Origin of the sequence: Segatella oulorum F0390, assembly GCF_000224615.1 — a bacterium.
In the GTDB taxonomy this organism is placed as follows: Bacteria; Bacteroidota; Bacteroidia; order Bacteroidales; family Bacteroidaceae; genus Prevotella; species Prevotella oulorum.
The window spans coordinates 815,627-873,297 of record NZ_JH114215.1 but is presented as its reverse complement, the minus strand read 5'-3'; the positions used below and the strand labels follow the sequence as shown (position 1 = coordinate 873,297).

General features: G+C 40.2%; 59 protein-coding genes and 1 tRNA gene. 20 read left to right on the top strand and 40 right to left on the bottom strand.

The genetic code is table 11. The features are described 5' to 3' along the window. Positions 1–117 precede the first annotated feature (117 nt). Entirely contained in the window at positions 118–870 is a 753-nt protein-coding gene (locus HMPREF9431_RS03740) for a DUF4099 domain-containing protein (RefSeq protein WP_231287696.1), read from the bottom strand. Positions 871–942: 72 nt separating this feature from the next. Here HMPREF9431_RS03740 and HMPREF9431_RS03735 point away from each other — a divergent pair, with 72 nt between their 5' ends. Next, positions 943–2,025, top strand: a complete 1,083-nt coding sequence (locus HMPREF9431_RS03735) for a peptidoglycan DD-metalloendopeptidase family protein (protein WP_004379789.1) — start codon at positions 943–945, stop codon at positions 2,023–2,025. 52 nt (positions 2,026–2,077) lie between these two features. On the opposite strand, the gene HMPREF9431_RS03730 is transcribed toward HMPREF9431_RS03735, so the two are convergent. Both HMPREF9431_RS03730 and HMPREF9431_RS03725 read right to left on the bottom strand, forming a co-directional pair. Then, positions 2,078–3,022 (bottom strand): nucleotidyl transferase AbiEii/AbiGii toxin family protein, encoded by a 945-nt coding sequence (locus HMPREF9431_RS03730; protein WP_155812928.1) that lies wholly within the window; start codon positions 3,020–3,022, stop codon positions 2,078–2,080. A 1-nt stretch (position 3,023) separates the two neighbouring features. Further along, positions 3,024–3,590: a hypothetical protein gene (locus tag HMPREF9431_RS03725; RefSeq protein ID WP_004379787.1), complete on the bottom strand. Its 567-nt coding sequence runs from the start codon at positions 3,588–3,590 to the stop codon at positions 3,024–3,026. A gap of 120 nt (positions 3,591–3,710) precedes the next feature. Here HMPREF9431_RS03725 and HMPREF9431_RS11960 point away from each other — a divergent pair, with 120 nt between their 5' ends. Continuing rightward, the gene (locus HMPREF9431_RS11960) at positions 3,711–4,430 is read left to right on the top strand and encodes a hypothetical protein (RefSeq protein WP_004379786.1); all 720 of its coding nucleotides are present in this window, start codon (positions 3,711–3,713) and stop codon (positions 4,428–4,430) included. Positions 4,431–4,468: 38 nt separating this feature from the next. On the opposite strand, the gene HMPREF9431_RS03715 is transcribed toward HMPREF9431_RS11960, so the two are convergent. The 26 genes from HMPREF9431_RS03715 to HMPREF9431_RS03585 form a co-directional block, all read right to left on the bottom strand. Then, positions 4,469–4,867, bottom strand: a complete 399-nt coding sequence (locus HMPREF9431_RS03715; RefSeq protein WP_040560797.1) for a helix-turn-helix domain-containing protein — start codon at positions 4,865–4,867, stop codon at positions 4,469–4,471. A 1-nt stretch (position 4,868) separates the two neighbouring features. Continuing rightward, entirely contained in the window at positions 4,869–7,211 is a 2,343-nt protein-coding gene (locus HMPREF9431_RS03710; RefSeq protein WP_004379784.1) for a type IV secretory system conjugative DNA transfer family protein, read from the bottom strand. Between the two features lie 76 nt (positions 7,212–7,287). Next, the gene (locus HMPREF9431_RS03705) at positions 7,288–7,932 is read right to left on the bottom strand and encodes a hypothetical protein (protein WP_004379783.1); all 645 of its coding nucleotides are present in this window, start codon (positions 7,930–7,932) and stop codon (positions 7,288–7,290) included. A gap of 1 nt (position 7,933) precedes the next feature. Next, on the bottom strand, positions 7,934–8,425 hold the full coding sequence (locus HMPREF9431_RS03700; protein WP_004379782.1) for a hypothetical protein: 492 nt from the start codon (positions 8,423–8,425) through the stop codon (positions 7,934–7,936). Beyond that, entirely contained in the window at positions 8,425–9,357 is a 933-nt protein-coding gene (gene traN / locus HMPREF9431_RS03695; protein WP_004379781.1) for a conjugative transposon protein TraN, read from the bottom strand. Before traN ends, HMPREF9431_RS03700 begins: the two co-directional genes overlap by 1 nt. Positions 9,358–9,371: 14 nt before the next feature. Then, positions 9,372–10,565: a conjugative transposon protein TraM gene (gene traM / locus HMPREF9431_RS03690; RefSeq protein ID WP_004379780.1), complete on the bottom strand. Its 1,194-nt coding sequence runs from the start codon at positions 10,563–10,565 to the stop codon at positions 9,372–9,374. Continuing rightward, positions 10,562–11,053 (bottom strand): hypothetical protein, encoded by a 492-nt coding sequence (locus tag HMPREF9431_RS03685; protein ID WP_004379774.1) that lies wholly within the window; start codon positions 11,051–11,053, stop codon positions 10,562–10,564. The genes traM and HMPREF9431_RS03685 overlap by 4 nt, the downstream gene beginning before the upstream one ends. A 1-nt stretch (position 11,054) precedes the next feature. Continuing rightward, on the bottom strand, positions 11,055–11,654 hold the full coding sequence (traK, locus tag HMPREF9431_RS03680) for a conjugative transposon protein TraK (RefSeq protein WP_004379773.1): 600 nt from the start codon (positions 11,652–11,654) through the stop codon (positions 11,055–11,057). 42 nt (positions 11,655–11,696) lie between these two features. Beyond that, the gene (locus tag HMPREF9431_RS03675) at positions 11,697–12,986 is read right to left on the bottom strand and encodes a hypothetical protein (RefSeq protein WP_004379772.1); all 1,290 of its coding nucleotides are present in this window, start codon (positions 12,984–12,986) and stop codon (positions 11,697–11,699) included. A 15-nt stretch (positions 12,987–13,001) separates the two neighbouring features. Further along, positions 13,002–13,676 carry a DUF5045 domain-containing protein gene (locus HMPREF9431_RS03670; protein WP_040560794.1) on the bottom strand — a complete coding sequence of 225 codons (675 nt, stop codon included), beginning with the start codon at positions 13,674–13,676 and terminating at the stop codon, positions 13,002–13,004. Further along, a complete protein-coding gene (locus tag HMPREF9431_RS03665; RefSeq protein WP_231287694.1) occupies positions 13,673–14,353 on the bottom strand; it encodes a hypothetical protein in 681 nt (226 codons plus the stop codon). Before HMPREF9431_RS03665 ends, HMPREF9431_RS03670 begins: the two co-directional genes overlap by 4 nt. 18 nt (positions 14,354–14,371) lie before the next feature. Then, positions 14,372–15,118: a hypothetical protein gene (locus HMPREF9431_RS03660; protein WP_004379769.1), complete on the bottom strand. Its 747-nt coding sequence runs from the start codon at positions 15,116–15,118 to the stop codon at positions 14,372–14,374. Then, positions 15,106–17,937: a TraG family conjugative transposon ATPase gene (locus HMPREF9431_RS03655; protein ID WP_004379768.1), complete on the bottom strand. Its 2,832-nt coding sequence runs from the start codon at positions 17,935–17,937 to the stop codon at positions 15,106–15,108. Before HMPREF9431_RS03655 ends, HMPREF9431_RS03660 begins: the two co-directional genes overlap by 13 nt. 15 nt (positions 17,938–17,952) lie before the next feature. Further along, positions 17,953–18,246, bottom strand: coding sequence for a DUF4133 domain-containing protein (locus tag HMPREF9431_RS03650; protein WP_004379767.1), 294 nt, complete (start codon positions 18,244–18,246; stop codon positions 17,953–17,955). Positions 18,247–18,328: 82 nt separating this feature from the next. Further along, complete coding sequence (locus tag HMPREF9431_RS03645; protein ID WP_004379766.1) at positions 18,329–18,697, bottom strand: DUF4134 domain-containing protein; 369 nt, start codon at positions 18,695–18,697, stop codon at positions 18,329–18,331. A gap of 66 nt (positions 18,698–18,763) precedes the next feature. Then, entirely contained in the window at positions 18,764–19,129 is a 366-nt protein-coding gene (locus tag HMPREF9431_RS03640; protein ID WP_004379765.1) for a hypothetical protein, read from the bottom strand. Between the two features lie 411 nt (positions 19,130–19,540). Beyond that, a complete protein-coding gene (locus HMPREF9431_RS03635; protein WP_040560792.1) occupies positions 19,541–19,960 on the bottom strand; it encodes a hypothetical protein in 420 nt (139 codons plus the stop codon). Positions 19,961–20,296: 336 nt separating this feature from the next. Then, positions 20,297–20,506, bottom strand: coding sequence for a hypothetical protein (locus tag HMPREF9431_RS03625; protein ID WP_004379761.1), 210 nt, complete (start codon positions 20,504–20,506; stop codon positions 20,297–20,299). 643 nt (positions 20,507–21,149) lie between these two features. Beyond that, positions 21,150–21,416: a DUF3127 domain-containing protein gene (locus tag HMPREF9431_RS03620; protein ID WP_004379758.1), complete on the bottom strand. Its 267-nt coding sequence runs from the start codon at positions 21,414–21,416 to the stop codon at positions 21,150–21,152. An 11-nt stretch (positions 21,417–21,427) separates the two neighbouring features. Then, the gene (locus tag HMPREF9431_RS11955) at positions 21,428–21,865 is read right to left on the bottom strand and encodes a hypothetical protein (protein ID WP_004379757.1); all 438 of its coding nucleotides are present in this window, start codon (positions 21,863–21,865) and stop codon (positions 21,428–21,430) included. A gap of 5 nt (positions 21,866–21,870) precedes the next feature. Next, positions 21,871–22,533, bottom strand: a complete 663-nt coding sequence (locus HMPREF9431_RS03610) for a ParA family protein (protein WP_004379756.1) — start codon at positions 22,531–22,533, stop codon at positions 21,871–21,873. 2 nt (positions 22,534–22,535) lie between these two features. Continuing rightward, on the bottom strand, positions 22,536–23,063 hold the full coding sequence (locus tag HMPREF9431_RS03605; RefSeq protein WP_004379755.1) for a hypothetical protein: 528 nt from the start codon (positions 23,061–23,063) through the stop codon (positions 22,536–22,538). 296 nt (positions 23,064–23,359) lie between these two features. Next, entirely contained in the window at positions 23,360–24,940 is a 1,581-nt protein-coding gene (locus HMPREF9431_RS03600; protein WP_004379754.1) for a relaxase/mobilization nuclease domain-containing protein, read from the bottom strand. Positions 24,941–25,075: 135 nt separating this feature from the next. Further along, positions 25,076–25,462 (bottom strand): ribbon-helix-helix domain-containing protein, encoded by a 387-nt coding sequence (locus tag HMPREF9431_RS03595; protein WP_004379753.1) that lies wholly within the window; start codon positions 25,460–25,462, stop codon positions 25,076–25,078. Positions 25,463–26,099: 637 nt separating this feature from the next. Then, positions 26,100–26,438 (bottom strand): hypothetical protein, encoded by a 339-nt coding sequence (locus tag HMPREF9431_RS03590; RefSeq protein ID WP_040560789.1) that lies wholly within the window; start codon positions 26,436–26,438, stop codon positions 26,100–26,102. Beyond that, complete coding sequence (locus tag HMPREF9431_RS03585; RefSeq protein WP_004379751.1) at positions 26,428–26,685, bottom strand: hypothetical protein; 258 nt, start codon at positions 26,683–26,685, stop codon at positions 26,428–26,430. The genes HMPREF9431_RS03590 and HMPREF9431_RS03585 overlap by 11 nt, the downstream gene beginning before the upstream one ends. Before the next feature lie 525 nt (positions 26,686–27,210). On the opposite strand from HMPREF9431_RS03585, the gene HMPREF9431_RS03580 reads away from it, so the two are divergent. Further along, the gene (locus HMPREF9431_RS03580; protein ID WP_004379749.1) at positions 27,211–28,524 is read left to right on the top strand and encodes a replication initiation protein; all 1,314 of its coding nucleotides are present in this window, start codon (positions 27,211–27,213) and stop codon (positions 28,522–28,524) included. A gap of 381 nt (positions 28,525–28,905) precedes the next feature. Here HMPREF9431_RS03580 and HMPREF9431_RS03575 read toward each other — a convergent pair. From HMPREF9431_RS03575 to rlmN, 9 genes are all read right to left on the bottom strand, one after another. Beyond that, a tRNA-His gene (locus tag HMPREF9431_RS03575) sits at positions 28,906–28,981 on the bottom strand. A gap of 91 nt (positions 28,982–29,072) precedes the next feature. Continuing rightward, on the bottom strand, positions 29,073–29,423 hold the full coding sequence (gene secG / locus HMPREF9431_RS03570; RefSeq protein WP_025070277.1) for a preprotein translocase subunit SecG: 351 nt from the start codon (positions 29,421–29,423) through the stop codon (positions 29,073–29,075). 7 nt (positions 29,424–29,430) lie between these two features. Beyond that, a complete protein-coding gene (locus tag HMPREF9431_RS03565) occupies positions 29,431–30,267 on the bottom strand; it encodes a hypothetical protein (protein ID WP_004379747.1) in 837 nt (278 codons plus the stop codon). 5 nt (positions 30,268–30,272) lie between these two features. Further along, a complete protein-coding gene (locus HMPREF9431_RS03560) occupies positions 30,273–30,791 on the bottom strand; it encodes an LptE family protein (protein WP_040560787.1) in 519 nt (172 codons plus the stop codon). A 22-nt stretch (positions 30,792–30,813) separates the two neighbouring features. Continuing rightward, a complete protein-coding gene (locus tag HMPREF9431_RS03555) occupies positions 30,814–32,076 on the bottom strand; it encodes a sigma-54 interaction domain-containing protein (RefSeq protein WP_004379745.1) in 1,263 nt (420 codons plus the stop codon). 75 nt (positions 32,077–32,151) lie between these two features. Then, positions 32,152–33,150 carry a lysylphosphatidylglycerol synthase transmembrane domain-containing protein gene (locus HMPREF9431_RS03550; RefSeq protein ID WP_004379744.1) on the bottom strand — a complete coding sequence of 333 codons (999 nt, stop codon included), beginning with the start codon at positions 33,148–33,150 and terminating at the stop codon, positions 32,152–32,154. Next, positions 33,143–34,228 carry a PdxA family dehydrogenase gene (locus HMPREF9431_RS03545; protein ID WP_004379743.1) on the bottom strand — a complete coding sequence of 362 codons (1,086 nt, stop codon included), beginning with the start codon at positions 34,226–34,228 and terminating at the stop codon, positions 33,143–33,145. Before HMPREF9431_RS03545 ends, HMPREF9431_RS03550 begins: the two co-directional genes overlap by 8 nt. A gap of 8 nt (positions 34,229–34,236) precedes the next feature. Further along, a complete protein-coding gene (locus tag HMPREF9431_RS03540) occupies positions 34,237–34,833 on the bottom strand; it encodes a DUF4837 family protein (protein ID WP_196794552.1) in 597 nt (198 codons plus the stop codon). Continuing rightward, complete coding sequence (rlmN, locus tag HMPREF9431_RS03535; RefSeq protein ID WP_040561092.1) at positions 34,823–35,869, bottom strand: 23S rRNA (adenine(2503)-C(2))-methyltransferase RlmN; 1,047 nt, start codon at positions 35,867–35,869, stop codon at positions 34,823–34,825. The genes HMPREF9431_RS03540 and rlmN overlap by 11 nt, the downstream gene beginning before the upstream one ends. Positions 35,870–36,280: 411 nt before the next feature. Here rlmN and HMPREF9431_RS03530 point away from each other — a divergent pair, with 411 nt between their 5' ends. The 8 genes from HMPREF9431_RS03530 (at position 36,281) to HMPREF9431_RS13395 (ending at position 44,465) form a co-directional block, all read left to right on the top strand. Further along, positions 36,281–37,642, top strand: a complete 1,362-nt coding sequence (locus HMPREF9431_RS03530) for a SpoIID/LytB domain-containing protein (RefSeq protein WP_004379740.1) — start codon at positions 36,281–36,283, stop codon at positions 37,640–37,642. Continuing rightward, positions 37,639–38,922: an MFS transporter gene (locus HMPREF9431_RS03525; RefSeq protein WP_004379739.1), complete on the top strand. Its 1,284-nt coding sequence runs from the start codon at positions 37,639–37,641 to the stop codon at positions 38,920–38,922. Before HMPREF9431_RS03530 ends, HMPREF9431_RS03525 begins: the two co-directional genes overlap by 4 nt. A gap of 409 nt (positions 38,923–39,331) precedes the next feature. Beyond that, positions 39,332–39,514, top strand: a complete 183-nt coding sequence (locus HMPREF9431_RS03520; RefSeq protein ID WP_004379737.1) for a hypothetical protein — start codon at positions 39,332–39,334, stop codon at positions 39,512–39,514. A 50-nt stretch (positions 39,515–39,564) separates the two neighbouring features. Continuing rightward, positions 39,565–42,420 (top strand): hypothetical protein, encoded by a 2,856-nt coding sequence (locus tag HMPREF9431_RS03515; protein ID WP_004379736.1) that lies wholly within the window; start codon positions 39,565–39,567, stop codon positions 42,418–42,420. A gap of 16 nt (positions 42,421–42,436) precedes the next feature. Continuing rightward, on the top strand, positions 42,437–42,826 hold the full coding sequence (locus HMPREF9431_RS12780) for a hypothetical protein (protein ID WP_004379735.1): 390 nt from the start codon (positions 42,437–42,439) through the stop codon (positions 42,824–42,826). 83 nt (positions 42,827–42,909) lie between these two features. Beyond that, positions 42,910–43,077 carry a hypothetical protein gene (locus HMPREF9431_RS13400; protein WP_155812926.1) on the top strand — a complete coding sequence of 56 codons (168 nt, stop codon included), beginning with the start codon at positions 42,910–42,912 and terminating at the stop codon, positions 43,075–43,077. A 135-nt stretch (positions 43,078–43,212) separates the two neighbouring features. Next, positions 43,213–44,097 carry a DUF6261 family protein gene (locus HMPREF9431_RS03505; RefSeq protein ID WP_004379734.1) on the top strand — a complete coding sequence of 295 codons (885 nt, stop codon included), beginning with the start codon at positions 43,213–43,215 and terminating at the stop codon, positions 44,095–44,097. A gap of 188 nt (positions 44,098–44,285) precedes the next feature. Beyond that, positions 44,286–44,465 carry a hypothetical protein gene (locus tag HMPREF9431_RS13395; protein WP_231287692.1) on the top strand — a complete coding sequence of 60 codons (180 nt, stop codon included), beginning with the start codon at positions 44,286–44,288 and terminating at the stop codon, positions 44,463–44,465. Between the two features lie 248 nt (positions 44,466–44,713). Here HMPREF9431_RS13395 and HMPREF9431_RS03500 read toward each other — a convergent pair whose 3' ends face one another. Together HMPREF9431_RS03500 and HMPREF9431_RS13620 are read right to left on the bottom strand one after the other, a co-directional pair. Continuing rightward, complete coding sequence (locus tag HMPREF9431_RS03500; protein ID WP_004379733.1) at positions 44,714–45,931, bottom strand: MltF family protein; 1,218 nt, start codon at positions 45,929–45,931, stop codon at positions 44,714–44,716. Further along, a complete protein-coding gene (locus HMPREF9431_RS13620; protein ID WP_262502395.1) occupies positions 45,913–46,047 on the bottom strand; it encodes a hypothetical protein in 135 nt (44 codons plus the stop codon). Before HMPREF9431_RS13620 ends, HMPREF9431_RS03500 begins: the two co-directional genes overlap by 19 nt. Positions 46,048–46,169: 122 nt before the next feature. Here HMPREF9431_RS13620 and HMPREF9431_RS03495 point away from each other — a divergent pair, with 122 nt between their 5' ends. The 9 genes from HMPREF9431_RS03495 (at position 46,170) to HMPREF9431_RS03460 (ending at position 57,353) form a co-directional block, all read left to right on the top strand. Next, positions 46,170–47,735 carry an acyl-CoA carboxylase subunit beta gene (locus HMPREF9431_RS03495; RefSeq protein WP_004379732.1) on the top strand — a complete coding sequence of 522 codons (1,566 nt, stop codon included), beginning with the start codon at positions 46,170–46,172 and terminating at the stop codon, positions 47,733–47,735. A gap of 39 nt (positions 47,736–47,774) precedes the next feature. Then, positions 47,775–47,924, top strand: coding sequence for a hypothetical protein (locus HMPREF9431_RS13170; protein WP_004379731.1), 150 nt, complete (start codon positions 47,775–47,777; stop codon positions 47,922–47,924). 9 nt (positions 47,925–47,933) lie between these two features. Next, on the top strand, positions 47,934–48,365 hold the full coding sequence (locus HMPREF9431_RS03490; protein WP_004379730.1) for an acetyl-CoA carboxylase biotin carboxyl carrier protein: 432 nt from the start codon (positions 47,934–47,936) through the stop codon (positions 48,363–48,365). Between the two features lie 203 nt (positions 48,366–48,568). Then, positions 48,569–49,360 carry a polysaccharide biosynthesis/export family protein gene (locus HMPREF9431_RS03485; RefSeq protein ID WP_004379729.1) on the top strand — a complete coding sequence of 264 codons (792 nt, stop codon included), beginning with the start codon at positions 48,569–48,571 and terminating at the stop codon, positions 49,358–49,360. A gap of 79 nt (positions 49,361–49,439) precedes the next feature. Continuing rightward, positions 49,440–51,329: an amidophosphoribosyltransferase gene (locus HMPREF9431_RS03480; RefSeq protein ID WP_004379728.1), complete on the top strand. Its 1,890-nt coding sequence runs from the start codon at positions 49,440–49,442 to the stop codon at positions 51,327–51,329. A gap of 60 nt (positions 51,330–51,389) precedes the next feature. Beyond that, on the top strand, positions 51,390–52,466 hold the full coding sequence (gene carA, locus HMPREF9431_RS03475; RefSeq protein WP_004379727.1) for a glutamine-hydrolyzing carbamoyl-phosphate synthase small subunit: 1,077 nt from the start codon (positions 51,390–51,392) through the stop codon (positions 52,464–52,466). An 8-nt stretch (positions 52,467–52,474) separates the two neighbouring features. Beyond that, positions 52,475–55,699 (top strand): carbamoyl-phosphate synthase (glutamine-hydrolyzing) large subunit, encoded by a 3,225-nt coding sequence (gene carB / locus HMPREF9431_RS03470; RefSeq protein ID WP_004379726.1) that lies wholly within the window; start codon positions 52,475–52,477, stop codon positions 55,697–55,699. A gap of 266 nt (positions 55,700–55,965) precedes the next feature. Further along, the gene (locus HMPREF9431_RS13165) at positions 55,966–56,136 is read left to right on the top strand and encodes a hypothetical protein (protein ID WP_196794551.1); all 171 of its coding nucleotides are present in this window, start codon (positions 55,966–55,968) and stop codon (positions 56,134–56,136) included. Positions 56,137–56,375: 239 nt separating this feature from the next. Further along, the gene (locus tag HMPREF9431_RS03460) at positions 56,376–57,353 is read left to right on the top strand and encodes a ketopantoate reductase family protein (RefSeq protein WP_004379724.1); all 978 of its coding nucleotides are present in this window, start codon (positions 56,376–56,378) and stop codon (positions 57,351–57,353) included. The last annotated feature ends 318 nt before the right edge of the window (positions 57,354–57,671 follow it).

The following is a 57,671-nucleotide window of genomic DNA, read 5'->3' as shown; positions in this document are numbered from 1 at the left end:
ATTTAGCAAAGTCTATCTGCAAAAAATGACTTTTGTTGTAACTTATTTTTTCCCATTTCTCAGCATTTTATCGATTAATATAATTTTCCAGATTATATAAATGGGGTAGGGCGTGTTTTACATCTTTATCCCTGAAGATTGTTTGTTTTCTTGTTTCTGTGAAAGATTTGTTTCTCCCTTATGTTGAAGTTTATCTACGACCTGTTGATATTCCCAACGATTTTGGTCTGTTTTGACATACCCCATGAAGCCTTCATGTTCCAAATCGTAGCGTATCATTTGTTGAATTTCCCATTCGCGCATATCTCCTTTAACGATTTTGAACCCTTGTGGTTCTTTCAGGTCTACACCAACAGTAACTTTTTGATTTCCTACATTGAGTTCTACAGCTTTACCCTCAACAATAGCTTGCTTCTGTTGCGCCCCTAGTTCAATATCCTTAATTTTCTCAATATCTTTCAATTTGTCTTGAAGTCTAACAGAAGAGATATTTCGCAGGAGAAGATTATTCGTCTCTCTATCTAACTGGATAAATTTTACTCGGCGTGTTCCATCATTGTTAACCTCCTTTTTCAGGATTTCTCCTTTTTGAAGTCGTTCTAGCTCATAAGGTGAAAGTTTGATATCATTGTTAACTTCTTTCCTTGCTGGAAAAACCATAATAGAAGCATTTCCCTCTTTATCTCTGACTAATTGTAGTTTGAGAGGGATTTGCATAATTTTCCCTTCTGTAGTTTTGAAGGCAGCTTGTATCAAAGGAGTTTGCCTTCCACCCAGTAATGGCTCTATTAGTTCTTTAGGCATCTGTAAGATACTTTTCCTATCAATCCCTATCTTTTCAAGTTTCTTATAGGGAATTTCTTCTTCCAAAAAAACGTTTTTGTTATTCATATATGAATATAATTTTGTAATTTTACGGCAAATATAATAAAAATATATCTTATGAAGTATACAAGAATGAAGTTAATTTTATTTTTAACATTCGGTTTTTTCTCTTCTGCAGTGAAAGCGCAGTTTTACACTATAACTACAGATACAGCAAAAGTGCAGATATTATCGGGGTACCATGAGAAAGATTACAACTATATTAGGCACTCAGAAGAAAAAGCTTCTACTAGCAGAAGTAAAGAAGCATATAATTATTTCTCCCAACCAAAGGGAAGAGAAATAAGGATAGAGAAAAGTATTCCTGTTTTTGTAAATACGACAGATAGCTTGTTAATGGGACTATTAAAGGATAGGATGAATGTCTGTTTACCACTTGACTATCTTAAGCTAAATTCTTCTTTTGGGATTAGAAAAGACCCTGTGGAAAAGTGTAAGCGCTTTCATGATGGTATAGACTTGCAATGTAATAATGAGTATGTTTATTCTATGCTTCCTGGTGTAGTTAAGAAAGTGCATTTTGGTAACCGAGGATATGGTAATTATATCATTTTAGATTACGGAAATTTACAAAGTCTCTATGGGCACTTGTCTACAATTACCGTAAAAGAGGGTGAACATGTTATTGCTGGTAGTATTGTTGGGGTTTCAGGCAATACAGGTAAATCAACTGGGCCACATCTTCATCTTGCCTTAATGAAAAACTGGAAGAGCGTTGACCCCCAACCATTTATTGCCTATTTAAATCACTATATAATAGGTCTCCAAGATAAAATTGCCTATCTCAAATTTGGGAAACGTCCTCCTCTTGAATTAACGATTAGCAATCTATATGAGGTACTTGAAAAGCATAAAGTATCCAATAAAATTATCGTTATAGCCCAAGCTATCTTAGAAACAGGATATTTTACATCGCGCGTTTGTTTGGAACAGAATAACCTATTCGGTCTGCGCCGTCCGTCGACAGGAGACTATTATGGATTTAAAAACTGGGAAGAAAGTGTCAAAGCCTATCGAGATTATGTGCAATACAAGTATAAAGGTGGGGATTATTTTGCATTCTTAGACAGAATAGGCTATGCAGAAGATAAAGCTTATATAGAAAAACTTAGAAGCATTGTCAATGCATTACGTCAGTAGACAATGTTATATAGTGTATAAGTCCCCTCTCCCGATATTTTGAGTAGGGACTTTACCTTTGAATATTATTCTTGTTTTTCATATCAGAACTCCACTCTTTAATGAAATATTTTTTTGCTAATATCGAGGCAAAGGTAGTCTGTTCTTTTTTCCCTTTCTGTTCTAAGTAGGACTGCGTATCCCCTTTAGAGAGTTCTTTTCCAAGATAAGTTTTCCCATCGATTGTAGCTCGGATTGCATGCATTCCCGTCTTCTTTTTAAAAACAGAAACATCTTCTACATTCATTTTGCTATCCTCATATTGGGCTATCAGTGGAAAGTCTTTAAATATTTCCAAAAGGGAAATTGTTTCATTGCGCATAGCTGTTCGCACAAACGTCTTTCCTTTATCGTCTAATAACTCCCCCATGTCACTCATAATCGTCTTATCGGATAATTTATGAAGTGCATCAATGCAGTCTTGGATATAGTTGACAAGTGGTTTTTCCATTCTATATTCAACAATATCTTTATTGATTTCTGTATTTTTAGAGAGGAAGAAGTGGCAATCAAAAACATCACGTCCAGTAATATCTTTCCTATCGAGTAAGGCGCATAGTTTGTGTGCAAACATATCCTCTTTGGTCATGACAGGAATATTAATACCATTAAAGTTCTTTCGTTCATAATGATTTCCATACTCCCTATTTGATATTTCGATTTTTAGTTTTCTTTCTCCAACGCCGTAATCTAATACGGCGATTGGGCCAAAGAACTTGATGTTTGCATCAGCTATTTTTCCATATTTCGTCAAAATAGCCTGCATTCTGCTAAAGGCAAACTGTTCTTTGGTTCTATCAAGTAAATTAAAATCTAAGTCAGTTGAAAACCGTGGTAGGCCATAAAGAAACATCAATGATGTACCACCTTTGAAAGCCAAGTTGGAAGATAGTTGTGAATCAGAGAATACATCTTTAAGGATTCTCATCATCATAAAGCGGTGTTTGTTGATGTCCATATTATTCTAATATTCTAATAACTCGTTTCTCCATTTCTTTATTTTCATAAATGGGTAAGAGTTCCATGATCTTTTCCTTGTTGAGAATATCTGGGTAATCGAAATAAAAGTGTGGATAAAGATAAACCGTATCCAAAAAGGCGCGTTCCGGTGATGCTATGTTGATATTATCTTGGTTGATAATCCCCTTTCTATTGAGCAGGATGGCACTCTTAGCTTTTCTATAGGAATAATTTTTATTATCTACAAGAATCTCTCTACTTAAGTAACTTACACAAGTAAGACATTCGTCATATTGGAAGATAACACCAGCCCTTTGAAGTACATATTCCAAAGAAAGATAGCATGGTGTATATAATGAACAAGCTACTTCTTGCTCATTATAGTCCCATTTGGCATAGAGTCCTTTCCTCAGACTTCGCAAAACGCCCTTCTTTTTGTAATAGTGTAAGCGTTTCGTTAGCTTGGACATATCTTTTTCTCGTGTATCTACTATGATAGAAGGTAGTGTAAACACAGTTCTTGGTGATGATAATATATAACCTTGTGTTGAATCTTGTAAACTCATAATCTAATATTTTTAGATTTACAGTTCACAAAGGTAGCAGAAAAAATTTAAAGAACAAAATTATAATGGTATAATTTTTTTAGTTATATTTGCAAAATCAATAAATAAAACATAAACACAATGAACAGGTTTTCTTTTTTAGCAGTAGCCTTATTGACCTTTGGTGGGACAATGCAGGCACAAAAAAATCAAAAGTTGGTAGAACCAGAGTTTAATAATACTTATTGTTTGTTGACGAGTGATACAACATATGCCATACTCCCCAAGGAAAATGGAACGATTAAAGAGCATCAAAACAAGGTTTCAAAGTGGGCTAAGATTGTCGGTGGTGTCTCGCAAGCAGCTGGGGCTGCCGGTGCACTTGTCGGTATTCATGGTGGCTCCGTTGGTGCGGCTGTAGCTGGCATTAAGACTATGGGGACAGCGGCAAGTGTTGGAAGTATGGCAGATGCTGCAGATATACTTGCAGGAGCTAATGGAATGGACATTGTTTTTGCTGGTGGAAAATCATCTTATAATGCTCCATCAGGAAAAGCTATCCGCATCGTTGTTAAGGTAGGGGATAATGAAGCAGATCCAATGGAAATTTATCGTATCGTTCGTTTCAACTGTACCAAAAAAGAAAGGCGTATCCAATGGTTGTCTTTCTCATCATCGTTATTGGGAACGCAAGAAGTTGAAAACGGTGGCTATATCAACTTTAGTGGTCATAAATATGGGGATGACTCTTATTTGCTTACAATTCCAGAACAAGAGGCAAAGCCTGGAGAGTACGGAGTCTTCTATATGTCTATTATCACAGCCACGCAAATACCAGTAGGTACATTCAGTATTAAATAGTGGGTGCCCATGTAGTTATACTGTTTGCAATAGTATTGTCACAGCAATGTTGTAGCATCATCTATCTGTTGTGCAATATTTTTCCGTGTATCATTTAATATCTTATCGGTTTCTTCTTTGAGAAGTTTCATTTTGGCTTTTACAATGCTGTTCAAAGATGATGTATTGGTTACAATATCATCTTTGAGCAGGTCGAAGTTCGGGTCAAAGAACTTATCCAAGGATACAGATTTTGAGAAAAAAAAGAGTAGAGATAGCAGGAGTTTAGATAGAACAGGATTCCCATTTTCAATTTTTGAAATCATATGTTGAGTTGTTCCTAATTCTCTTGCTAACTCTGTTTGTGTAAGACACAATTTTTTTCTAATTGTCTCACATCTTCTTCCAAATTCATTTTGATCAAATGTCGTTATATTTTTTCTTTTTTTCAGCTCCATTTTATGATTCAGATTTGCCAAGAATTTGATTTACAAAAGTTTCAACTTCTTGGTTAATACGAGCGAAATTGTTACTTTTAGCTAACATTTCTTCTTTCTCGTTAGCAAAGTTATAAATTTTCGGCAAATCCTTATAATGTTGTTCCTCTTTTCTTATCTTTTCCATATCAAAATTGGTTTTACAGAAGTACTTAGATGTTTTGAACTCTTCTGAACTTTCAATATCAAAACTACCCAGTGCACTTTTGTCAGTTGGCGTATAGTCTCGAGAAGCCTGACCTGCCAGCCATCCTGTGGCCATATCTGCAATTTTAGATGCAGGAACAAGATAGTCCATCTTTTCTGATATGGAAGTAGAGACTTTATTGTCATTTATCGTAATCGACTTAGAGGTCTGTTTTGCTTTCCCGAAGACATCGTTCTGTGCCCATTCCAATGTTTCCTTATTTCGTGCAGCTCCCATGAAGATATTACCACAAGTCGTAAGAATCTTCTGCATACCGTTTTTGCCATAATCAGCCTCTAATTGAGGTAGTTCTTGGAAACCTAGCGTTACAGCCACCTTGTTGCTTCGTGCTGTACCTATCAAGCGGTCTATCTTGTGGAAATAAAGTGTTGGCAGCTCATCAACAATGATGCTCACAGGTACGTTCCCTCTACTATTTACTTTAGTAACTAGACGGTTTAAGATGAGCGCATTAAGAGAACCTATGACTTGTTCCTTTTCTGGATCATTGGCTATAACTAGATAAGAAGGATGTTGTGGGTCTGAAATTTTCAAATCGAAGTCATCTCCACTAAACACCCAGTATGACTCAGGGGAAACCAATCTGGCAGCATTAACACGAAGTGTTCCTACCATACCTTCTAATTGATCCATAGCTCTATTTTTGTACGCAGAAGAAAATGGTGCCATTAATGATTTAATATTTTCATCTTGCATTAAGATATCAAATACTTCGTCATAGGGTCTACCCAAAAATGAGAGGACATGTGGCATATCAGAGAATTCTCCTGTAATAGTATCTGGTATAACCTCATTTCCTTTACCATCTTCGTACCATTCTTTTTGAATGGTTTGTAATGTCCCCATCATATCGATATATTGGAACCCCGCTAGTTCAACAAACATTCCATATTTGTCTGTCGAAAGATTATGCCCTTCTTTATCAATAAAGTCAAGCACTACCTTTTGTATAATATTCCCATTTTCATCTTTTCCACTTTCATCAATGGCCAAGTATTCATCCCAGCCTTTGATGATGATACGCAATTTTCTCCCTTCACTGAGAATATAATGTTTTAATTTCTCACCTTTTTTAAACCCTGTAGGATGAAAATTGACAAAGAAATATATAATAGCTGCAAGGAAATTCTCAGCCGAATTTTGGAAAAAGGCTTCAGAACCACCTTTTTTCTCTCCGCTTCCTTTTCCTAGGGACTCTAATAAAGTAGCAGCTGTTTCTGATGCTGCAGCTAAATCGGGGATATACTTTTTTTGGATAGGGTTTATGCGATTAGAATATTTTATATCAGCGAAGTTAATGATATGGAAACTACAATTTTCAGGGAGGTGATTATAATGCTTGTTCTTACAATATTGGTAAAAAAGCGTTTTGGCCAGTGTGGGGAACTTATAATCGTAAACCATCATAGCAAACCCTTTGGCTGCATGTTGACGAATAAAAGGGTCTATAATCCCAAAGGATTTACCGGAGCCAGGAGTTCCTAAGACTAACGTTGCACGAAACGGATTGATAATATTAATCCAACCTTTGTGCATTTTCTTTTGGTGATAAAATATCATGGGGATATTGACAGAATATTCATTTTCTATTTTCTCCCTTGATTGCTCGAAACTTTCATTTTCGAAATTGAATCGATCATCACCTAATTTATGGTTGTAGTGCTTAGCAATGGCATCAAGCCCTTGATGTATCATCATAATCCCAATAATAGAGGTTATTGCATACAATAGCCTATTCAAAGATATTCCCATCATATATCCTCCCCACTGGCCAACATGGAAGCAAAGACATGCTAAAGTACATACAAATCCAATGACAATAGGATAAATGACCATCGTCTTCATATTGAACTTTAATTCTTTTTTCGCTTTCGTACCAGTGCAAGTGATAAGGACACAGATAATCTCCATGATTTTACAGCCCATTGGACTATTAAATATCCTGAACCTTGTGAGTAATTTTAAGAGGAAAGCGCTGATAGGGTTATCTACTCCTATCGGTAGATTGACAATAATTTCAAAAATAAGAATGATGTAGATGCAACTCCTAAATATATTGTATATTTGTTGCTGTTCTTTAGTTTCTTCCACTGCCATATATGTATTATTAAAAGAGGGAGGTCAAATCAAACTTTGTAGCTTTAACCTCCCCCAAATGTAAACTATTAGTTGTCTATCGTAATCTCAAAATGGGTCTTACATTATTTGGTACGTGTTTGTTGATTGATGTTACAAAGCCATTCTGTAAGCTAACTCCGTAGTAGAGTAATTGTTGAGTCTCTGAAGTTGTTCCATCTTGTGAAGAGCTTAAATATTGTCCGCTTTTGAAGTCATCCCCTCCAATAACTTTCATTGCAATCTTTACTTGATTCAAATTCTGAGACAGGCGTTTCAATTCCCCTGCTGATGGGAGTGCCCAACCTGAAATAGGAGAAGGATATTGTGTAATTGCATTTACAGCAGGAGATTGAAAAGAAGAGGATAATATGGCTGCTGTATTTTCTGTTCCACATAGTGAGTAGCTATTGTTTGTTACACTTGCTATCGTTCCTATGGAGTCAGAATAGATGTATTGACCAAGTTCTTTTACTCCAACGACAATAACTGTGTCTCCATTTTGATAGAATATAACTCCCACAGCAGTGTCAGTATTCTTATTATATCCTTCAGGAGAAGTAATTGTATTATCAGAGAGTAAGATGTTACCTACTCTGAGGCTCTTGTCTATAGTCTCCGGTCTATCACTGCATGAGCATAAAAGTATGAGGGTAATAAAGCAATTGATGATAACGACTTTATTTATATCTAACATTCTCATTTTATAAGGGTATTTTAAATCCAATCATTAATCCATTACGAAATGTATCTCCATGCAAAAAGTTTACTTGGTTTTTCTGAATGACAGAAAACTGTACGCCATTTTGGAAGATATAGTTGTATTCAAATCCTCCTTCAGCTCCAAAGAAATAATCTCCTTTGTGTGAACCAAATTGTGGCCCAATCCGAAAGCGAAGTATGGAGTTTTTAAACCGCTTAATAGCCTGTTTATAGAGCAACCCTCCATCCCAATAGTAGTCTTTCCAAAATGTATCTTTATAATATTTGCCATCTTCACTATGGAAATGATTTCCGATTTCACCATAAAGTTCTACTGCATTTCCATAAGGCAATTCTTGTTCGTAGCCAATCGAGGCATTTAAGGTGCTGTTAAACAGAAAACCTGCGTTGACATTAACAAATTGGTCTCCCTCTCCAGCAAAAGCCAAAGAGAATGACAAAAGGGAAATGAGTGTACATAGTAACTGTTTCATCATTTTGATTTATTTTTAAGATTAGGGAGAAGACTTTCATCAAAACCATCTGCATGTAAAATGTCAGAGTACTCAATAGGGATATAGATGACACGCCCTGAAATTTGGTTTTCTGAAATTTCAAGCTTCAATACTTTTTCATCAGGAAAAGTAAGTTTCTTTAGAACTATAACGTTACGATATGACTTTTGGAAAGATGGCGTATGATTAAGTGAATAAACTGGTGTAAGTTCAATCGTTTGAGAATTTGTAGCCTTGGCTTCTTTCTTATCCATGAGTTTAATGCGCATTTCCTCAATGTCATACTTTACTTTAGTCTTATTGTATAATGAAAAATCTATAAAGAAATAGTCATCTATGGCATAGATGTTATTAACGACAGCTTTGATGCCATATGCAGATGCTGTGATATTATTAAATTTTCGAGGGCTTGAATATATTGCCCATGCGTATGTTGCCATATCACTCTGTGGCATAAGTACATCGGGATTATTATAGGCTTGCATGTCTGCATAGTCTATGTTGTATATTGCATTAGCTCTCGATGGAGCGTTGGTATAGACTACATTGTATTGTGCAATATGTCTTTCTCCGATAATAGTAATCGTGCCTGCGAGTTCGTTGTTATACATCCTCCCTGATGGTTTGATACGTACAATATTATCAGCACATTGATTTCCAAAAACTTTATTTGTCGAAATATCGACCAATTTAATATTTTCGGGCATAATAATATGTGTTGTAATATCCTCGTTTACCCAAATGATATTTCTTTTCTCCCTTTGGGCAAAGATATAGGCATCTTCGGGTTTCTCCCTTCTAATATATCTTACTTTTGCAGTATCAGGAACAATTTCCTTATACTTAGTCTGAGCACTTGCCTGTAAGGTACAGGTTGCCAATGCAATGAAAAACAATAAAATTCTATTCATAATTACAATTAATTTTATTCTGCATTTGTATTGATAAGATAAACAATGGTGTTGTATTTAATACGTGCTTTATTCCTGCGCATATTAGCTGATACGGCAGATGAAGCAGAGTTATACATGTTCTGTAAAGTTTGAAGAGCTAAGCTTTCGCCAGTGAGTTCGCTACTCATTCCACTGTTATTAAAATTCATATTTGTTCCTACGGCTTGTGAACCAGCTTCTTTCATCATAGATCGGAAAGTAGATTCTGGAACATAAAAGCCTTCCATTCCATCGTTATCATAAACAGACAGATTTATCTTTAGGAACTTATCCTTTACTAAGATACTTGTAATCGTGGCCATTACACGCTGTTGTCCAAATCCAGTTATTGTCCCATATAGATAAGTACCTTTCTTTATTTTAATACTTTTGATAACCACATCATCTAAAAGTTTGAATCGCAATCTTGTTCCATCATGAACTTTTGTCGTTTGGTCTATCATAGCCTTAATTAATGGTTCATCGACCTTACTTTCATCACTAATAGTATTGAAACGTTCCGCATTAGTGTCAGGTACTTTCTTTACAATCTCAGCTTTCTCATTTTTTGTTTTATTCTTATTATTGGGAGAGCTACTATTACGACCTTTACTTGTTTGTTTCCCATTACTGCTAAAGTCCGTATCGCTGAAGTCATCAGAGCCAAGTGCCATATCATACGACTTTTTCCTCTTTTGATTTCCTTGCTGAATACGTGCCAATTCTTTTGCATAACCATCTAATTCTGCACTTCTTGAGTAACTGCTTCCACCACCATTATCCCAGTGATTGATATGCTTTCTTGCTTGTTCCAAACTGCGTTCCATATCTTCAGCTTCTTTAGCTTGCCGTTTCCTTTTTGCATTTTCTGCGTCAATATTGTCTAATTCTGCTTCAGTATAGCCACTTCTCGTGCTGTCTTTAGCTTCCTTATCTTCTCCCAGTCCGTCAACAGCAGTATAAGCATCATCATCACTGAATCGATTATTCATCTCTGCCATTTTATCTTTCATATCATCATTCTCTGCATCAGGAAGAGACATATTGATACTATCTGTGACTACTCCTGTTTTTGGTTGTGTTGAGCCACTGAATAGGCTTGTAAGCTGATAAGCCAAGAATGTAACTATAGGAAAGGTAACTAAGGGGAAGATATATTTTGGCTGTTTAAAATTAATCTTCTTCATCTTTCTTCATTATTATTGATGTTATTGGTGATAATTGTTAGTTGTTTATAATCTGTGAGAATTTTTAAGGAATCATCATGTGACTTGCTGGGGAGTGCTATTAGCGAATCAAGTTCTTTCTTAATTTTTTCTCCTCTGTTGATTAATGCCGCATATTCTTCCTGTTGTACAGCTTTTGAATTATTAATCTGTCTTATTCCTTGGAACATAGGCTGCACATTTTCTATTTCATTCATAAAGTTGGATTCCCTCTCTTCATTCTTAATGGATAAGAGAGAGGTCAGAATACCTATGACAAGCGAAATGGACAAAGCTGATACTGTCAGAACGGCAGTTCTCTTCTTATGCATGCTTGCCCAATGGTTAGCCTTTATTATCCGTTCCCGGATCTCCCATTGTTTGAATAGCTTCCAAAAGAAGACAATTAGCTTACGCTCTTGCCTTCTCCTTTTTGCTTCTTTCAGGGCTTTCTTCTCTTTCTTTTTCATATCATGGGGTTGTTAAATCTTTATTTTCGAGTGTGCGCCAATTGGTGATAAGCAGCCCGAAAGGATTATTACGTGTTCTTGGGACAACTTCTAATCCACCAACGGTAATAATAGAACGGTGTACATCCCTAGACCTACGTTTAATCAACTGAGTTCCAAAGTACTTGAACGTCCGTTTCTGTTCATCCAGCTGGATTGAATCACACATAATTGTACATACAGCAGAGGATGATACAATGTCAGAGAAAAAACCAGCTTCTTCCATAGCCTGTTTTTGTTTCATAGCCGTTCCGTCAGCCATATACATGGCCTTTCCTAACGTCCACTTAATATAATCATCATCGGGTGGAAGATTGAAAAAGTATTGGTGGAATAGTTGAATGTCAGCTTTGGCCTCCATTACAAAGTTCGCTTCTTGTTTACTACGCTCTGCTAAGAATGGTATATCCCCATCAACCACGTAGATTTGACTACGCTCTTCTTGTACCATTTTCAAACAAGAGAAAACAGTATAGCCACAGATAATGGTGCAGGCTATGATCGTAGTTGCCACTGTGAAAAGTGCCAATCTTGTTTTTTGTTCTAAACTTTCTATCAGCATATATTATAATTTTTATTTTTTGCTCTTAGTGTCCATTCTTTATCACTTCCCTATGCTATTGAATTTCTGAGCTTCTTTGGCACCAGATGCATAGTTCTTTCCTATAGATGTTTGATTTAGGACAGAACCTGCAATACTTCCGGCTACACTATGTCCGTCAGTTCTGTGTTGCATATAAGAGCCCGCAACACTTGATGCTGCGTTGACAGTTCCTGCAACAGAGCTTGTTGCTGCGGAGATACTTGTATTAGTAACATTTTGTGTCGTTCCAATAATTGCAGTAGTTGCGACACCTCCCATAGCACTACCAATAGAAGAACTTACACCACCAGGAATGAGCCAAGAGCTTACTTCCGGTACAAATTTTAGCATCCATGAACCAACAAGCATCCCCATTGCATAGAAACAAGTAGAGCCTATTCCTTGTAATCCAAGTGTACCAATTTGTCCCCATGAAGCGTCTACATTTCCTAATAATGTTGTATAGGCTTTGACATCTGTTTGTAAACAATATAGTAATATATAGTCCACGTAATACAAAATAATATAGATGACAACACCCCACAGTGATAGCGATAGATATTTACTTATCCATTGTGACCACGCATTAGCCCATGGAGGGACAATCGATAGAGCAAATGCAACAGGGCAAAATATCCCCATGATTGTCATAAAACATCGTTGTGATACAAACATGCCGTAGTATGCCATTTGAAAAATAAGTTCTCCAAGAAAGCGGATGATATCATTAATCCATTCTGATATTTTTGTTTCTGCTACAGCTGCTAAATTTTTAGCGTTACGTTCGAGTACGTCTGTGAGATGTGTCATAGAGTAGACAACTTTGTCCCAAGTCCCCGCATCTTCTCCTATTTCTTTTACTTCTTTTGCTTTGTTGAGACTATCTTGTACAGCTCTTAGCCTATCAACATATTTTTTTTGTAGTTTTGCAACCATCTTTTCCTGCATGGCTACTTCTTGATTTTTAGAAGTGGTCATCGCTCTTGCTCCTTTTTCCAAGGCAAGTCCTGGAGAAGATAGTGCAGAACAAATGGTTCCACTCCAAGTAATGCAAAATGAAATCCCGACAATTCTTAGGAGTTTCATTACATCCATGCCTCTTCGTCCCAGCATCATCATCCAAGCCTCGTATGAGCCAACACATAAAGCGAGGACAAGTCCAAGTGCCTTTGCCATGGATAAGGTGTTGCCGAAAAAGGCTGCTTTTGGAAAGTCCTGCATGGCAATTAGTAGCTTATCTAAGCTATTGTCAATAACAGGCAATCCCATTGTCAATAATTGACTACTAATATTGAGTAATAAGTCGTGCATATCTATTTATATTTTTTAAAAATTTGCTTCTGCAAAAAGGCACAGGTGAAGTGTACGTTTTACCAGCTCCTGCATTTCCTTTTTTATTTCGATATAGGCTTTTTGCCGTTTTGAGTTTTCTAATTCATAGCCGACACCAGTTTTATGAATATAGGATATTCCTTCACAGAGGACTTCATTTTTGGAAGTGACTTCTTTTATAGCTCTGGCCATTTTCCCTTTGCTTTTTTTCATACAATAGGATAAACCATCTGCAATTTGGTCTTGCATCTTATTGAAATCATCCTTATAGTTTGCATACATTAAGTCAACAGTTCTGTCTGCTTCCCTAATCAACTCTTCTTTATAGACTTCATTGACTTTATCGTACTCTGTAGTGGCAGCTTTTAATCTTTCTCTCTGCACAGCATCTTCGGCAACGCGTACAGGCATTACACGCTTTACATTTGATTTTCTTTCAACAAATCGCACTCTATAGCCAGACTTAAATCCTCTCCACTTCCAAAATTTCTCTGCCCCCGAATAGTCTTTGTGTAAGAAATAATAAAACCAATCAGGCGCGAAATCCCATGGACCAACTTCGATAGAGCGCAGCTGCTTTTCCAACTCTTCATTTCTTTGTATTGATTGTGCTTTTATAGCAAGCGAGCATGTCAATAAAAATATTATAAATAAAAAAAGTTTCTTCATACCTCTTGTATCCATTGATTAATTAAACCATTAGCGATTTCATCAGTTACATCACTATTCAAAATATCCCATATATAATAGTATTTGAAACCACTCTCCATCACGTAAGAGCACCACCAATAAGCATGGTCTATAATGCCACGCATTTTTTCTATTGAAGCCTTTATTTCCATTAGCAGATATAGCTTTTCGTCCATTGATGCGCGCATGAGATTTAAACCGCTTGCTGTCATTGTCGCAATCAGTTTCTGAAGATTTTTAATTTCTTTAGCCACGCCATATTGGGCTTCAAGGTAATACCATGTAACCATAGGTCTTTTTATAAATGTTGAATTTCCCATTCTACAAAATCGTCTATATTCTTTTATAAGTTCATAAAGACTTTTTCCGGTGGAACTAATAGAACCAGCTAAAATAATGTAAGAATAAGCATTCTTCAGTTTACTATCTAAGATATTCCGGACTTCGTTAAACTTGGTAGTCTTGTTTGTAACTTCGTCTTGTGTAATCTTTCCTTCTCCCAATTTAATGAGTGCTTTATCTTCAGCCTTTTTCATGGTCTTATGCAAGTGCATTAAGGCTTCTGTGGTAGGTAAATCTTTAGGGAGAGGAATTACCCCAGCATGTGCTTGGGAACAGCAAACAGCAAAACTAAGTATGATAATATATTTCTTCATAAGCATATGCTTAATTTGTTATGAGCCAAGCCCTTCCCAATCACTAATTAATCCATCTACGGCATTCTTGGCTGTAAAGAAAGACAACCAGCTATCTACATCTACGGCGAAGATGAGATTACTCATGGAGTTGCAGTACTGGCACATGTAAGCAATAGCATGTATTTTATATTGAATTTCTTTTAAGTCAGAAAGGATTTGATTAGCTAAGCTCCACCTTGTCCATCTGTCAAGAAGATTTTCTCCATCGTTTTTATCTTTTCCAAAGTTTGTTGCTGATGGGAGTTGTTTTTTTGGAAAACTTACTTTCCCATTTGTTACAACATTCTTAAAAGTATTTGTACAGTGTTTTACGTCATAAACTAATCCCATGATTTCATCCATACAAATGAGATAGTTCTTAACATTCCCTTTTGTTAGGTACTTCATTGTTATCGCAAAATCCTTTGGCATTGTTGCAAGTGTACTCAGAATTTCTTTATACATCTTACTTTCTTCACCAAATCCTGATACATTCTGTAGGGACAACAATGATACTTCTTTTATCGTAGCCATCGTTGCAGTAAATTGAGCAATTTTCTTTTGCTTGTCTTGTATTTGACTTAGCTTACTATTGTGATCATTCTCTATTAATGTCACGGCTGCTGTGTTTGCTTCGACCTGTCCTATAGCCCAAGGGTTGATGACAAATTTCCACCATGCTTTTGCAGGGCAGGCAGCAAGGAATAGTGCTGCTCCCAATAAAACTATTTTTATTCTTCCCATAATGCCATTATTTTTTGTTGTTTATTGACTAATCTTGCGAAATCAAGATATTTCCCGATGTTGGCTTTCTTACGGTCTTTTTCCAATTCGTCTATAGCCTTTTGGATGCTACCATAATACTTCTCATAGATTTTAAGACATTCTTTCTCTGCCCTCTCTGTTGTGTATGCCCAATAGCATTCAGGTGGTTCTTCGACACCAAACACGTCAGAAACTAATCCTCTGCAAATCCAAACCTCTTTGAAGTAATTTCGATTATCATGATTGTTTAAACTATTGATAGTGAAAATCTGCTGACGTTGTACTTGGGTTAACCCTAGTATAGCAGCAATATCCTCATATCTATCTTTAAATTTATTTTGGTCTAAAAGGATTTTTACATCAGAGTTGTTGATAATAGCTTCCTTTACGATAGGGGAGTCAATTACATCATTAAGTTCTTGGGTCACTACACCTGCAATACCATGGAACTTCCTCACTGTCTTGTATAAATATTTGATATATTCGGCCATGGTGGGTGAAGATATTGCTTTCCACGCTTCTTCAATGATAAGCGCTTTCCGCCCTTTCTTAATACGCATCTTTTGTAAGAATACATCCATAATAATGAGAACAACAATAGGGAATAAGACAGGGTCATCTTTAATTTTATCAATTTCAAAGACAATAAAGCGTTCATCGAATAGCGACTCATCTACATCATTATTCAATGTATGCTCCAATTCACCCCCCTTGTAGAACTGTTCGAGAATAGCCGAAAAGTTATTAATATCAAAGTGAATATCTTTTTCACTCATAATCTGAGGGATACGTTCTATAGAGAACTCATAGTAAGAGTTAAATGAAAGATTTTCTACATGCATCCTCCGCTTTTTCTCCTCCATTTTATCAATTTTCCTTTCGATGCGAGACAAATATCTATTTTCTACAAGTTCAGGCATCAATCGTTGTAATTGCTTATTAGCATTGTCTTTCTCACCATCGGAAGCAGCACTGTCATTGACTAAATTGTGTAGTTTATCTACTTGTCTGCGTACCTTTTCTTTATCGGAAACTTCTTTTTTGATAGCTTCACTTATATCAAAATCATTGGAATATTTTTCTTCAAGGCGTTCTTGAAACTCTTCGTACTTTCCATTCTTTTTATCTTCAAGCAATAACCTTTCTCTAAGTTCTTGCCTTTGCTCTTCTGTAAAGGCCGTGAAAGGATGGAAGTAGGCGTCATAATATTCGACAATCGTTTGATTGATGATTTTATCTTCTATTTTAGAGGGTTCCTCTGTTCCTTTAAAGATAAGGAAGATGAGTGATTTTAGGAAGTTTTTCTTTTCCCCAAAGTTATCTTGATATTCTATATCAGTCAGTTTAAATGGGTTCATCGAAATAGGCTTCTCTTTGGAGTATGTTATATAAGTTCCCTTAAAATATCGGCAAATACCTTCATAACTATCACCTGTATCAACCATTACAACGTCTGTATTCTGTTCGAGTAACTGCCTAACCACACTATTCATGTGGAAGCTCTTACCACTTCCAGATGGGCCAATACAGAAAAAGTTAGCATTGTCAGTCATTTTAAAACGGCCTTCTTTTCCGGTTATATCGATAGCGAGTGGAAGGCCTTGTCTATCTGTGTAGTAGATTTTTAGTGGGGTATCTTCTGAATGTTTAATGTGCTCTTTGAAAAATAGGCATAATGCAGCATCAGAAAGTGTGAGAAATAAATCATAACTGTCATTAAAAGAATAAGCATTTCCTGGGAAAGAGCATTGAAATAGTTCCAATTGATTGTAAGCAGATTGGGATGGGGTGATACCTACCTCATAAAATTTGGTTTCTAGGTATGAAGTAACCTGTGTTAGCTTTGTTAATGGACAGCTAACAATTACATTAAAATTAGTGTTTACCAGTAGCTTACTATCTCTTTCCAATGTATCTAAAACCAAATCTATATCTGCTTTTGCAATCTTGTTTGATGTGTCAGGCATAGAGTCGTGTCTTTTTGCTTTTGCCCTCATTTTCTGCATAAGTTTTCGTTGTGCAGGAATCTGTAACACCTGATTGTAAACAATACAGCTGCAATCGGGTACACTTGCTAAAAAAGAAAGTAAGTCGGTTGCAATAGGGTATCCGTTAATTGATGTACTTTGATAGGGTCTAATAAATGTAGGTAGATTAATCTCGTCAACATCGACAAGTGAGAACGACTTTACTACCTTATCGCCCATTTTGAGACAGGTATCTGTCGACTTAATATTTGTCATTCCGAATGCGCCTGTTCTGAATTGAAAGGCCATAAAACGGTGAAGATATTCATTAACCTCTTGGCGATTTAGTTTCTTATAAGGTACACCTCTTTCAGAAAAAATATTTTCTATTTTATTAATTTTGGTATGAAATTCATCCCATGTTTTGGGGTCATATTTTACAAAGGTGCTATGAGCAGCTTCTTTCGTAATGATAAGGAATGTACGTATTTCAGTATATTCTCTGCCATTAAAGAATTTGAAATAACTTTTTGAGAGATATTCCATATCATCTGTTATTTCATGATGATATTGCTGTCTACAAAAAATGTCCTGTTTCTGTAATGCATATCCTTCACCTATCGTTTGTACAATGTTATTGAGAACATCCATATAGGCAAAGTATAAATCAGCATCAGTACTGAATTGTTGTACTGTATTTTCTATTTCGAAGATAACAGAATAATCTCCTTTTTTAGAGAACAAAACAGTGTTAAGGTAGTTTCCCTTAGCGTCTTTTATATCTTGTAACTGTGCAAATAAGCCGTCAAAAGTCTTTTTCTTTGTTGCCATAGAACCCAATTAATTCTAATATTCTTTTATGAATAAGTCTTTATACACTACAACACCTCTAAATTTATGCTTTGAATGCAATCCCTCTTTTTGCTTGAAGAATATGAGTAGATAACCGCCACCTGCAACAACTAACATTGCTAAGAAGCCATAGAGTTTATTTGTAAGAAAAGCAACTATAATGAAGGTTATAAAGCTTAATCCAACAATAGCAGCAGCATAGATGAGAAATTTGCCTCTTATTCCCATAAATTCAAGTGGCTTTTGTAATCCTTTGAAAACAGGGTATCCTGTATATGATATATCCATAAATCTATTTGTTTAAAAGATTGGGTAGAGAGAACTTCTCCAAGCATATAATACTTAGACTTTAGTCTCTCTACCCAATACTTTATTTGAAGAATGCAGGCAATGCTGCAGCTGCAGAGATAAATGCTACGCAGCCACCAACGACCATCATAATGGTCTTTTTTACATCCTGGTCGCCGTTCTGCATTTTAAAGTAGATGTTAAAAGCACCGACAAGTGCTATAACACCTGCAATGGCATAGAGGAGTTTCTGGACAGGATCCTGATAACTGCTAATTTCTGTTGCAGCCTTTTGAAAGCCTGCAGCACCTTTACTCTGTGCCATAGACAAGATACAAATAGTAAGAGCAAAGATAGACAAGGCTGCTCTTTTTGTAGCTAATGCATTTTGCACAACACTCCCACAAGCTTTCTTACCTTTCTTGCAAATCTTTGAAATTAAATCTTTCATAAAATTCTGATAATTAATTAATAAAACATATATATATTGATAAAATATTGCAGGTTGGTAGTTCGATTATACACTCATGACCCATTTATTACAAACTTCAGCAGCCTCACCCATTTCGCCATTTTCTGCGTAGTCGTTTGCTGCAGCTATAAATTGGTCAATATTGTATCCGCCATTCATGTCTATACCTCCCTCCTCATTGTTTTCTGTAGAGTGTGTATTGGCAGGTATCTCGTTATCCTCAGCATTAGGACTTGGAATATCTATCGTTTGAAAATTTCTCGCATCTTCTGAAATGTCTATTTCATCTTCTTCCATGGCACCTATATCAGCAACTTCTTTGTTGTTGAAATACAGATCACGAGCAATCATACTTATATAGTAAAGGATATATAAGATGACTATAATCATAAAAACAATACTAAATTTCATATCTTTACTTTTAAGAATTCAACTTCAAAACCATGCATGGAGATATGACGATTGGCTCTTAGCGAAATCTGCCAAGATGCTGTATTCTAAGAAAATAGTCGAAGTTCTATTCAACGGTGCTATCCACGTTGTACACAAAAATATTATTCATAGTGCATGACACGTGGAAGAACTAAAGGGAGTACCCCAATATCGTTCTGATAGCATTCTAAGTTTCCTCTCGATGTAAAATTTTCCAGATTTCAGCATCAGAATCTCTTTATGCTTTATATGTTATTCCAGTTTTTTATTGGCCGGAAATCTGCCACAAAGATAAACAAAATAATATTACTTACAATATATTTTGCGAAAAAAATGTTCTAACATATCAATTATAAGAACATAAATTTGGGAATTGTTAATTTTAAAGAGTCATAATAGTTTTAATATATTCATTTCTAATAATTCGCGTAGTCTTTTAATATTACTTTTTAAGTGTTTGTCTATCTTTTCTATCAGTAAGACAAAATTACCGATTTCGAAGTTATATCTATTTACTTCAGCTTGAAATCTCATAACAAAGCTTTTGGGGTTTCTATGATAAACAAGTAAAAATACTTCTGTTTCAAACTTCAATTTAAGGAGTTCATAGAGTTGACTATATGGATCATTATCTTCGGTGGCATTAATCGCTATATCTATATCTTCCTTTCGTTTTAAGTACCATTTATTTAGAGTATACATCATAAAAGAGCTCTCTTTCAAATTACCTTTTTGAGAGAATTCTTTTTTATCAATCGTTAGTAATAATGTATTGATAGTATGGAGTCTTTTTGCTATAAGTCTAATCATATATATCTGATAAAAGTTATTGTTATACTATGCTGTTTAGCATTTGTTCCTATTCTATACCCAGTACAAGATGATATCGTTTTAAGTCTCTTATGTATCAGCTTTCTTTTTGAGTATTTCAGCAAAAAGACGGGTAAGGAGGAGCTTGAATACCCTTTTCACATTATATAGATACAGATGGAAGCCTTTTGCAGGAGTTCTGTGTTGCCTATCTAAAATCTGTAGCAATAATAAACATGTGGCAAGATAATAAAACGTTTTGGCAGTTTGCGATTGGGTAACTTCTATTTCTATAGATTTTTCCAGTGATTCCATAATCATCTTTTCACTATACTTTTATAAAACGGGATTTAAGGTAGCAACTCTCTTACGAAGCTCCTTTGCAAATTCCATTTGAGCGCGTATTGCTCTATCTATAGAACTACGATCACCCCAACATTCATCTTCAAGTTCAAAAAGAATGTCCAAACATTCAGCCCTTGCTACTTTAAATCCCTCTAAAAATTCTGGGGATTTTATAGAATTCATTTTTTTATCTTCTTTCATATCCTTTCCTTTTTAATATTATTTTTGTTATTTAATCTCGTTTCTTTCCGATGTTCTGCGTCATAACGATTATGACACCGTTGGCATAGAGCACGCAGATTATCGGGATTGCAGTGTTCTGGAGTATGGTCAAGGTGCGCTATCGTCAAGACAATTCTTGCCAGGTGTCCCGTGTGCTCGTTATAGCGATAGGTGTGATTCTCTACACCACAGAATTCACAGCATCCATGTGCCCGTTCAAGAATGGAAGTTCTAATCTGCTTCCAGTTCCTCGGATAGCGTAATCTATTTTCAGGTTTGATAGGCATATCATTCCTCCTGTTTACTATTATTTGCTTTCTGCAATTCTAATTTTTGAGGAAATGCGAACATTATAGACCATATGAAATAGATATGCTCCTAAACGATAACTATTCTTGCATAATTTGAAAAGCACTTGTACAGCTTTATATATTGCTCCACAAAGGATAATAACAATATAGAATATCAACTTGATAAGATTAAAAATGAGTTTAATAATACATATAATGAACTTTATAAGTCCACAGCCAATTATCCAGCCAATAAGAAGTCCCATAGGTGTACTTTTTTAGTGAACTAAGGGGGAGATGGCTGTTAAACTCCACCTCCCTTAATCCTTTTGTTATAATTTTACGATATTCCACGCACGATTACTACCAAACCATTTGCCCTCATGCTCGCGAGCTGTAGGGTCAAAGCTGACAGTAACCTTCTCACCTTCATGAATATCAAACTGCTGAATTTTTTCTGCTCCAAACACTTCGAAAAGGAGTCTCTTGGGATATTGCTCTTCCGTTTCAACAACATATTGTTGCGATTTCCATTCACCGTGAGAAGAAGTTCCACTAACTTCTGGTAACACTACTTTAATTTTACCTGTAAATTCCATATTATTCGTATTTATATGAGTAAACCACGTATTTGCAAAAATTCTCTTAAGTTATCTTTCTCGTTGGTAATAAAGCTTCTCATAACCGCATTTATGATGTCAGATACAGCCATTTTATTAATATTTAAATGTTGTAGAGTATTGACTATATCATCATCTATCATATACGATCTACGATTAGACTTTTTCACGCGATAAGCATTTTTATCACAGTTCTTGATGAACTCTTTCCAAATCTCACTTTTTTCTTTTTCATCCGTAGCTGTAGTAATATTGTCCACAGCTACTTCTGCAGTTTGAGACTCAGTCCTCTCTTCATTTGAGTTTTCTGTGTCTTTTTCAGAAACTTCTCCACCAATAACCTTTTCATCATTAATGTCTTTGAGCATCTTGTCAATATCCATATTGGCCAAATCTTGCTTACTAACCTTGTTATTAGTTTTTATCATAATCTTTATTTGTTGATATTGTTAAATAAATCATTAAACGCAGGTAGAACTTCCTGTTTAACTTTGTCATTCATTGCTATTGTGTTATATCGCTGCAAATCCTGTTTAAGTTTTATTTTAGGGAGGTTATGACCAAAACGTGAGAACGCTTTTTCTGTCTCATCCCATAATTCTAACTCTTCTTTCTTTCCAACACGACTATCATACTTATTTGGAATGAAATAAATTCTGTTGTGCATATCTTTGTATGCCATTTGTAATTTCTTTATAAAACTCACAAAGGTAACGGTAGAGTTTACCGAGGTGGCTTCAAATTGATAAGGGCAGACAATTTCATCTGCATATCTAAACAAGGGGATTAATCCCTGTTGTGCAAGATGCCCAGGGCTATCAATGAGAACAATAGCATTGATTGTTTTCAGAGACTTCATTAAATGTTCCATTTTTTCAGCCTCACAGATAGGGAAGGGTTTGATGCTATAGGTAAAGTTATCATCACCATATTTTTTAATATCAGCTTGCCTTTTTTCAAAAATGGTTTGTTGACCATCACAATCGATTACAAGTACAGGCTGTTTTATTTCTGCTAAATAGTTAGCAAATAGGGTACACAATGTAGTTTTTCCTACACCTCCCTTTTGGTTTGCAAAAACAATAATTCTATTCATAATCATTTAACGGTATTGATAATATGTAAACCTTCGTCTGCATCAAATGACAGAAAGAAGCTGTAGATATATTTTGTGAGATTTAATGATACCTGATCATCTTTGATGAGTTTGTTATTTAAATAGCCTTTGCAATGTACGTTTATTGTGCCATTGACTTTCTCTATAAAATTTTTAATAACGATATTGCAATCAAGCCAGCGACTATTAGGAGAAGTATAGAACGTTAACGTAGTTGGGAGTTTCTTTACTTCCTCTATGTCAAAGTCACTATTGTCACCATACACGCTATCTCTGCAATAAATTTTTACGCGGCTGTAGTCTGCTGCTCCTCCGCCTGCTGTGATGTGATAAGGGATACTATCTAAGTCTCCAGATATAGTTACCTCATATCGTCTAACTCCTTCAATCTTGTGAAGCCGATAATCCATGTCTTGTATTTCATCTCTGTTTTTATTACAGGAAATGTTTGTTGAAGCGAATACAACTGCAGCAAAGATTGGAATAATTGAATTTAGAAACTTTGTCATATTGTGTTATTGTAATTGTTAAACTCTTCCTTAATAAAGGAACTGCTCAAACATTGGTCTGCCAAGTCTAAGTCAGAAACCTCATACTTTTAACAATCACGTTTTATGGTCAGCCAGATTATTACTCGTGATGGGCTGTAGATGCCATCCTTAAGCCTAACCTTAAGGTCTAATGGTCTTAGTTGCAAAGGTAATGTAATTATTTGAATATACAAAATTTATAATTACTTTTTTATTTAATATATTCTTTATTTCTTTGGTTACATAGACAAATAGTCATTTAATTATTTATGTATTTATCTTTTAAGAGTTTGCTCATCATCGATTCTGTCGTAGTCTCCACGACTACCAACTTCGTTTTCTCTGTTAGCATCAGAAGCATTTCCTCCTGTTGGCATGTGATAGTTACCAGCGCGGTTCTGCGTTTCATGTGAAGCAGGAATTGGAAAAGTATGACCTCCTTGTGGAATTTTGTGTAATGGTGTACTATCAAAAGACATATCTAATTTATATGCCTCCGCATTAAAGATAACGTGTTTGTTCAAATCAATGATGTAATGTGTCCCATTTCTCCTGGAAATCGCAATACCAGCCTCTCGCAAAGACGAGAAGATGTCGTTAGCGTCTTTTTCCGTATGTTCTCCTAAGATTTTATTGAAGGTAAACATGCTATCTTGTACATTCTTGGGGCAAATCTGTTCAAGCTTTATCCGTTCCTTATCACCGAGTTTCCCAAATGTGCAAAGAACTTCTCTCTCAGTTTCGGTCTGTGGGTGAAATGACTGACACCATGAGTATCTATCATTTCTTTTTATAGCTTTTAATAAATGTTCTTCTAATTGTATCTTCTCATTTCCAGCTATAATCCAGCCATTGTTGATGTAAGTGCCAAACTGTCTAAAAAGGATGGCATTTATCTTCTTAGTCGTCAACATAGCATTGTCATCAAGCATTTTATCTATTGAATCATTCATATTGTTTAGTCTTTCATTTCTTGTTCTAAAGGCTAAGAGTTCTTTCAATGGGAGGATAGAACCTCCCTTATATACACTTTTATTCTTATTATCAACTATCATGTAGCCGTATGGATTTGTTTTCTTTCCAACGAAAACAAGCTGTAAACCGAATTTCTCTTTCATCATAGTCGATAGCTCTTCTTTGTTAGCCGTAATATCTCTATACTTCTTCAGAATAGCCTTAATCTGTTTTCTTCGATTATCACCAAGATAGTTTTTCTTATACATTTTATCCAAATCTGCAATGGCAAGTTGCATCTGAATTACACCGCTCCTTTTAATAAGAAGATTATTATCTTCTTCAAAGGTTGTATACCCAGATGCTTCCACGATGGCTTTGAATTGTGATAAATTTTCAAAGTTATATTGAAATGCTTTAGAAATAGAAGATTGAAGTCTGTTTTGTCTGTCTTCGTGGTTAATTTTTTCCAAAGTAGTTTGAGTACGTACATGTTCAAAAGAATCTTTTATTTTTCTTCCCATAGGATCAACTCTACTGGATATAATATGGATGTGGTTATTACATGTATCATGATGCGCGTATATTAAGATGGGTTGTTTTTCATGACCATATCCCATTTCGTCAAGATATTGATGAGCTGCTTCCATAAGTTCATCGAAACTACATTCATCATTTTTTGCAGATATGGTTGCATGGAATTGAGTATTCCAAATTCGACTGTTCTTTGCTGAATATTCCATTAGTGTATTTTGTATGGCCTTTGCCTCCAACATACCCAATTCCTGAAGATGTTGAAAATTCTTTACTTCTAACAATTCAGCGACACCCTCTGAAACTTTTCTTTCATTGTACTTAACGGCTTCAAATGTATGAGATGATTGTAATATTTTTATAATCATAGCATAAGGAATAAAATAACTATCTAATTATTTATTTAGATGCATATTTATGGATTTACATAGATAAGTACGTAATAAAATAACTGCATGTTTGACTAAATAGCTTAACAAACAAAGAAAGTAATAGATACATTACTACTTAACTAATTTCTTTGATATGTTCGTAAGTTGTCTCTTTATTAATGAAATATTTTTTTGCGTTTCATTAACATGAGGGAAAAGAATATTCTCAAAGAATGGCACATTCAGCTTGTTACCAATAGCAAGCTGGTTCGCATTTTTTACAACCTGATTAAGATTGTTTCCTACAAGTGCTAAATCTCGCTGATATCTTTTGTATAACGTAATCATCTCCATGATTGCATCATATTTCCCTAAAGTGGCTCGCTCGTCGAAGTTAATAACTGCGTTTCTTACCATAGCAGAAACACTGTCATAATGCCTGGCCTTTTCTTGAAATATGCGCGCTTCTTCCTCTGAAAGGCGAAGTTTGCAGTATTTGATTTTCTTTTTTCGTTCCATATATGGAGTATGCTTAAAATTCTGAGTTGCGAAGAATGACAATCCCGGTGAGCCGGCAAGATGTTTTTGGGGGATAAGAACTGGGCGTTCAGCCAGTTTTGTGGCCACAAAAACACATCTTGCCACACCTCAACAACAAAGGTAAAACTATTCATAATACCAAGTCTATCCGATATCAATTATTTAATTTATTTTAAGCTATAATATTTTAGTAATTATATAATAGCCAATACATTACAATGTTATTTAGGTAATATTAATTTGTCTTTTTCAAAAATGTGTTATGGTATATTGTAAAGATAAACATTTAAGTAAATCGGTATTTTATAATAAAGCAAAAACTTATTATTAGATAATGTAAAATACCAGTAGGGAAGAAGAACAAAATACAATGTAGCAGGATAAAAGAATACAAGTTAGTATCTGAATATTGTGTATTTTCTTATTAGCAAAAAATTGTTTTTAGTGTGTACATAAATCAGTAGGATGTCATTTTAAAAATTAAAAACATATACGCCATATTATTTCTGTTTAAAATCATCCTATAAGAAGTGTGAAAATAAACACCTCTTCTCGTATTATTAGGTCGTGAAAAAAGATTACAAAAAGACTCCGTAGTTAAATATATATTCTTTCCCTACAAATCCAAGTTCTTGATTATATCCTTCAACACGTTTTCCTTGACAGTTGAATATTCGGACTTGTCATAGACTTCCAAGAGATATACAACTCCATCCTGCTCTGTCGCAAGGACATTGTACGTGATGACCCTTGCACCACCAGACTTTCCACCACTCTTTGACTTGATGGCCATACGAATTTTGCGAACACCTGGTATCAGTTCCGTACCCTGCAATGGATTTTCTTCAAGGCTCTTTCTGAATTTCTCCATGTCCTCCTTTATGGACTTATGACGCTTTGCCAATGCTTTTAAGCTCTTTGCAAAGGTCGGAGTTGGTACAATTCTAAAGCTCATCGAGAAGGTCGTTCATTGAAAGTTCCTTGATTTTCCCCTCTCTCATAAGCTTGACCTCCTGAAGTGCCATGCCTATACGCTCTTCAAGGCTTTTGGTGAAAGTTATATCTTCATCTTCAATGGGAACGAGGGTATAAGCTTGCTTTTTGTTTCTACGAATAACTATCTTTTCGCCCTGGTCTGCCAAGTCGAACACGTGTGCCTGCTGGCTCCGGAACTCTCTTGATGTGAAATTTAATACTGCCATAATCTTGTTTTTTTGACAAAGATAGGGACTTTATTTCAAATATCCAAAAAAAAGTACCAAAAAAGGTACACGCGTAGAAAATCGCTCTTTATGATTTCTCCCAAAATCAAGGGAGGATTATTTTTTTCCCTTTTGTTTTTTTCTTCCTCTCGCATGTGCGCGCATACGCGTTAAAGCTTTATTTATATATATTTATTAAAGCTTTATTTACTGAAGCCTGAAATCCTTTGTTTATCAAGGCTTCAGAAGTTTTATTGCGACAAAATAATAACACTATTGCGACAAAATAATAACCTACTGCGACAAAATAATAATCTATTGCGACAAAATAATAATCTATTGCGACAGAATAATAATACTATTACGACAAAATAATAACGAAATAAATTTGGTGATTGGTAAAGTTTATTATTATCTTTGTGGCAGATTTCCAGCAGTAATGCTTGGTATAGTAATAACAATCTGCCTTAACGTGTTAACTCCTTCCAACTATAGTTACACAGAGAGGTATTACATTCTTACCGTATGGCAAATGACACATGCGCCGCTCTTGCAGGGCAATGGGTAGGCAGTAATAGCTGTTATGCAGCTGTATTCACAGAGCAAATTGAAAAGACAGGAGATAATATCCTGTGGAGTAATTTTCTTGTAGATGCTCCAATTGTGTATAGTTTGATGGAACGCAGGCTGCTTTATTTCCTCACACTTCAAGTAAAGCATCGCTTTACAGAAAAGAACTTAGGCGTTCCTGATTCTTGGAAAGAACTCTACTTTCAAATGACAGATGCTGATTTGGGGCAGATTGGTGGCAAGACACGGATACTTCAAACCTATGAAGCCTTAAGCAAAATAGGAGAAAAATTTGTCCCAATAAGGATTAGCAATAAGAATGGGAAGACTATAAACGGAAAAGTGCATTGGGTAGATGCCTTCTTCTATAATTCAGATACTGAAACCTATGAAGTTCGTGTCTCCCCAGAAATTATGCCTTATCTTATTAATCTGACCAAATCGTTTACCACATTTAATGCAAAAACTGCTATGCTGCTAACTTCCAAGTTTGGACAGAAATTCTATGAATTATGTAGCCAGTTCTCAACCGACTACCAGCATATAGATAAACAGGGAAGGAGATATAAAAAGAATGTTATTCCCATTGATATAGAAAATTTTAGGCGGATATTCAACTTAGAGGACGTTATTGATCCTCGAACAAAAAAGATTATAACAAAAGGGAAGTATAAAAACTTTAATGATATCCGGAGACGAGTTATCGAGCCATCTCTAACAGAATTATATGATTTATATATAGCCGGGCGTAGTAATGTGTGGTTTGATTATATGTTAGAGAAGACTGGGCGAAAAATTACTCGTATCTATCTTTTCATCTATAATCATGAGCATCCCAAAGAAGATAGTATCCAGCCATGGGCGGAAGGAGATAAACCTCTATGTCCATTCGAAGAAGTGAACTTCCCTGTAGAAGTGAAAAAGGTAAAAGGAAGCTCCATAGTAGAAGAACTCAAAGATTGCTCTATAGAGCAGCTTCAAGTTTTTGTAGAAACTGTTCTCAACAGATACTTGAAGCCATCTGAGACACAATATTGTATTCGTTATACGAAAACACAGAAACACAATCTTCATGATGCATTCATGCAGATACTTCAAGTTGTACGTGACAAAGAGCAGCAGAGCAAGTTCTCTTCAGGAACAGCTGCCTATAAAAGGAAAAGCATTCTGCAATTTGCATTGAATGAAAATCTTAAGGAGTTTGGCTGGAATATACCTGCCCCGAAATCTCAAAATACGATACAGATGAACTTTCAAACAGTTATTTAGAAACATATATGACAGTTCTCCCTGTATGCTGGAATTTGGAAATGATGCATGCTGAAATCTGGAAAATTTAAGATGCTGCACATCGAGCAGGGAGACCGTCATTCATTATACCGCCATGTCCTCAATGCTGAAATCTGGAAATCTATTATAATCGGCAGGGATGTGGCGGTTATCTTATAAAAAAGCCCTTGCATGAAAGTCATGCAGGGGCTAAGTTTTTCTCAGAACTTTCGTGCTGAAATTACAGCAACGCTCCTTCCAAAGAGGTTCTGAGATTAAGACTTACCGTACTTCGGCATGCTGAGGTTCTGGAAAATACCTATCGAACCGAAGAAACGGCAGTTTCTCTTGCTCTTATTGGCTTCACAGCCTTTTCGAGGTGGGTGGAAGGTGGGACTCGAACCCACGACATTCAGAACCACAATCTGACGCTCTAACCAACTGAACTACGTCCACCATTTATGCTTTGCTAAAATTATTTAGCGGGTGCAAAGGTAAGAGAAAAGTTTGAATTGCCAAAGCTTTTCCCTTATTTTTTCGAAAAATCTTTATTGAGCAGGAGCTTGAGGAGCCTTAGGCATCTGCTGTCCTGTGCCAAATCCTTGTGTGTTGGCAGGGTTTGTGGTTTGTGTTTCTGTCGCTGCGTTCTGTAATACACTACGATCTTCTGTAGTTTGTGGTGCTACATAGGCGCATGCAATACTGAGGATAACCATTGCAATGGCAAGTGCCCACGTTGCTTTTTCAACCACATTTGTAGTCTTACGTACACCCATAATGGAATTAGATGAAGAGAAGTTGGAAGCCAATCCACCTCCCTTAGATTCCTGTATTAGCACGACAAACACCATCAGTATAGCGGCTAAGACAATTAAAGCGACAAATAATGTGTAAATTATTCCCATTTTATTTATGTTTATTATTGATAATCAATTTTTCTAAGAAACGGATTTGGTCTGCAAAGTAAGCATTTTTTTTTGGAATATTCAAATTTAATTGCGTAATAATTTCCAATGCTTTCTCATATCTACCTTGCTTGATATAGATGCGTGACAATGTTTCTGTAAAATAACTTTCTTCTCCTTTGCTGATTTCCTCCCTACTACTTGTAGGTATTTTTGCAGGAGGTGTTGTAACCTTTTCTTCGATAAGGTTTTGATTGGTACTGCCTGTTAAATGATTTTCTTCTGATACATCCCCTTCATCTTCTTCTGTTTTAAGATTAAATCCACCATCTTCCATGAAATGATCGATGAGTGCCGATGTTCTATCAGATAATTGTTTTTGTTGAAATTCGGCATCTTGTTCGTCTTCGATATTCATTAAATAGGCTACATAATCAACCGTAGCATCTTTTTGTGTGGGCTTTTTATGCGCCTCTTTAATATCATTATCTTCATCTTGCGGGAGTGTATTTAAGAACGAATCAATCAGTTTTTCAGTTCTATCTTCCTGTACATCATTGGTTGGTGTTTGCACTTTTTGCGCATTGATAGGCTTTTCTGCATGGATTTTGTAATGTGCGGCCTCTATCATATTAAAAAGAATTCGCCGGTCAGTCACATAAATTGCTGCCGTTCTTAATTCTTCATCAAAGGTAGCATCATGCAAAATATACAGATTAAGCAGCAAAAGGATGCGTGCAGTTTGATAAAAAGGGTGCAAGGCTATAAAACTTCTTAAGTCGTATAGCGTCTCACGATCCATCTGTTCGGGGTGCTCTATGAGGTGCCTTAAATTCATTTTATCTACCAATTTGCTACAGTTGCGTTAAAAATTTGATCGACAATGTCTTTTATCATCTGTGTAACCAACTCCTCTTGTACGGCATTTAAGCTCTGTGTAGTCTCGTATGTTGCAGTGGCAGTGAACTGTCTCTCAAAGTCCTCGCTATGCTTTTTCGTATTGGTAAATCTCACATTCACGGTTATCGATAACTCCGTTTGTGCAGAGTGCCCTTCACTCGAAATCGATTTGTTGCGTTGGCTATATTGTGTTATTTCACCTTCTAAACGCAAATCGCCGTTTCTTTTCACTTGAATCAGCTTTGTATGGTCGGCAAATTGATCGCGTAACCGATTGTTGAACATCGACGCCATAGGTCCCCAAACATAGTTCGAACGATTTTGAAACTCTGCGATTTGGATTGTTTTTGTTTGCGTATAATCAATGCTTGCCCCATTAAATTTATAGCCTTTAAAGCTACATGCAGTGATAATGCATAACCCTATGGCTATCCATACAAACTGTATTTTTTTCGTATTCATCCAATAACGTCTCATCTTTTGTCTATTCTAATCCGTATTGTTTGATACGCCGGTAAAGCGTTCTATCCGAGATACCTAACTCTTGCGCCGCCTTTCTGCGATTACCAGCATTTCGTTCTAAAGCTTTTTCTACCATTTTCCTGCCTAAATTACTCAGATTGAGGTTGTCTGGCTCATGTATTTCTTCAGCAATGGCATCATAGGTAGTTGCTGCATCATGCCTTTCGGGCGCATCAATATAGGTGTAATGTCCCGGATGAGCATCCGTTCTCATTAGCGAAGTCTCATTGTTGTGTGAAAAAGTCTTATGCTCAAACTCATTTGTTATGGGCAAAGGATTTATTTCCTCAAATCGTTCTCGTAAATTATTTAATTCACGTTTTAATTCACTTACATTACCTCTTAGCTCAACGAGTATTTTATAAAGAATCTCTCGTTCCGTCTCATACGAGTGTTCCCCACCTCTGTTTATAGGTGCTAATTCTGTACTTTCATTATCTTGTGGAATAAAATTCAACAAGTTTTTTGCAGTAATCTCCCTATCTTTACTGAGAATAGAAATTTGTTCTGTGATATTTTTAAGTTGCCGCACATTGCCCGGCCACTTATATTTCAACATCAGTTGTTTGGCATCTTCCGATAAACTAATCTTCGGCAAATGATATTTTTCAGCCATTTGCATGGCAAATAGGCGGAAAAGCAAGATAATATCTTCGCCTCTTTCGCGCAAAGGTGGAATTTGGATGGGGATTGTATTCAACCGATAGTACAAATCTTCACGAAACCGTCCTTCGCTAATTGCCTTTTGCATGTTGACGTTTGTCGCCGCAACGATACGCACATCTGTTTTCAAAATCTGCTGTCCCCCCACACGAATATATTCGCCTGTTTCTAAAACACGCAGTAAACGTGCTTGCGTAGCCATAGGCAATTCGCCCACTTCATCTAAGAAAATGGTTCCTTTATTGGCGATGCCAAAGTAGCCTTCGCTTTCGCCTATTGCCCCCGTAAAAGAACCTTTCTCGTGTCCAAAAAGCTCACTATCAATGGTTCCTTCGGGGATAGAACCACAGTTGATGGCAAAATATTTCTCGCGACGGCGTGGAGAATGTTCGTGAATCACTCTTGGAATGATTTCTTTTCCCACACCGCTTTCACCGATAATCAGCACCGAGAGATCGGTAGGTGCCACTTGTAGTGCAATGTCTAAAGCGTGATTTAGGCTATCACAATTACCGACTATATTATAGCGTTGTTTAATTTTTTGGAGTTCCGACGTATTCATGTGCAAGCAAAGTTACATGTTTTATTTGAATATACCTTTCGGTGGCATTGCTTTTTATATGTTTTTAGAAGACTATTACGCAGAATCCTTTTTGTCGAACTTAATCAAAAGTAAGCCGATTCCTGTCCATAAAAGTTCACGAAGTCTCACAATGAGTGCCACAAAGATGCCGGCATTGGTTGACATACCCAAGGCGGTTGCCGACATTAAAAAGCCTCCTTCGCGGCCTCCTAATTGCAAGGGTATGAAGAAAAGCAAATTCGCAAAGAGGCTGGTGAAAGCCAAAATGAGAATACATTGTAGGAAGCTGACGTGTGGCATCAGAACCAATAAGATGAAATAGATTTCTAAAGCGGACAGCACTCTGCATGATAATTCTAATAACACCGCAGAAATAAACGTTATAGGCGATTGCTTGTGTAACGCTGCTATTTGCTGATCAATGGTGTCAAGTTGTTGGCGATGGTGCTCGATAAATGGCAAAGCCCACCGTTTCAAGAGTGGAATGTGCTTTAAAATATTCATCACCCGGTTGGCTAAACCTGTGCGATAGCCAGAGATAAAAAACCATATCCCTAACAAACAGAATGTGCCAATGATAGCCAATAGCATGCCTAAAATGGCATTTACCGGCTGTATGAAGATAAAAAGGAAGATGGAAAGGAGCCAAAACCAAAAATGACTAAAGATGTGAGTCATTGCATAAAGGATGACCGAAGACGAAGCCCTCTCGGTTCCAATCTTGGGCGATAGGGACATGATGCGATAGGGTTCGCCGCCCATTAAACCTCCAGGAGTGGCATAGTTGAGTGCAAATCCCGACACCGTAATTTTATAGAGCCAGGCAAAGGATATGGGACGTTGTGCTGGCTGACGCGGTTGTGAATGGATAATGATATACCATGCCGAAGTGTTGAGCAAATAAAGTGCTGCCCATAAGGCCACAACAGCCAGCGACCAATAGCCTGCATGTTGCAGTCCTTCCCACACTTGATGGAAATTTAACTGTGAAATCATGATGGCCAGCACCACGATTCCAAAGATAAAAAATCCATTTTGATATTTCTTATTCATTTCTCTTTTTTGAGACCGAGAACCTTGTTTTTTCTCCTTCGTCATGCTTTTCGTGATAAAGCTTCTGCAAAGGGTTTGCCAAAGGTTCATCAAATGCTATGCGATTGCGATAAATGTCGATAGCAGTATAAATGGCATGGCGGAATGTTGCTGCATCAGCCATTCCCTTTCCTGCAATAGAAGCACCATACGTTTCGGACGATTTCGTTGCCACCAAAGGTAGATTGGCGTTAAATTCAACGACACCTTCCGTTGTAAGTGCCTTTATTGTGGGCAGCGCTTGGTCAGAATACATGGCCAGCACTCCGTCAAAAGCCTCATAATAGCCTTCTCCGAAGAACGTTTCTGCAGTGTAAGGTCCAAACACTTGCACGCCTTTTTCGGTTAAAGTCTTGATGGCAGGAATGATGAATTCCTGTTCTTCCTCACCTTGATTGGTGGCATTGAAAGCTAAAACAGCTATGCGCGGATTAGAAATGTTGAAATCACGCTGAAGCGATTGTGCCAACAATTCACCTTTCTCAACAATCATCTTCTTGGTCAACAGATGGGTAACGTCTTTCACTTCGGCATCTTCTGTCACAATGAGCAAATGCTGCTGCCCGCTCACATATAAGGTGCTGGTCTGTTTTCCTTCACCGATACTGGTTTCAAGATAGCGTGCGATGTTCTCAAAGGGATAGCCGTCGACATGAACTGTTTTATTATCTATGGGACAATTCACCAACACATCATAGGCTTGGCGACGGTAATCCGTCAACGCTTTGTCTAAAGCAAGCAGTGCAGCTTTGCCACTTCCTTCATTAGAGTGGCCGAAATCAACCTTCAATTCTTCGTCAAAGCAGGTGAGAAGGTTTATTCTTCCATCTTGCACTTCATCGGTAGAATTGATGATACTGAAATTGCCTTGAATGTCTAAAGCTTTGCGATGATAGGCAGCAATCTTGGGTGATCCATAAATGATGGGCGTGCAAAGTTCCAACATTTCAGCATCTGCAAATGTTTTAAAGATGAGCTCATATCCAATACCATTGGTGTCTCCGTGGGTTATTGCCACGCGAATTTTCTGATTTTCCATTTCTGTTTTTATTTTATAGATTGCAAGACAGTTTGCAACTGTCTCATGAGGATTGTCTTATTTTCTGTTTTGGGAGCATAAAGGATGGCCTCTGCGAAGAGTATGTCATGCCGGGATGGACGTTTTATAGCACGGCAAATGAAACGACCGCCCATTGCATCGTTCTGCATTTCCCACAGCCCTTCAAACCAAAAGGTTGAGGTTGTGTTGTCTTTCCAACCGCGAACCGACGCTTGAAGGGTCGTCATATAGATGGCATCGCTAATGCCACGCACATTTTTGTGCATGACACTATCGCACAAATGGCAAAAACGTGGCACATTGAGTGCGCTTATAGCGTTTTCCTTTATCGAATAAAGGGCGATGTTTTCCACCACTTCGGTGTCGTTGTTCGATAGCCAAAGAAAATGCTCTCCCTGTGTATAGCTGTTGAAATCGGCAGGAAGTTGGAGGGCGATGCCAAACATTTTTTTAGGCAAATTGCATGGCAAACGTTGGTTCTTGTGGGGTGTTGTGGCATGCATAGCCTCTTGTTTCGGTGTGTTTGTGCACCCCGAAAGAAGGATTAATGCCATGAAGAACCATCCCATCCAACTATTTTTCATGTCTGATTTCATTGATCTTTTTCGAAGTTGAAAGCAGGCCACAAGCTGCAAAAATATCTTCCCCTCGACTGGCTCTGATGGTGGTAAAAACCCCATGAGCAGTGAGATAGTCACGCAGTTCCTCCATCTTAGCCTCTGAAGTGCCATGAAGCGCCACTCCGGGGATTTGATGAAAGCGAATCAAATTTACTCGGCAAACCAAGCCTCGCAATAGGTTTACAATGGCTTGTGCATGCTGATGTGTGTCGTTGACACCGGCGAAAACGATATATTCGAATGATAATCGGCGCTGATGTGAGAAGTCATAATTGTGCAGCAAGTCGATAACTTCCTCGATAGGCATGCCTTTTTGGGCGGGCATGAGTTGTGCTCTTTGCTCAGGAAAGGGCGAGTGTAGGCTGATGGCCACATGGCAATCGCTTTCATCCAAGAAGCGTTTGAGCTTATTTTTCACACCTACACTGCTCACCGTGATGCGCTTGGGGCTCCATCCCCAGCCGTAACTTGCAGTGAGAATTTCGGTTGTTTTGAGGATTGCATCCAAGTTATCCATCGGTTCTCCCTGCCCCATGAACACAATATTGGTGAGTTGGTCAACCTCGGGGAGGGCATAAATCTGATTCAGAATGTCGGCGACCGTCAGGCTACCTTCAAATCCTTGTTTGCCGGTTTGGCAAAAAAGACAATTCATTTTGCAGCCCACTTGACATGAAACACAGAGTGTCGCCCGGTCTTTATCGGGGATATAAACGGTTTCTACGAACTTGTTATCGCGCGTGGGAAACAGATATTTGATGGTTCCGTCTTGTGAATGTTGCGCATCAATGGCAGGTTGCAGACCTATTTCATATAGCGTCTCCAACTTCATGCGGTTTGCTTTGGATATATTCGTCATGTCGTCAATCGACGCTACATGCCGCTCGTATATCCATTTCGCCATTTGCGTGGCGGTGAAAGCCGGCATACCCAGTTCTTTGCACACAGCTTTCAACTCGTAAAGCGTCAAACCTAAAAGTGCTTTTTTCGAAACATTCATCGTGCAAAGGTAATAAATAATGTTGAATGAGGCTCTGCAAAGCATGTATTTTTGCGGGCTGTGCATGCGTGTCTGTGGGCGATAGGGCTTGAGGGCGCAAGGTAAACGTAGGAGGATGATTTGCTTTTGCGAAGAAAAAGCAATGAGATTGTGGACCAAAGTGGTGCAAATTTGTGCGCAAAACCATTTCAATTACGCTGCAATATCGTGCAGATTGTTGCATTGATGGCGATTGTTGCAATTTCTTTGTAAAAAACAAACAACCATCACTTTTATTCAAAGTGATTTATTACCTTTGCAAAGCAATGCTAAAAAGAGCTTGTTAAACTGAGATTGCGTGCGCATGATAGACGGTTTTGCTGCTAAATCTTGTTTTGTCTTTCGCCGCATAACCCATCAAAAATAAACGAAATGAATGACAAATCTATGGCCAAATTGAAGGCTGAAGAGATTGCTACGCAGCCCATGGTGAGCGTAGGTATAGTGAGTGGCACGACCATTAGGTTCAGGTTGAATGCGCCTTACCGGTGCAATGCGCAACTTGCAGAAGGACAACACGAAGTGCACGTGGTCGACGGAAAATTGCTTTGGCAGGGGAAAGCGTATGACACGCTTGAATTTCAGCCGGCGGATGTGTCGGGAACATTTTCCATTTTTGATGTCGTGATTGGCGTGAAGTTCCATTGGGAACGTAAAGAAACGCAAACGTTCCGAGGTGTGTTGCGGCTCATCGTAGCACAAAATGCAGTCGTAGCCATCAATCAGTTGCCTGTAGAATGGTATTTAGAGAGTGTGATTTCGAGCGAGATGAGTGCCACGTCGAGTTTGGAATTGTTGAAAGCGCATGCTGTGATTTCGCGCAGTTGGCTCTTGGCGCAGATGCAAAAGCGGCGAGCTTTGAAGGTGACGACGCAGACTGCTGGCTCATTTGTGCAGACCGAAACAGAGCATATCCGGTGGTATGACCGCGAGGATCACACACTTTTCGATGTGTGTGCCGACGACCATTGCCAGCGTTATCAAGGCATTACGAAAGAAACGAATGCGCATGTGGTGCAAGCCGTGAATGAAACTTTTGGCGAAGTGTTGCTCTATGACGATGAGATTTGCGACGCACGTTTTTCGAAAAGCTGCGGCGGCGTGGTGGAAGAATATCAATATTGCTGGGAAAACCTGCGCAAACCTTATCTTGTTGCCTTGCGCGATGCTCCTGAAACCGACATGCCCGACCTGACCAACGAAGCACAAGCCGAGCAATGGATTTTAACCAATCCTGAGAGTTATTGCAATACACACGACCCGAAAATCCTTTCACAAGTGCTCAATGATTATGACCAAGAGACGAAAGATTTCTATCGTTGGCAGGTGGAATATACCCAAAGCGAACTGCGCCATTTAATCGAAAGCAAATTAAACCTGCGTTTTGGGGACATCATCGACTTGCAACCTGTAGAGCGGGGCATGAGTGGACGGCTGTCGAAATTGCGCATTGTGGGCACCGAGCGCACGTTAATCATCGGGAAAGAGCTCGAGATTCGCCGTGCGTTGAGCCCTTCTCATCTTTATAGTTCGGCTTTCGTGGTGCAGCGTTTCGACCTCAATGCGCAGCAAGTGCCGGCGCGCTTTGTGCTCAAAGGCGCAGGCTGGGGGCATGGAGTGGGGCTGTGTCAGATAGGAGCGGCAGTGATGGGAGAGCGTGGTTTCCGCTATGATGAGATTTTGTTGCATTATTATCGTGGCGTAGCAATTCGCTCCATTTATTCAAAAGCATGAGAAACCGTTCGCCTTGGCTGTGGCTTCCCTCACTCTGTTTTGCCGAGGGATTGTCGCATGTGACTATTGCCGTGCTGGCCATAGAAATCTACATGCAGTTGGGATTGAGCGATGCCGCCATCACCTTCTACACAGCCTGGCTTTATCTTCCGTGGGTCATTCGTCCCTTTTGGGAGCGGTTTTTGTTGCTTTATCAAACCAAACGATGGTGGATTGTGGCCACGCAATTGCTCTTGGGAGCAGCCTATTCGGGCGTAGCTTTCACGTTGCAAGCCGCGTGGTGGTTGCAAGGAACATTCTTTTTCTTCAGTTTAATAGCTTTTAGCAGTGCCTCCCACGACGTTGCCATCGATAGCTTTTTCAAGCGCGCTTTTCAGCACTACGACAGCGATGACGTTATCTTTATTCGGCGCATCTTCTATCGTTTTGCACTCATGATGGGCAAAGGGTTGCTCATCATGATAGCCGGTGTGGTGCAAGTGATGTTTCGTTATCAGATAAGGTTCTCGTGGAGTTTAATCTTTTATGGGCTCACGGGCTTGTTCTTGGCTTTTAGTCTCTACCATTATTATATGCTTCCTTCGGCGCATCGTGAAGACAATCCCATTTCACAACCACTCTCACGCACCATCATCTATTCGTTTTGGCGCGGCTTGGGCGCATTTTTCCGCCAGCGTTTGTTCGTCTCTTCCATCGCTTTTTTGCTGTTGTTCCGCTTGCCCGAAGCATTGTATATGCCCATTTCGCAGCTCTTTTTGCAAGCACCTCCCAGCCGAGGCGGCTTAGGTTTGGCACCACAAGAGTTTGGATTGGTCAATGGAACGGTGGGCGTTATAGGCTTGTTGTTGGGTGGAATCGTTGGTCACGCAGCCATTCGTCGCTTCGGATGGCGCAAAATGTTGTGGCCCATGGTGGCGGCAACCACCGTGCCCAATGTGCTCAATGTGTGGTTGGCCTATGCCATGCCCAGCAGTTTGCTTGCCATTGGCAGCAGCATGTTTGTGGTGAACATGGGCTATGGGCTTGGCCTTTGCGCCTACCTTTATTTCATTTCCTATTTCAGTGTGGGCAAACATCGCGAGCATCATTATTCCATTTGCTTGGGACTGATGTCGTTCTCGATGATGTGGCCCGCTTTCTTCGCCGGAACTATGTCCGATATGCTCGGCTATCGTCAGTTTTTCATCGTGCTGTTGGTGCTCTGTCTGTTGCCGGTTGTTGCCACAGCCCTTTTGAAAATCAAAGGCGATTTCGGAAAAGAGGAGAGCGAAATGGCTTAATCTTTAAGGTCTGAAATCAAAAAAGTGGCCAAAAATGTTGTGTAGCATTTTTTAAACACTTAACTTTGCGGTCGACAAAACAAAAAAATCACAGATGAGTAGCTTACGCAACAAGGCCATTTTCGCAGCGCAAAAGAATTTCACTTCTGCCTGTTTTTTTATGCCTTTTTATTTGGTCAATCCAAATAATTGTGTAACACACACACACACACACACACACAGGAGCGAGACCAATATAAAGGTACGCGCGACGCGCGCGTAATATACAACATAAACACTTACAAACAAAGGGTATGCAAGAAGTTTTTCATAAACTTTTTGCATGCCCTTTTTGCGTGCATAAATGAACAGATTTTGTTTGCAAAAACATCGAAAGCATTATTCGTAACATATAAATAGTTTTAGAAAAATGAAGAAAAAATTGTATGAAACGCCCACATGTACGGTCATTCCGTTGGCGACAGAGTATGCGTTATTAACAAAAAGCCCCGTGGCACGTCCAGGTGGCGGTGGTGAAACTGGTCACAAAGGTAGTGTCAGCGTAGGTGATTTTGAAGATGGCGGCAGCGAAGAAGTCGAAGACGAAGATTAAACGGCGTGCACAGTCCATCGCAAGTAGTAAACAACAAAACGAAAAAGAAGATGAAACATACATTTCGAAAACAACACTTTAGCAGCCTATGCAATGGCAGTCTGTTGCTCGTCCTCGGTGCAACCCTTCTATTCGGTGCTTGTGCCGACGACGATTTGGCCAACGAACAGCCTGGCAAGCACACAGGCACGGCGGTAGCCTTCAATGTGAGCGACGCCCAAATGGAGGCTTTGGCACAAGCCGGCGCCAAGGGCATAACCCGCGGTTTGAGCCCGCAGCCCCTCTCGTCGGCCGACCTTGCCCCACGCAAACTTGAAGCTACGGGCAGCAATCCTCACGACTTCTGCCTGATTGAATCGACTGTCGAAGGCATCAACCCCGTGAAACCGGCCGAAGGAACACGCGCCGAAATCATCAAGACGGCCACCCTCGGCAATTTCTCGTCCATCGGCTATCGCGCGGCAAATTCGACAGCTGCAGCCAATCCCAGCACGGCATTGTTGTGGTTTCATGGTGAAAAGACCAATCCCGATGGCACGTTGCAAAGTCGCTACGATTGGGATTGGCCCGTCAATGTCTACGGTCGTTTCTATGCCGTCTATCCCGAAGCTACACCAGCAAACAAAATCACGCTCTCGCCGAGCAACTATGCGCAAGTACCCTATATTGACTTCGAAGTTAATCAAGATGTGATGAGTCAAGTAGATTTGATGACAGCCTGCTCGGGCGAGGTGCACTATGAGCATGGCAACGACCCCACGAGCAATCTCAAGTTCCGCCATGCCTTGGCCGCTGTGAAGTTTTCCATCGGCAGCAACCTCTCACCTGTCATCATCAAGAAAATTGAACTCAAAAATGTGAAGTATAAAGGTCGTTATCGCTTGCCCAACAAGGCCGATGGCAGCGATGCCGTTTGGTCGGTAGATCCAGGCACCACAACCGTGGCACTTGACAATATAAATTTAAATGCGGCAGAAATGCCCAACACGATGTTGGCCGGTGCACTCGACCCCGATCCCAATAATCATAACCGTCTCGGTTGTGAAAAATTCACCTTCTTGATGATACCGCAGGTTATGCCAGCTAAGACGGCTGCCAATGCTATCAAAGCCGTTATTTACTATCAAGACGGTGCTACAACCAAAACCATCACTATCCCACTCACAGGCGAATGGAAAGCTGGCGTGACAAAAGAATATAAACTTTCGCAGAAGAACTCCTCATGGGGGTATCATTTCACCTTGACAGGTAACGAAAGTGACAAGACCTTTTCGCATGATGCTAACTACACAGGTGCGACCAATACGCAATTTCAAGTAACCAGCTATCGCCAGAATGGTTCTACACAGCAGCCCGTTCCTTGGAAGATTTCAAAATACGAAGAGTGGGACTATACCCTCAACGGCGGCACTGGTGGCTGGGTAGACCGCGGCACAACGAAGCCCGATTGGCTTGGCGACATCACCGACCATGGCAATGGCGGCACAGCAGCTGAAGCTTGTAACACCGCAGTGAAAGCCGCTCCTGTTACCGACCAACTCGGCGCTTATAACCAAGTACTCAAGGATGCCACACCCAAAGGAACGGCCGCCAATCCCTACAACTTGGCTAATCCCGGTGGCAACGGTGCAAAAAATCATATTGAAGAGACTGCCAACTGCTATCTCATCTCTGCTCCCGGCCATTATTGCATCCCATTGATTTATGGTAATGGTGTCAAGAATGATGTTCCCAACACCAACGCCTATCAATCCACGCAACCTGCAGGGACACCCTACCTATTGAAGATTTTCAAAGACCATCAAGATGGGAATATCACGAGTCCTTCCATTGGCACGCAATTAGGTGGAAGTGCTCATACAGCTAATGTTGTTTGGCAGGATCAGCCTAATTTGATTCGTGATGCTTCTCTCCGCATCACATACGATGGCCTGAATTTCGTAGAATTCGAAGTGAAGAAAGAAGATATCCGAAACGGTAATGCTGTTATTGCCATCAAACGTGGTGGGCAGATTGTTTGGTCGTGGCACTTGTGGTTCGACCATGCCGACGCGCTGGACAAGATTCCTGTGAAGAACTACGATGGTACCATCTACAAGTTCACGCGCAACACTTTGGGACAAGCCTATTTAAGAGATGAAGCAACGTCCTACGACCAACCGCGCAAGGCACGCCTCACGATAGAACAACAGGCAGGTAATGGCGGCATCAAGGCCTCTTCGCCAGTCGTAATTACGCAGAATCCCTATTCTGTAAAACAAAATGCTGTCACGTTGTATCAATTTGGTCGTAAGGATGCCTTCCCCGGCACCGACACTTTCTACGATGGAAGTAGTAGTACACCCAGCACCACCGCTTTCACTCTCATAGCCCATGCTTCGCGTCAATCTATTGGAACTACAATTCAGAATCCCGACAAGTTTTATGCAGTTAGCGGTCTTTCCACCGATTTCTATAACCAGACCTACTGCAATACTTGGTCGGCCAACAACACTAAGCTCAACAATAGGTCGAATGATGCCATCGTCAAGACAATTTACGATCCTTGCCCTGCAGGTTTTCACATGCCCGCTTCTAAGGCGTTTACTGGTTTTACGACTACTGGTGAGACTGCAAGTAACCCAACGGAATTCAACGTTAGTGGCGCTTGGAATGCTGGTTGGAACTTCTACACGCAGCTCAATCCTACTAGCACTACGCCTACCATCTTTTTCCCCGCTTTGGGTATTCGTTTTAGCTCTGACGGTTCGTTGGCATTCATGGACAACATTGGTTACTTTTGGTCGGCTCTCCCGGACAACAGCTATAATGGTTGCAGCATGAGCTTAAGTCAGCTAAGCATGTTGACGCTGAGTAGCACCAGTCGTTCGTCCGGGTGCGCCATCCGCCCGGTAGCAGATAATTAAAATAAGGAAAAGAAGGATGAGCAATTACGTTGCAGCAAGGGTAGTGGCCGTGCCTGTGTGCCGGCCAGCGCGCCCCACAAGGGCGCATCCATCGTTAGCGGTGCCGAGCGGATTGGTGGAAACAGGTTGTTTGCGCATGGCAGCGCATCATTCGTGGGTGGAAACATGCTGTTTGCACGTGGAATCGTGCCATTTTGGTATGGAAACGCCGCTGCACGGACGTTCGGGCGGGCACACAGGCACCGCCCCTACGATTTGGCTTGAGCAAAACTCAAAAAATAAATTTGAGACTTGCCTGCAGTTCGGCAAACGCCGAAAAAAGATTTTGAGACTTGCCCAAGGCTGGGCAAACGGCAAAAAAATATTTTGGGACTTGCCCAAGGTTGGGCAAACGCTAAAAAAATAATTTGGGACTTGCCCAAAGCTGGGCAAACGGTAAAAAAATAATTTGAGACTTGCCCAAGGCTGGGCAAACGTCAAAAAAATAATTTGGGACTTGCCCGAAGCTGGGCAAACGATAAAAAAATAATTTGGGACTTGCCCGAAGCTGGGCAAACGCTAAAAAAAGATTTTGAGACTTGCCCAAAGCTGGGCAAACGTCAAAAAAATAATTTGAGACTTGCCCAAGGCTGGGCAAACGATAAAAAAATATTTTGAGACTTGCCCAAGGTTGGACAAATAATAAAAAAAGATTTTGAGGTGAGCAAGGCATTTGAAAGCGTACCTCACGATTTTAAAAAGATAATTTGGCCCTTCGGGACCTTTTAGTTAATGATTTAAATAAAAAGACCTATGGAGATTGAAACATTAGGATTGAAAAGCGTGAGCAACGGCGCGCATTTCGTGTTCATCGAGTCTATTTGCAAACGGCTGGACTCGGAGACGGAGTTGTTGAAAAACGAGTACTTTAAAAAGGTGGCCGACGCGTTGAAAGCGGCTTTTAACGAGGAAAACCGCTACTTTGCGTTGTCGAAGAAAAGTGCTTCGACCGACGAGATTTTGGCGGCCGATGCCGACCGCGACACGTTGTATTCGGCCTACTACCGTTCGGTGAAGAGTTTTTTGCGCGTGTCTTCATCCGACTTGCATACGGCGGCCAAAACGCTCTGGCAGAGCCTTGTGGACTATGGCATCAAGCCCTCAATGCAGTTGGAACGCGAGACGGGTGCCATTCAAAACCTGTTGGAGGATTGCGAGCAAAAATACAGCGCCGAGGTGGCCAAATTGGGGTTGCAAACGGTGTTGGCGTCGCTGAAAACGGCCAATGCGAGGGTGAGCGAACTGCTCTACAGCCGCACCACGGAGCAGTCGAAACAGGTGGCGGGTGCGCTGCGCAAGGCACGTCAGCAATCCGACGAAGCCTTCAAGCAGGTGCGCAAGGTGGCCAATGCCATGGCTACGTTGGGTAGTGCCGAGGCCCTGAAACCCTTCGCCGACTTCGTGAATCAGCTCATCAAGCGGTATGAGGACGAGGTGTTGCCGAAAAAGAAGAAAGCGGATGATGGCAAGCAACCCGGCGACAAGCCTAGTGACGGGAAGAAACCTGGTGACGGTGGGAAGAAGCCCGATGGCAAAAAGCCGGGTGGTGGTGGCGATGGCAAGGATAAACCCGGTGGTGGAAAGGAACAGCCCGGCGGCAAAGGTCAGGGCGATGCCACGGTGACACCGAAAGAATAACTTGCTTTAAAACAAATGGCGTTATCCGCGGGGCACCCAAAGAATAACTTGTTTTAAAACAAATGGCGTTATCCGCAGTGACGCTAAAATCATAACGATACACACACTTTTTTATTTCAAAGAATGGGGGCGGGAGTGCGCGATGCATTTCTGCCCCCGATGTGTTGTGTAGTTGTATTCATTTGCGTATGGAAACGCCGCTGCGCGGACGTTCGGGCGGGCACGCAGGCACCGCCCCTACGGTTTCGTTGGGTAGATTACGTATGGGACGGTTGATTTCGTTGGGGCAGATTGCGCGTGGAATGGGTGATTTCGTTTGGGTGGATTGCGTGTGGACAGTTGATGTCGTTTGGATGGATTGTCCGTAAATGATTATTTTGTTTGTGTGGGAAAATATGGTGGAGATGGGTAGGGGCGGTGCCTGTGTGCCCGCCCGTGTCGCCCTACAAGGGCGCATCCGTCGTTAAATCCCTGCGCACAATGCGTGTATTTTGGGTATGGAAACGCCGCTACGCGAACGTTCGGGCGGGCACACAGGCACCGCCCCTACCAACCTCCATCAAATCCCTCTTCTGGCAACCATTTCTTGAATTAATCCGTCGGCGGAGCCTGCCGGCTATAACTGAAATCGGTTTTTGTATTTCGCACGCGTGGGTCGCATGTTGTCCAATCCGCTACCAAAGCCTTCAAAGCCCGCGTTGCCCATAGAGAAGCCGCCGCCTTTGGCAAAACCGCGGTATTGCGCCCAGCGATCCATGATGCGGTTGACGTAGGCGGTGGTTTCGGTGCCGCGCATGTAGCCATATTTCACTACGGGGTCGCGATAGTAGGCGGGCGTGGTGAGATGCAAGATAAACTCTTGCACGTCGGTCCAGCGATGGGCATCTTTCCCATATTTTCGTGCTAAAGCCATGGCATCGCGGATGTGGAAGAAGCCGCCGTTGTAGCTGGCCAGAACAAAGCAGGCACGGTCGAGCGGATTGGGGACGTCGCGAAACTTGGCCGTGAGCTCGCGAATGTATTTTGCAGCCCCTGCAATGTTCTGCTCGGGGTCGAAGAGCATGTTGCGGGGAATGCCCAAATGGTCGGCCGTGGAAGGAATGATTTGCATGAGCCCGCAAGCACCGGCCCAAGAACGTGCGTTAGGGTCGAAGGTGGACTCCTGATAGCATTGTGCTGCCAGCAGGCGCCAATCCCAGCCCGCCCACATGGCATAGCGCTTGAAATGGGCATCCCATTGCGAAATGACGCCGCCCGAGCGATTGAGCATGGGCGAATAGACGTGGCGCGTGATGCTGCGCGAAGACAGCGCAAATTGCTCCTCGCGTGTTGCGGCAGTGAGCAGAGCCGGCTTAAACCAACTGTTGAGTGAATCGGCTAATGAGGTGTTTCCCTGTTGCACGGCCCACTGTGCTTTGCCCGTTTTAACACCGCAGTAAAGGATGTTGCGGTAAGCGTGGGGCAGAGGAAAGGCGATGAGGTCGCCGTCGCCCTTTTGCAAACGGTGCACCATCTCAGTGGTGTCCTTACATACTTCGACACGCAGCTGCACGCCCAACTGCTGTGCAAAGCGTTCGGCCAGCAGGTATTGTAACCCCATGCCACGCCCCTGATAATCATAATAGGTCGTTGGTCCCGACATCGTGAGCACAATCAATTCGCCATTGTCCTGGATATCGGCCAGCGAGAACTGTTGTTGAGCGGTGCTATCCATGTTGTCAAATGCCGTCCCCCAGGGGGTATATTGCGTTTCCTTCCGCCCTTTACAGGAGAATAATGAGACAGACACTATACTCATCAGAACTACGATGAACTTTAATTTAGATGGATGCATATTGCGATGATTAAACCTTCGTTGGCTTGCAAAATTACAATTTTATTTGAGAATATTTTGAATGCGCCTTGTTTTTGCATGAAATCTTCAAGATGAAGCGCTAAAACCTGTTCCATATTTTTGCTTTTTTGCACAGAGAACGCTCAGCCTTCCTATTTTTTTCACTACCTTTGCAGCGAAATTGCACGTTACAATGGTGCAGGATACAACAGAAGGATAAAAAATTAATAATAGTTTTATGACGAAGCAAGTAGAAAAAATCAAACAACTGATTGCTAAGCGCGAGCAAGCTCGCCTTGGCGGTGGAGAGAAAGCGATTGAGAAGCAGCATGCTCGTGGCAAATATACGGCTCGCGAGCGCATAGAAATGCTGGTCGATGCTGGTAGCTTTGAAGAGTATGATATGTTTAAACTGCACCGCTGCCACAACTTTGGCATGGAAAAGAAACAATATCTTGGCGACGGCGTTGTAGCTGGTTCTGCGACCATCGGTGGCCGTTTGGTATATGTTTATGCGCAGGACTTCACCGTGAATGGAGGTTCGCTTTCCGAGACAATGGCACAGAAAATCTGCAAGGTGATGGACATGGCCATGAAGATGGGAGCTCCTGTTATCTGCATGAATGACTCTGGCGGCGCACGTATTCAGGAAGGTATATCAGCGCTTGCCGGCTATGGTGAAATCTTCGAACGCAACATCTTAGCCAGTGGCGTTATCCCACAAATCAGCGCTATCATGGGGCCATGTGCCGGTGGCGCGGTATATTCGCCTGCGTTGACCGATTTCACGATTATGACCGAAGGCACTTCTTACATGTTCCTGACGGGGCCGAAAGTTGTGAAAACCGTTACGGGTGAGGATATTGATGCCGAGCATTTGGGCGGTGCCAGTGTGCATGCCAGCAAGAGTGGCGTGACCCACTTCACTGCGAAGACCGAAGAGGAATGTATGGAACTCATCAAATGCCTGCTCTCTTATATCCCGTCTAACAACACAGAGACGGCAACACGTGTAGAATGCACAGACCCTATCGACCGCAAGGATGACTTGTTGAACGAGATTATTCCTGAAGATCCCAACCAGGCTTACGATATGTATAAGGTGATTGCTTCGGTTGTCGACAATGGCGAGTTCTTGGAAGTGCAGCCAAAGTTTGCAAAGAACATCATCACGGGTTTTGCTCGTTTCAATGGTCAAAGCGTGGGTGTGGTAGCCAATCAGCCCGCAGCCTATGCAGGTGTGTTGGATGTGAATGCCAGCCGCAAAGGTGCGCGCTTCGTGCGTTTCTGCGATGCGTTCAACATTCCAATCGTCAGCTTGGTTGATGTGCCCGGTTTCTTGCCCGGAACAGGTCAGGAGTATAATGCCGTTATCTTGCATGGTGCCCAGTTGCTCTATGCCTACGGCGAAGCTACTGTGCCCAAGATTACCATCAATTTGCGCAAGAGTTATGGTGGCTCGCACATCGTGATGGGTTGCAAACAATTGCGCTCTGACCTCAATTTTGCATGGCCATCAGCAGAGATTGCAGTGATGGGGGCCAGCGGTGCTGTTGCCGTGCTTTATGGAAAAGAGGCTAAGGCCGTGAAGGATGAAGGCGGCGATGTGAAAGCATTCCTCGCAGAGAAGGAAGATGAATACAGTGAAATGTTTGCCAATCCCTATCAGGCTGCGCAATTTGGCTATATCGACGATGTGATTGAACCACGCAATACGCGTTTCCGCATCTGCCGTGGATTGGCACAATTGGCTACTAAACGCCAAAACTTGCCGGCCAAGAAGCATGGTTGCATGCCGATGTAAGCAGGTTTTTCCGAAACATTTTAAATAAGCAGATGTATAATGGATAAAAATGTTTTTGCTGCCATAGCAATGGCACTTTACGAATTTGAAGGAAACAATGTACACGATGAAGAAGCTGGCATTATCACAATCCAACCTCGCGAGACGATGTGGAATGCAAAATTCTTATCGCTAACTCCAAAACCATAAGCAAACAATATGAAAGAATTTAAATACACGATTGATGGCAAGGAATATCAAGTTGCCATCCAAGAAATCGATGAGAACAATGTGGCTTCTATCTGCGTGAATGGCGACGAATACAAAGTGCAATTAGAGCAGAAAGAAAAAGAAGAAAAGAAGAAAGTTGTGTTGGGTAAGCCTGCTGAAAGTTCTGATGATGCAGAGGCACCTGTTGCTGCGGCCAATATCAATGCCAACAACGCAGTGAAAGCACCACTGCCTGGAACAATCACTGCGATTAGCGTTGAAGTGGGACAGGAAGTGAAAGTAGGTGACACCGTAGTTGTGTTGGAGGCTATGAAAATGGCTAATAACATTGAGGCCGAAAAGGCCGGAAAGGTTACGGCTGTCTGCGTGAAAGTGGGACAGAGCGTACTTGAGGAAGATCCCTTGGTCGTGATAGAATAAATCGACTTATATAATATAATATAAAAGGTGTGGCTGAATGCAGTCACACCTTTTTATTGTACCATTTTCGCTCAGAAGTGAAAGGCGGAGAAAATAAGGAATATCGGATGTCACCTTGTCACTATTATATTAATGAGAGAAATATTTGCCATTCCCAAAAAATAAACTTAATTTTGCAACACGATAAGTTTTAAGAGTTACGTATGAAAAAAGTCTTGTCCCTATTTTATATTTGTGTGGGAATTTTATTGTTAAGCGCTTGTGCAGGAGTGAAGAAAGTTGCTTATTTCAAGAATATTGATGAAGTGAGTTTGGCTGCATCGAAAGGTCTTTATGATGCGCACATCATGCCTAAAGACTTAATTTTGGTAACGGTGAACACTACCGATCCACAAGTCTCTGCTCCTTTTAATAATGGAACTGGTGGGAGCAGAGGAGGACAAGCCGCAGGGACAACGACAACCACCGATGGTTATTTGGTTGACAACCAAGGCAACATCAATTTTCCGGTAGTGGGCAAGTTACATGTGGCAGGATTAACCAAAAATCAGTGTGAGGATATGATTAAAAATAAGATTGCTCCTTATTTGGCCGCAAATGAAAATCCTGTGGTGACGGTGCGCATGGCGAGTTATCGTGTCACCATTACAGGCGAGGTAAAATCACCAGGCGTGATACCCGTCTCAACCGAGAAGATTAGCATCATAGAAGCTCTGGCGCAAGCAGGGGACTTAACCATATATGGAAAACGTGATAACATCATTCTTATTCGTGAGAAAGCGGATGGGGAAAAGGAATATCATCGTTTGAATTTGAATGATGCAAATATCATCAATTCTCCTTATTACTATTTGCAGCAAAACGATATTATCTATGTGCAACCTAACACCGTGCAGTCGCAAAACTCAATGATAGGTAATTCTACTTCACTGTGGTTTTCATTTGTTGGAATAGTCGTGAGCTTAGCATCGTTCATGGTTACTGTGCTACGGTGATGAGAAATAAAAGAATGGAAAAGCGTTGTCGTTTTCATTCTTTTTTTGTTTAACAATATTCAGTAAAGGCGTTTTCGGCATGGAAGAATTAAAAGAAGATTGTGGTGTAGCATTAATACGGCTGCTAAAGCCTCTATCTTATTATCAAGAGAAGTATGGCACATGGATGTATGGGCTAAACAAACTTTATTTGATGATGGAGAAGCAGCACAATCGTGGACAGGAAGGAGCTGGGATGGCATGTGTCAAGCTTGATTCTGAAGCAGGTTCTGAATATATGTTTCGGGAGCGTGCTGAAGGGTCGAATGCTATCACAGAGATTTTTGGTAAGGTACACGACAGCTATGCATGTGTTGAAGCTCAAAATCTGACCGATGTAGAATATGCAAAGGAAAATCTTCCTTTCGCCGGCGAGCTTTATATGGGACATCTTCGTTACAGCACAACGGGTAAGAGCGGCATAACCTATGTGCATCCTTTTTTGCGTCGAAACAATTGGAAAGCAAAAAATCTTTGCTTCTGTGGTAATTTCAACATGACCAATGTGGATGAAGTCTTTCATCAACTCACGCAACAAGGTCAATTTCCACGTATTTATAGCGACACCTATATTATGTTGGAATTGATGGGGCATCGGTTGGATCGCGAAGTGGAGCGTAATTTCAATGCCGCAAAGGAACGAGGATTAGAAAATACAGCCATTACATCTTATATAGAGCAGCATGTGGATATGAAAAATGTATTGCAAACAACGATGCCACGTTTTGATGGAGGTTATGTTGTTTGTGGGGTTACGGGCAGTGGTGAGATGTTTTCCATGCGCGATCCTTGGGGCATTCGTCCGGCATTCTATTATAAGGATGACGAGATTGTTGTCTTGGCCAGTGAACGCCCTGTGTTGCAAACCACATTTGACTTAGAGTGTGATGATGTATTGGAGTTACAGCCAGGGCAAGCCTTGATGGTGAAAAAAAATGGCGAATGCCTGGTTGAGCAAATTATTGCACCAAAGGAGGCGGCACCCTGCTCTTTTGAACGAATTTATTTTAGCCGAGGTTCTGACCGTGATATTTATGCTGAGCGCGAACGTTTGGGCGAATTATTAGTTCCTTCAGTGTTGAAAGTCGTTGATGGTGATTTGCAACATACGGTATTCTCGTATATTCCCAACACGGCAGAGGTCGCATATTACGGGTTGCAGAATGGGTTAACAAAGTATCTTGACGCACAAAAAATAAAGCAAATAGAGTGCTTAGGGCACATCCCAACTCATGAGGAGTTAGAAGCAATCCTGAGTGTACGTGTGCGTTCAGAGAAAGTAGCATGGAAAGATATTAAACTGCGTACATTTATTGCAGAGGGAAACAGCCGCAATGATTTGGCAAGCCACGTCTATGATATTACTTACGGGAGCATTGTACCCCATGTTGACAATTTGGTTGTTATAGACGATAGTATTGTTCGTGGCACAACTTTAAAAAAGAGTATCCTGCGTATACTGAATCGTCTTCATCCTAAGAAGATTGTCGTTGTAAGTAGTGCCCCACAAATACGCTATCCGGACTATTATGGTATTGATATGCCGCGTTTAGAGGAGTTCTGTGTGTTCCGTGCTACGATTGCTTTATTGAAGGAGCGAGGCATGGAGCATATCATTCATAATACATACGAATCATGTTTGCAAGAGTTGAAGAAGACGGAGAATATTCCCATGCAAAATGGTGTTCGTATGCTGTATGAACCATTCTCTGTTGATGAGATAAATCAGCAGATCGTTAAGATGCTTAGGCCTTCGGGTGTCACAACACCTATAGAGCTTGTATTCCAAAGTATAGAAGGACTTCATCATGCCATACCGAAACATCAAGGTGATTGGTATTTTACAGGGCATTATCCTACTTTGGGGGGAACGAGATTGTGCAACCAATCTTTTATTAATTATTATGAGCAAAAAGAATTAGGGAAGTAATTCTCTAATTCTTCTTGTATATATGCGTATAGTAACAACTTATAAAAACAACATAGAGAAATGAAGAACGTGACATTAGTCTTGAGTGATGGCACAACTTTCTGTGGAAAGAGCTTTGGTTATGAAGCCCCTGTTGCAGGAGAAGTTGTGTTTAACACTGCAATGATGGGCTATCCTGAAAGTCTTACTGACCCATCTTATGCAGGACAATTGTTAGTGTTAACCTATCCTTTAGTGGGTAATTACGGGGTGCCAGCTTTTACAATGGATGCGCAAGGGCTTCCTCTTTTTATGGAGAGCGATCGAATTTATGTCTCTGGACTTATCGTGAATGATTATAGCTCATTTTATAATCATTGGAATGCTGTGGAAAGTTTATCTGATTGGTTGAAGCGTGAGAAGACTCCTGGTGTAACAGGAATTGATACGCGTGAACTAACAAAGGTCTTGCGTTCGCATGGTGTGATGATGGGAAGGCTGGTCTTTGATGATGATGAAAGAGAAGTCCAAGAGATAGATTATGCCAGCATAAACTTTGTTGATCAAGTATCCTGCAAAAAGATTATCCGCTATAATGAAGGTGCAGGAAAAAAGGTTGTTTTGCTTGATTGTGGTGCAAAAGCAAATATTATTCGTTGCCTGATACAGCGTGGGGTAGAAGTCGTCCGCGTCCCCTGGGATTATGACTATACGAAATTGAGCTTTGATGGTCTGTTTTTATCCAATGGTCCGGGCGATCCTAACTTATGTTCAGCGGCTGTAGATATCTTACGCAAGCAGATGAGCGAGAGCAATAAGCCTATCTGTGGTATTTGCATGGGAAATCAATTACTTTCAAAGGCTGCCGGAGCTACTATCTATAAGTTGAAATATGGTCATAGAGGGCATAACCAACCTGTTCGTATGAAGGATACAAATCGCTGTTTTGTAACAAGCCAAAACCATGGTTATGCAGTAGACGCAAAGACCTTGGGGCAAGATTGGGAAGAACTATTTGTGAATATGAATGATGGTTCGAACGAAGGTATTCGGCATAAAGAGAAACCTTGGTTTAGTTGTCAGTTCCATCCTGAGGCTTGTTCAGGTCCTGTTGATACAGAGTTTATTTTTGATAAGTTTATAGAGACATTAAAATAGTTAGTATAATGAAGCACAATGATATTAAAAAGGTATTGCTGTTGGGTTCAGGTGCACTGAAAATCGGTGAAGCGGGCGAGTTCGACTATTCTGGTTCTCAAGCATTAAAAGCACTTCGTGAAGAAGGTATTGAAACCATATTGATTAATCCTAATATTGCGACCGTGCAAACTTCAGAAGGGGTTGCCGACCATATTTATTTTCTTCCTGTCCAACCTTATTTCGTTGAGCGGGTCATTCAGAAAGAGCGTCCCGATGGGGTTCTTTTGTCTTTTGGTGGGCAGACGGCTTTAAATTGTGGTGTGGCATTAGAGCAATCTGGTGTATTTGCTAAATATGGTGTACAAGTATTAGGTACACCTGTTACAGCCATCATGAAGACAGAGGATAGAGAACGCTTTGTTGAAGAATTAGATAAGATTAATGTTAATACGATTAAGAGTGAAGCTTGTGAAGATATTGCGGGAGCGAGAAGAGCTGCATCTGATTTAGGTTATCCCGTCATAATTCGTGCAGCTTATGCTTTAGGAGGTTTAGGATCAGGCTTTGCTGATAATGAGGACGAACTAAATAAACTTTGTGAAAAAGCTTTTTCTTTTTCACCACAAGTATTGGTTGAGAAAAGTTTAAAGGGCTGGAAGGAAATAGAATACGAAGTCGTCCGCGACCAATATGATAATTGTATCACGGTTTGTAACATGGAGAATTTTGATCCATTAGGCATTCACACGGGTGAGAGTATTGTTGTCGCCCCTTCACAAACGCTGACCAATCATGAGTATCATAAGTTACGCGCATTATCAATAAAAATCATTCGGCATATAGGTATCATTGGTGAGTGTAATGTGCAATATGCCTTTGACCCTGTGAGTGAAGACTATCGTGTAATCGAAGTAAATGCTCGTCTCTCGCGTTCATCTGCTTTAGCTTCAAAAGCAACAGGTTACCCATTAGCTTTTATTGCTGCAAAGTTAGGACTCGGCTATGGACTTTTTGAATTAAAAAATTCTGTAACAAAAACTACGAGTGCTTTCTTCGAGCCCGCTCTTGATTATGTCGTTTGTAAGATTCCACGCTGGGATTTATCGAAATTTCATGGTGTAGATAAAGAATTGGGGTCGAGCATGAAGTCTGTGGGTGAGGTTATGGCCATAGGGCGGAATTTTGAAGAAGCTATTCAGAAAGGACTCAGAATGATAGGGCAAGGCATGCATGGCTTTGTTGATAATAAGGAGCTTGCTATAGCAGATATAGATGCAGCCTTGCGTGAACCGACTGACAAACGTATTTTTGTGTTGTCTAAGGCACTACAACATGGTTATACTATAGACCAGATACATGAACTAACTAAAATTGATAAGTGGTTCCTGCAAAAGTTGCAGCATTTGGTCGATATTAATAAAGAGTTATGTCGTTTTAATATTAACACCTTAGATAAAGAACTTCTATTGGAGGCAAAAATCTATGGATTTACTGATTTCCAGATTGCGCGTGCTATAGGCTTAGAAGATGAAGTAGAGAATATGCATAAAGCTTCGCTATTGGTGCGCAATCTGCGTAAGCATTATGGTATTCTACCTGTAGTTAAGCAAATTGATACTTTAGCAGCCGAGTATCCTGCACAAACCAATTATCTTTATGTTACTTATGGTGGTACGACTCATGATGTCACCTTCTCTAATGATAAGCGTTCCATCGTAGTCTTAGGTTCGGGAGCCTATCGCATAGGAAGTTCTGTCGAGTTTGACTGGTGTGGTGTGCAAGCACTGAATACAATTCGTAAAGAAGGTTGGCGTTCTGTGATGATTAACTATAATCCGGAAACGGTATCAACCGATTATGACATGTGTGATCGTCTGTATTTTGATGAGCTTACTTTTGAGCGTGTCATGGATATCATTGATTTAGAGTGTCCACATGGTGTGATTGTTAGCACTGGAGGCCAGATACCTAATAATTTAGCATTGAAATTAGATGAACAGCATGTTACCATTTTAGGCACACAAGCACAAGATATAGATGGAGCAGAAGATCGCGCAAAGTTCTCTGCAATGCTTACCGAGCATGGTATCAATCAACCTGAATGGCAAGCCTTGAGCAATATGGAAGATATCGAGTCCTTTGTCAATCGCGTTGGCTATCCGGTTTTAGTGCGCCCATCTTATGTGTTGTCAGGTGCTGCAATGAATGTTTGTTCAAATGAAGATGAATTAAAACGTTTCTTACTTTTGGCAGCTAATGTCAGTGAAGACCATCCTGTCGTAGTTTCTAAGTTCATAGAAAATGCGAAAGAGATAGAGATGGATGCTGTTGCAAAGAATGGAGAAATCATAGTCTATGCTATCAGTGAACATGTGGAGTTTGCCGGAGTCCATTCTGGTGATGCGACAATTCAGTTTCCACCACAGAAGATTTATGTTGAGACGGTAAGACGTATTAAGCGTATTAGTCGACAAATTGCAAAAAATCTGCATATCAATGGTCCGTTTAATATTCAGTTCATGGCACGCGATAACGACATCTTAGTCATTGAATGTAATCTCCGTGCCAGCCGATCTTTCCCGTTTGTAAGCAAAGTTCTTAAGCTCAATTTTATAGATTTAGCAACGAAAGTGATGTTGGGGCTCCCTGTTGAAAAGCCGAATAAAAATCTTTTTGATCTTGATTATGTGGGCATAAAGGCAAGCCAATTCTCATTCAATCGTCTTCAAAAGGCCGATCCGGTGCTCGGTGTAGATATGAGTTCTACGGGCGAAGTAGGATGTTTGGGTGATGATACCAATGCCGCTTTGTTAAAAAGCATGCTTTCTGTAGGTTATCGTATTCCTAAAAAATCAGTGTTGTTGTCGACAGGTGGTGCCAAACAAAAGGCCGAAATGTTAGAAACAGCAAGATTATTGATTGCCAATCACTATGAGCTTTATGCCACAGGAGGAACAAGTGCCTATCTCTCTGAGAATGGTGTCCCTAACACGCGTGTTTATTGGCCATCAGAAACGGGGCAGCAACCACAAGCTTTAGCGTTGCTGAAAGAGCGGAAAATAGATATGGTTGTGAATATTCCAAAGAATTTAACGGTGCATGAGTTAACGAATGGTTATCACATACGGCGTGCTGCCATAGACTTGAATATACCTTTATTAACGAACAGTCGCTTGGCATGTGCGTTTATCCAAGCATTTTGTTCAACGAAATTAGAGAATATAGATATCAAGTCTTGGGATGAATATTAATGATAGTGTGCTGTGGGATGGATTTGTCATCAACGAACCGTTTCTCCGTAGACTTTTAGAGACGGCAATCCATCCCGGCAAAGTTTCTGTCTGAAAATCGCTTTTAAATTGATGTTATAAGTGATTGCAAATTAGTGTTTTAGAAAAAAGTTACACAAAACATAAAAAAAAGTAGTTAAAAAATTAGGTTGTATATCAAAAAAATACTTACCTTTGCAGTGTTTTAATAACAAATGATTGTTTTACAGATTTAAAAAGCAAAGAAAATGAAGAAATTAGTAGCATTTATGTTTGTAGCTGTTGCAGCTATCTCTCTCGCATCTTGTCATGACAGAACTGCTAACAACGCAGGTAACAATGACTCAGATTCAATCCAACAGGTTGACACTGCAAATGCAGCACCTGCTGATTCTGCAGCTGCAGATTCTGCAAAGTAATTTGTGCAAACGTAATGAAATGAGAGATTGGGGATGTGCTTATCAGCACATCCTCTTTTTTTGTGTTGTAGAAGGGGGACTAATCTATATTGCATTCTGTTGAAAAATGCGTGCGATTTGCACACGATTGAGGCCATAATGATGCTAAAAAACGACTGTTTTTCTGAGATTTTAGCAACTTGTGCTGCTTCAGCATTGATAATGTAATGGACTAAGGGCATAAAAGGATAAGTGGAATCATGAATATATTAATCATCGGATTGGGAGTTATCGGTAGTACTTATGGCTTTCTTTTTAAGCAGGCAGGGCACCATGTGGAGCACTATTTACGCGACGGAAGTCATAAGAAAGGCATCAAGCAGTTGAGTGTGTCACTATTGGATGGGCGAATGTCGGCTGAAGGAATTCAGACGGAGGGGCAATATGACATTGCGCTTTGTTCAAAGAAACGATACGATTTAATCTTCGTGAGCGTAGCACAGGGAAAAATCTCATCCGTGATGCAGGAAATTCGTAAGGAGCAATTCGAGGGAACGCTCTTGATATGCTGTAATTTGTGGCTTGACAGGGCCACTCTTGACCGAATGATGCAGGGCTATCATTACATTTTGGGCTTTCCAGTAGCCGGAGGTCGCTTGGAAAGTGGGGGCGATTCGATCCCTTCGCAGGCAAAATTAGATGCTTGCGTGTTTGACCATTTCATGCTGGAAAATGTATGTAGCGCGAAAATTACGAATGGAACAGATGTGTGTCAGCTATTCGCCTCTTGCCATATTCAATTAGAGCAGCCCCACGATATGATAGAGTGGATAGCCCTGCACATGGCTATCAACGCCGCAGTGATTACTGTTGCCGGGGCAGCTATCGGCATCAACGATAGCGCACAGGCGGCACACCGGCTGATGAATTCCACCACATTGCTCACAATCGTGATTAAAACTGTCCGAGAAACGACGAAAATCGTGGCTTCACGGGGTATAAACTTGAAACCCTATCGAAATGAATTATGGATGTTCCGCTTGCCGGCGCGGCTCTCTGCTTATTTTATGAAACATATGTTTGCGCGCAATCATCTAACTCGTAGGATTATGGAGTTGCACAGCAATCTTGAGGATCTGCGGTATATCTGTGAGAGTGTTTACCGCGAAGGAAAGGAAAATCATGTGTCAGCACCAATATTCTATTGCCATGTGGAGCAGCTTACGGCGAAGTTATAGGTCTGTATCAAAATAATTTGTGACTTGCCCACGGTTGGGCAAACGCTAAAAAATAAATTTGAGACTTGCCCGAAGCTGGGCAAACGTCAAAAAATAAATTTGCGACTTGCCCACGGTTGGGCAAACGCTAAAAAATAAATTTGCGACTTGCCCGAAGCTGGGCAAACGTCAAAAAATAAATTTGCGACTTGCCCACGGTTGGGCAAACGCTAAAAAATAAAATTTGCGACTTGCCCGAAGCTGGGCAGACGTCAAAAAATAAATTTGGAACTTGCCCACGGTTGGGCAAGCCTCAAAGAAATAATTTGAGCACTTGCT

Bases quoted from the DNA above. Each gene is read 5' to 3' on its own strand.
- HMPREF9431_RS03520 (WP_004379737.1), top strand. From the start codon at position 39,332: ATGAAGAAAAAATTGTATGAAACGCCCACATGTACGGTCATTCCGTTG.
- HMPREF9431_RS03705 (WP_004379783.1), bottom strand. From the start codon at position 7,932: ATGAGAATGTTAGATATAAATAAAGTCGTTATCATCAATTGCTTTATT.
- HMPREF9431_RS03515 (WP_004379736.1), top strand. From the start codon at position 39,565: ATGAAACATACATTTCGAAAACAACACTTTAGCAGCCTATGCAATGGC.
- HMPREF9431_RS03730 (WP_155812928.1), bottom strand. From the start codon at position 3,022: ATGGACATCAACAAACACCGCTTTATGATGATGAGAATCCTTAAAGAT.
- HMPREF9431_RS03625 (WP_004379761.1), bottom strand. From the start codon at position 20,506: ATGAAAGAAGATAAAAAAATGAATTCTATAAAATCCCCAGAATTTTTA.
- HMPREF9431_RS03555 (WP_004379745.1), bottom strand. From the start codon at position 32,076: ATGAATACGTCGGAACTCCAAAAAATTAAACAACGCTATAATATAGTC.
- HMPREF9431_RS03490 (WP_004379730.1), top strand. From the start codon at position 47,934: ATGAAAGAATTTAAATACACGATTGATGGCAAGGAATATCAAGTTGCC.
- traM (WP_004379780.1), bottom strand. From the start codon at position 10,565: ATGAAGAAGATTAATTTTAAACAGCCAAAATATATCTTCCCCTTAGTT.
- HMPREF9431_RS03480 (WP_004379728.1), top strand. From the start codon at position 49,440: ATGGAAGAATTAAAAGAAGATTGTGGTGTAGCATTAATACGGCTGCTA.
- HMPREF9431_RS03595 (WP_004379753.1), bottom strand. From the start codon at position 25,462: ATGGAACGAAAAAAGAAAATCAAATACTGCAAACTTCGCCTTTCAGAG.
- HMPREF9431_RS03485 (WP_004379729.1), top strand. From the start codon at position 48,569: ATGAAAAAAGTCTTGTCCCTATTTTATATTTGTGTGGGAATTTTATTG.
- HMPREF9431_RS12780 (WP_004379735.1), top strand. From the start codon at position 42,437: ATGAGCAATTACGTTGCAGCAAGGGTAGTGGCCGTGCCTGTGTGCCGG.
- HMPREF9431_RS03610 (WP_004379756.1), bottom strand. From the start codon at position 22,533: ATGAATAGAATTATTGTTTTTGCAAACCAAAAGGGAGGTGTAGGAAAA.
- HMPREF9431_RS03645 (WP_004379766.1), bottom strand. From the start codon at position 18,697: ATGAAAGATTTAATTTCAAAGATTTGCAAGAAAGGTAAGAAAGCTTGT.
- HMPREF9431_RS03460 (WP_004379724.1), top strand. From the start codon at position 56,376: ATGAATATATTAATCATCGGATTGGGAGTTATCGGTAGTACTTATGGC.
- HMPREF9431_RS03580 (WP_004379749.1), top strand. From the start codon at position 27,211: ATGGCAAATGACACATGCGCCGCTCTTGCAGGGCAATGGGTAGGCAGT.
- HMPREF9431_RS03500 (WP_004379733.1), bottom strand. From the start codon at position 45,931: ATGCATCCATCTAAATTAAAGTTCATCGTAGTTCTGATGAGTATAGTG.
- HMPREF9431_RS03685 (WP_004379774.1), bottom strand. From the start codon at position 11,053: ATGAAAAAGAAAGAGAAGAAAGCCCTGAAAGAAGCAAAAAGGAGAAGG.
- HMPREF9431_RS13620 (WP_262502395.1), bottom strand. From the start codon at position 46,047: ATGGAACAGGTTTTAGCGCTTCATCTTGAAGATTTCATGCAAAAACAA.
- HMPREF9431_RS03585 (WP_004379751.1), bottom strand. From the start codon at position 26,685: ATGGCAGTATTAAATTTCACATCAAGAGAGTTCCGGAGCCAGCAGGCA.
- HMPREF9431_RS03650 (WP_004379767.1), bottom strand. From the start codon at position 18,246: ATGGATATATCATATACAGGATACCCTGTTTTCAAAGGATTACAAAAG.
- HMPREF9431_RS03670 (WP_040560794.1), bottom strand. From the start codon at position 13,676: ATGAAGAAACTTTTTTTATTTATAATATTTTTATTGACATGCTCGCTT.
- HMPREF9431_RS03735 (WP_004379789.1), top strand. From the start codon at position 943: ATGAAGTATACAAGAATGAAGTTAATTTTATTTTTAACATTCGGTTTT.
- HMPREF9431_RS03640 (WP_004379765.1), bottom strand. From the start codon at position 19,129: ATGAAATTTAGTATTGTTTTTATGATTATAGTCATCTTATATATCCTT.
- rlmN (WP_040561092.1), bottom strand. From the start codon at position 35,869: ATGAATGTTTCGAAAAAAGCACTTTTAGGTTTGACGCTTTACGAGTTG.
- HMPREF9431_RS13395 (WP_231287692.1), top strand. From the start codon at position 44,286: ATGGAAACGCCGCTGCGCGGACGTTCGGGCGGGCACGCAGGCACCGCC.
- HMPREF9431_RS03620 (WP_004379758.1), bottom strand. From the start codon at position 21,416: ATGGAATTTACAGGTAAAATTAAAGTAGTGTTACCAGAAGTTAGTGGA.
- traK (WP_004379773.1), bottom strand. From the start codon at position 11,654: ATGCTGATAGAAAGTTTAGAACAAAAAACAAGATTGGCACTTTTCACA.
- HMPREF9431_RS03495 (WP_004379732.1), top strand. From the start codon at position 46,170: ATGACGAAGCAAGTAGAAAAAATCAAACAACTGATTGCTAAGCGCGAG.
- HMPREF9431_RS03505 (WP_004379734.1), top strand. From the start codon at position 43,213: ATGGAGATTGAAACATTAGGATTGAAAAGCGTGAGCAACGGCGCGCAT.
- HMPREF9431_RS03715 (WP_040560797.1), bottom strand. From the start codon at position 4,867: ATGGAGCTGAAAAAAAGAAAAAATATAACGACATTTGATCAAAATGAA.
- HMPREF9431_RS13165 (WP_196794551.1), top strand. From the start codon at position 55,966: ATGAAGAAATTAGTAGCATTTATGTTTGTAGCTGTTGCAGCTATCTCT.
- HMPREF9431_RS11960 (WP_004379786.1), top strand. From the start codon at position 3,711: ATGAACAGGTTTTCTTTTTTAGCAGTAGCCTTATTGACCTTTGGTGGG.
- HMPREF9431_RS03545 (WP_004379743.1), bottom strand. From the start codon at position 34,228: ATGGAAAATCAGAAAATTCGCGTGGCAATAACCCACGGAGACACCAAT.
- HMPREF9431_RS03590 (WP_040560789.1), bottom strand. From the start codon at position 26,438: ATGAGCTTTAGAATTGTACCAACTCCGACCTTTGCAAAGAGCTTAAAA.
- HMPREF9431_RS03525 (WP_004379739.1), top strand. From the start codon at position 37,639: ATGAGAAACCGTTCGCCTTGGCTGTGGCTTCCCTCACTCTGTTTTGCC.
- traN (WP_004379781.1), bottom strand. From the start codon at position 9,357: ATGAATAGAATTTTATTGTTTTTCATTGCATTGGCAACCTGTACCTTA.
- HMPREF9431_RS03700 (WP_004379782.1), bottom strand. From the start codon at position 8,425: ATGAAACAGTTACTATGTACACTCATTTCCCTTTTGTCATTCTCTTTG.
- HMPREF9431_RS11955 (WP_004379757.1), bottom strand. From the start codon at position 21,865: ATGATAAAAACTAATAACAAGGTTAGTAAGCAAGATTTGGCCAATATG.
- HMPREF9431_RS03675 (WP_004379772.1), bottom strand. From the start codon at position 12,986: ATGCACGACTTATTACTCAATATTAGTAGTCAATTATTGACAATGGGA.
- HMPREF9431_RS03530 (WP_004379740.1), top strand. From the start codon at position 36,281: ATGAATGACAAATCTATGGCCAAATTGAAGGCTGAAGAGATTGCTACG.
- HMPREF9431_RS03550 (WP_004379744.1), bottom strand. From the start codon at position 33,150: ATGAATAAGAAATATCAAAATGGATTTTTTATCTTTGGAATCGTGGTG.
- HMPREF9431_RS03605 (WP_004379755.1), bottom strand. From the start codon at position 23,063: ATGACAAAGTTTCTAAATTCAATTATTCCAATCTTTGCTGCAGTTGTA.
- HMPREF9431_RS03710 (WP_004379784.1), bottom strand. From the start codon at position 7,211: ATGGCAGTGGAAGAAACTAAAGAACAGCAACAAATATACAATATATTT.
- HMPREF9431_RS03655 (WP_004379768.1), bottom strand. From the start codon at position 17,937: ATGGCAACAAAGAAAAAGACTTTTGACGGCTTATTTGCACAGTTACAA.
- HMPREF9431_RS03665 (WP_231287694.1), bottom strand. From the start codon at position 14,353: ATGAAGAAATATATTATCATACTTAGTTTTGCTGTTTGCTGTTCCCAA.
- HMPREF9431_RS13170 (WP_004379731.1), top strand. From the start codon at position 47,775: ATGGATAAAAATGTTTTTGCTGCCATAGCAATGGCACTTTACGAATTT.
- HMPREF9431_RS03600 (WP_004379754.1), bottom strand. From the start codon at position 24,940: ATGATTATAAAAATATTACAATCATCTCATACATTTGAAGCCGTTAAG.
- HMPREF9431_RS03635 (WP_040560792.1), bottom strand. From the start codon at position 19,960: ATGATTAGACTTATAGCAAAAAGACTCCATACTATCAATACATTATTA.
- HMPREF9431_RS03565 (WP_004379747.1), bottom strand. From the start codon at position 30,267: ATGAATTTAAGGCACCTCATAGAGCACCCCGAACAGATGGATCGTGAG.
- HMPREF9431_RS03540 (WP_196794552.1), bottom strand. From the start codon at position 34,833: ATGAAAAATAGTTGGATGGGATGGTTCTTCATGGCATTAATCCTTCTT.
- HMPREF9431_RS03660 (WP_004379769.1), bottom strand. From the start codon at position 15,118: ATGGGAAGAATAAAAATAGTTTTATTGGGAGCAGCACTATTCCTTGCT.
- HMPREF9431_RS03725 (WP_004379787.1), bottom strand. From the start codon at position 3,590: ATGAGTTTACAAGATTCAACACAAGGTTATATATTATCATCACCAAGA.
- HMPREF9431_RS03560 (WP_040560787.1), bottom strand. From the start codon at position 30,791: ATGAATACGAAAAAAATACAGTTTGTATGGATAGCCATAGGGTTATGC.
- carA (WP_004379727.1), top strand. From the start codon at position 51,390: ATGAAGAACGTGACATTAGTCTTGAGTGATGGCACAACTTTCTGTGGA.
- carB (WP_004379726.1), top strand. From the start codon at position 52,475: ATGAAGCACAATGATATTAAAAAGGTATTGCTGTTGGGTTCAGGTGCA.